Source organism: Psychrobacter aquaticus CMS 56 (assembly GCF_000471625.1).
GTDB classification, from domain to species: Bacteria; Pseudomonadota; Gammaproteobacteria; order Pseudomonadales; family Moraxellaceae; genus Psychrobacter; species Psychrobacter aquaticus.
Genome location: NZ_AUSW01000035.1, coordinates 173,015 through 230,685, shown reverse-complemented (window position 1 = coordinate 230,685; position 57,671 = coordinate 173,015). Strand labels below are relative to the sequence as shown.

General features: G+C 43.4%; 49 protein-coding genes and 1 pseudogene (1 of these 50 cut by a window edge). 31 read left to right on the top strand and 19 right to left on the bottom strand.

Annotated elements, in window-relative coordinates; genetic code table 11:
• On the bottom strand, positions 1 to 1,219 hold the 5' portion of the coding sequence (locus M917_RS12750) for a mechanosensitive ion channel family protein (protein WP_051354289.1). 749 nt of this gene lie to the left of the window's left edge; the window shows 1,219 of its 1,968 coding nt (coding positions 1-1,219); its start codon is at positions 1,217 to 1,219; its stop codon lies off the left edge, out of view.
• 563 nt (positions 1,220 to 1,782) lie between these two features.
• On the opposite strand from M917_RS12750, the gene M917_RS12745 reads away from it, so the two are divergent.
• The 8 genes from M917_RS12745 to M917_RS12710 all read left to right on the top strand — a co-directional run bounded on the left by M917_RS12745 (position 1,783) and on the right by M917_RS12710 (position 16,402).
• Positions 1,783 to 3,723 (top strand): TonB-dependent receptor plug domain-containing protein, encoded by a 1,941-nt coding sequence (locus M917_RS12745; RefSeq protein WP_021815281.1) that lies wholly within the window; start codon positions 1,783 to 1,785, stop codon positions 3,721 to 3,723.
• A 328-nt stretch (positions 3,724 to 4,051) separates the two neighbouring features.
• The gene (gene ahcY, locus M917_RS12740) at positions 4,052 to 5,476 is read left to right on the top strand and encodes an adenosylhomocysteinase (protein WP_021815280.1); all 1,425 of its coding nucleotides are present in this window, start codon (positions 4,052 to 4,054) and stop codon (positions 5,474 to 5,476) included.
• A 13-nt stretch (positions 5,477 to 5,489) separates the two neighbouring features.
• On the top strand, positions 5,490 to 6,338 hold the full coding sequence (locus M917_RS12735) for a methylenetetrahydrofolate reductase (RefSeq protein WP_021815279.1): 849 nt from the start codon (positions 5,490 to 5,492) through the stop codon (positions 6,336 to 6,338).
• A gap of 407 nt (positions 6,339 to 6,745) precedes the next feature.
• Positions 6,746 to 7,618, top strand: coding sequence for a 16S rRNA (uracil(1498)-N(3))-methyltransferase (locus M917_RS12730; RefSeq protein WP_021815278.1), 873 nt, complete (start codon positions 6,746 to 6,748; stop codon positions 7,616 to 7,618).
• Between the two features lie 58 nt (positions 7,619 to 7,676).
• Positions 7,677 to 9,389: a putative bifunctional diguanylate cyclase/phosphodiesterase gene (locus M917_RS12725; protein WP_021815277.1), complete on the top strand. Its 1,713-nt coding sequence runs from the start codon at positions 7,677 to 7,679 to the stop codon at positions 9,387 to 9,389.
• Between the two features lie 390 nt (positions 9,390 to 9,779).
• Positions 9,780 to 11,573 carry an acyl-CoA dehydrogenase C-terminal domain-containing protein gene (locus M917_RS12720; RefSeq protein ID WP_021815276.1) on the top strand — a complete coding sequence of 598 codons (1,794 nt, stop codon included), beginning with the start codon at positions 9,780 to 9,782 and terminating at the stop codon, positions 11,571 to 11,573.
• A gap of 324 nt (positions 11,574 to 11,897) precedes the next feature.
• Positions 11,898 to 13,682 carry an acyl-CoA dehydrogenase C-terminal domain-containing protein gene (locus tag M917_RS12715; protein WP_021815275.1) on the top strand — a complete coding sequence of 595 codons (1,785 nt, stop codon included), beginning with the start codon at positions 11,898 to 11,900 and terminating at the stop codon, positions 13,680 to 13,682.
• 266 nt (positions 13,683 to 13,948) lie between these two features.
• Positions 13,949 to 16,402, top strand: coding sequence for a site-specific recombinase (locus tag M917_RS12710; RefSeq protein WP_021815274.1), 2,454 nt, complete (start codon positions 13,949 to 13,951; stop codon positions 16,400 to 16,402).
• Between the two features lie 318 nt (positions 16,403 to 16,720).
• Here the strand turns inward: M917_RS12710 and M917_RS12705 are convergent, their stop codons facing one another.
• Both M917_RS12705 and rsmA read right to left on the bottom strand, forming a co-directional pair.
• A complete protein-coding gene (locus M917_RS12705) occupies positions 16,721 to 17,557 on the bottom strand; it encodes a symmetrical bis(5'-nucleosyl)-tetraphosphatase (protein WP_021815273.1) in 837 nt (278 codons plus the stop codon).
• A gap of 132 nt (positions 17,558 to 17,689) precedes the next feature.
• On the bottom strand, positions 17,690 to 18,553 hold the full coding sequence (gene rsmA / locus M917_RS12700; protein WP_021815272.1) for a 16S rRNA (adenine(1518)-N(6)/adenine(1519)-N(6))-dimethyltransferase RsmA: 864 nt from the start codon (positions 18,551 to 18,553) through the stop codon (positions 17,690 to 17,692).
• A gap of 148 nt (positions 18,554 to 18,701) precedes the next feature.
• Between rsmA and M917_RS12695 the strand changes: the two are divergent.
• The 4 genes and pseudogenes from M917_RS12695 to M917_RS12680 form a co-directional block, all read left to right on the top strand.
• Positions 18,702 to 19,199: pseudogene (locus M917_RS12695) on the top strand (hypothetical protein); the annotation flags it as partial.
• A 154-nt stretch (positions 19,200 to 19,353) separates the two neighbouring features.
• Positions 19,354 to 20,133 (top strand): transglutaminase-like domain-containing protein, encoded by a 780-nt coding sequence (locus M917_RS12690; RefSeq protein WP_021815270.1) that lies wholly within the window; start codon positions 19,354 to 19,356, stop codon positions 20,131 to 20,133.
• A 166-nt stretch (positions 20,134 to 20,299) separates the two neighbouring features.
• Positions 20,300 to 20,473, top strand: a complete 174-nt coding sequence (locus M917_RS12685; RefSeq protein WP_021815268.1) for a transposase — start codon at positions 20,300 to 20,302, stop codon at positions 20,471 to 20,473.
• A gap of 147 nt (positions 20,474 to 20,620) precedes the next feature.
• A complete protein-coding gene (locus M917_RS12680) occupies positions 20,621 to 20,953 on the top strand; it encodes a hypothetical protein (RefSeq protein ID WP_131656025.1) in 333 nt (110 codons plus the stop codon).
• Positions 20,954 to 21,351: 398 nt separating this feature from the next.
• Here M917_RS12680 and pdxA read toward each other — a convergent pair whose 3' ends face one another.
• A complete protein-coding gene (pdxA, locus tag M917_RS12675) occupies positions 21,352 to 22,437 on the bottom strand; it encodes a 4-hydroxythreonine-4-phosphate dehydrogenase PdxA (protein WP_021815266.1) in 1,086 nt (361 codons plus the stop codon).
• A gap of 304 nt (positions 22,438 to 22,741) precedes the next feature.
• On the opposite strand from pdxA, the gene dnaB reads away from it, so the two are divergent.
• The 3 genes from dnaB to argF all read left to right on the top strand — a co-directional run bounded on the left by dnaB (position 22,742) and on the right by argF (position 26,541).
• Positions 22,742 to 24,145, top strand: a complete 1,404-nt coding sequence (gene dnaB, locus M917_RS12670) for a replicative DNA helicase (RefSeq protein WP_021815265.1) — start codon at positions 22,742 to 22,744, stop codon at positions 24,143 to 24,145.
• 176 nt (positions 24,146 to 24,321) lie between these two features.
• Positions 24,322 to 25,431: an alanine racemase gene (gene alr / locus M917_RS12665; RefSeq protein WP_021815263.1), complete on the top strand. Its 1,110-nt coding sequence runs from the start codon at positions 24,322 to 24,324 to the stop codon at positions 25,429 to 25,431.
• A gap of 186 nt (positions 25,432 to 25,617) precedes the next feature.
• A complete protein-coding gene (argF, locus tag M917_RS12660) occupies positions 25,618 to 26,541 on the top strand; it encodes an ornithine carbamoyltransferase (RefSeq protein WP_021815262.1) in 924 nt (307 codons plus the stop codon).
• Positions 26,542 to 26,809: 268 nt separating this feature from the next.
• Here argF and rpiA read toward each other — a convergent pair whose 3' ends face one another.
• The 5 genes from rpiA to M917_RS12635 all read right to left on the bottom strand — a co-directional run bounded on the left by rpiA (position 26,810) and on the right by M917_RS12635 (position 30,627).
• Entirely contained in the window at positions 26,810 to 27,469 is a 660-nt protein-coding gene (gene rpiA / locus M917_RS12655; protein ID WP_021815261.1) for a ribose-5-phosphate isomerase RpiA, read from the bottom strand.
• A 141-nt stretch (positions 27,470 to 27,610) separates the two neighbouring features.
• Positions 27,611 to 28,921, bottom strand: coding sequence for an arsenic transporter (locus tag M917_RS12650; RefSeq protein ID WP_021815260.1), 1,311 nt, complete (start codon positions 28,919 to 28,921; stop codon positions 27,611 to 27,613).
• 63 nt (positions 28,922 to 28,984) lie between these two features.
• Positions 28,985 to 29,776 carry an arsenical resistance protein ArsH gene (gene arsH / locus M917_RS12645; protein ID WP_021815259.1) on the bottom strand — a complete coding sequence of 264 codons (792 nt, stop codon included), beginning with the start codon at positions 29,774 to 29,776 and terminating at the stop codon, positions 28,985 to 28,987.
• Positions 29,763 to 30,170 (bottom strand): arsenate reductase (glutaredoxin), encoded by a 408-nt coding sequence (arsC, locus tag M917_RS12640; protein WP_021815258.1) that lies wholly within the window; start codon positions 30,168 to 30,170, stop codon positions 29,763 to 29,765. The genes arsH and arsC overlap by 14 nt, the downstream gene beginning before the upstream one ends.
• An 88-nt stretch (positions 30,171 to 30,258) precedes the next feature.
• Positions 30,259 to 30,627, bottom strand: coding sequence for an ArsR/SmtB family transcription factor (locus M917_RS12635; protein WP_040642806.1), 369 nt, complete (start codon positions 30,625 to 30,627; stop codon positions 30,259 to 30,261).
• 201 nt (positions 30,628 to 30,828) lie between these two features.
• Here M917_RS12635 and ilvA point away from each other — a divergent pair, with 201 nt between their 5' ends.
• The 8 genes from ilvA to M917_RS12595 all read left to right on the top strand — a co-directional run bounded on the left by ilvA (position 30,829) and on the right by M917_RS12595 (position 37,452).
• On the top strand, positions 30,829 to 32,382 hold the full coding sequence (gene ilvA / locus M917_RS12630; protein WP_021815257.1) for a threonine ammonia-lyase, biosynthetic: 1,554 nt from the start codon (positions 30,829 to 30,831) through the stop codon (positions 32,380 to 32,382).
• 133 nt (positions 32,383 to 32,515) lie between these two features.
• Complete coding sequence (locus M917_RS14605; protein WP_040642805.1) at positions 32,516 to 32,902, top strand: excalibur calcium-binding domain-containing protein; 387 nt, start codon at positions 32,516 to 32,518, stop codon at positions 32,900 to 32,902.
• 93 nt (positions 32,903 to 32,995) lie between these two features.
• Positions 32,996 to 33,418, top strand: a complete 423-nt coding sequence (locus M917_RS12620) for an RNA-binding S4 domain-containing protein (RefSeq protein ID WP_021815254.1) — start codon at positions 32,996 to 32,998, stop codon at positions 33,416 to 33,418.
• Between the two features lie 231 nt (positions 33,419 to 33,649).
• Positions 33,650 to 34,147: a low molecular weight protein-tyrosine-phosphatase gene (locus tag M917_RS12615; protein WP_084606276.1), complete on the top strand. Its 498-nt coding sequence runs from the start codon at positions 33,650 to 33,652 to the stop codon at positions 34,145 to 34,147.
• Between the two features lie 134 nt (positions 34,148 to 34,281).
• Positions 34,282 to 35,388: a UDP-N-acetylmuramate dehydrogenase gene (gene murB / locus M917_RS12610; RefSeq protein WP_040642845.1), complete on the top strand. Its 1,107-nt coding sequence runs from the start codon at positions 34,282 to 34,284 to the stop codon at positions 35,386 to 35,388.
• On the top strand, positions 35,378 to 36,151 hold the full coding sequence (locus M917_RS12605) for a YdcF family protein (protein WP_021815251.1): 774 nt from the start codon (positions 35,378 to 35,380) through the stop codon (positions 36,149 to 36,151). Before murB ends, M917_RS12605 begins: the two co-directional genes overlap by 11 nt.
• A gap of 128 nt (positions 36,152 to 36,279) precedes the next feature.
• Complete coding sequence (gene ccoS / locus M917_RS12600) at positions 36,280 to 36,576, top strand: cbb3-type cytochrome oxidase assembly protein CcoS (RefSeq protein ID WP_021815250.1); 297 nt, start codon at positions 36,280 to 36,282, stop codon at positions 36,574 to 36,576.
• 21 nt (positions 36,577 to 36,597) lie between these two features.
• Entirely contained in the window at positions 36,598 to 37,452 is an 855-nt protein-coding gene (locus tag M917_RS12595; protein WP_021815249.1) for a sulfite exporter TauE/SafE family protein, read from the top strand.
• A 170-nt stretch (positions 37,453 to 37,622) separates the two neighbouring features.
• Here the strand turns inward: M917_RS12595 and M917_RS12590 are convergent, their stop codons facing one another.
• Complete coding sequence (locus tag M917_RS12590; protein WP_200861775.1) at positions 37,623 to 38,756, bottom strand: DEAD/DEAH box helicase; 1,134 nt, start codon at positions 38,754 to 38,756, stop codon at positions 37,623 to 37,625.
• 302 nt (positions 38,757 to 39,058) lie between these two features.
• Positions 39,059 to 39,274 (bottom strand): cold-shock protein, encoded by a 216-nt coding sequence (locus M917_RS12585; protein WP_011513806.1) that lies wholly within the window; start codon positions 39,272 to 39,274, stop codon positions 39,059 to 39,061.
• A 440-nt stretch (positions 39,275 to 39,714) separates the two neighbouring features.
• Here M917_RS12585 and aroQ point away from each other — a divergent pair, with 440 nt between their 5' ends.
• Both aroQ and M917_RS12575 read left to right on the top strand, forming a co-directional pair.
• On the top strand, positions 39,715 to 40,251 hold the full coding sequence (gene aroQ / locus M917_RS12580) for a type II 3-dehydroquinate dehydratase (RefSeq protein ID WP_021815247.1): 537 nt from the start codon (positions 39,715 to 39,717) through the stop codon (positions 40,249 to 40,251).
• A gap of 180 nt (positions 40,252 to 40,431) precedes the next feature.
• Positions 40,432 to 41,733: an ABC1 kinase family protein gene (locus M917_RS12575; protein WP_021815246.1), complete on the top strand. Its 1,302-nt coding sequence runs from the start codon at positions 40,432 to 40,434 to the stop codon at positions 41,731 to 41,733.
• 49 nt (positions 41,734 to 41,782) lie between these two features.
• Here the strand turns inward: M917_RS12575 and M917_RS12570 are convergent, their stop codons facing one another.
• Positions 41,783 to 42,613 carry an ion transporter gene (locus M917_RS12570; RefSeq protein ID WP_021815245.1) on the bottom strand — a complete coding sequence of 277 codons (831 nt, stop codon included), beginning with the start codon at positions 42,611 to 42,613 and terminating at the stop codon, positions 41,783 to 41,785.
• Positions 42,614 to 42,930: 317 nt separating this feature from the next.
• Between M917_RS12570 and M917_RS12565 the strand changes: the two genes are divergently transcribed.
• Positions 42,931 to 43,680: a YebC/PmpR family DNA-binding transcriptional regulator gene (locus M917_RS12565; protein WP_021815244.1), complete on the top strand. Its 750-nt coding sequence runs from the start codon at positions 42,931 to 42,933 to the stop codon at positions 43,678 to 43,680.
• Positions 43,681 to 43,772: 92 nt separating this feature from the next.
• Here M917_RS12565 and M917_RS12560 read toward each other — a convergent pair whose 3' ends face one another.
• Positions 43,773 to 44,345 (bottom strand): methylated-DNA--[protein]-cysteine S-methyltransferase, encoded by a 573-nt coding sequence (locus tag M917_RS12560; RefSeq protein ID WP_021815243.1) that lies wholly within the window; start codon positions 44,343 to 44,345, stop codon positions 43,773 to 43,775.
• Between the two features lie 72 nt (positions 44,346 to 44,417).
• A complete protein-coding gene (ftsY, locus tag M917_RS12555; RefSeq protein WP_227500839.1) occupies positions 44,418 to 45,383 on the bottom strand; it encodes a signal recognition particle-docking protein FtsY in 966 nt (321 codons plus the stop codon).
• Positions 45,384 to 46,169: 786 nt separating this feature from the next.
• Here ftsY and M917_RS14240 point away from each other — a divergent pair.
• The 3 genes from M917_RS14240 (at position 46,170) to M917_RS12545 (ending at position 49,558) form a co-directional block, all read left to right on the top strand.
• Positions 46,170 to 46,331, top strand: a complete 162-nt coding sequence (locus M917_RS14240) for a hypothetical protein (RefSeq protein WP_161626701.1) — start codon at positions 46,170 to 46,172, stop codon at positions 46,329 to 46,331.
• 80 nt (positions 46,332 to 46,411) lie between these two features.
• The gene (locus M917_RS12550) at positions 46,412 to 47,914 is read left to right on the top strand and encodes a M16 family metallopeptidase (protein WP_021815241.1); all 1,503 of its coding nucleotides are present in this window, start codon (positions 46,412 to 46,414) and stop codon (positions 47,912 to 47,914) included.
• Positions 47,915 to 47,983: 69 nt separating this feature from the next.
• Positions 47,984 to 49,558 (top strand): M16 family metallopeptidase, encoded by a 1,575-nt coding sequence (locus M917_RS12545; protein WP_021815240.1) that lies wholly within the window; start codon positions 47,984 to 47,986, stop codon positions 49,556 to 49,558.
• Positions 49,559 to 49,724: 166 nt separating this feature from the next.
• Here the strand turns inward: M917_RS12545 and M917_RS12540 are convergent, their stop codons facing one another.
• Both M917_RS12540 and M917_RS12535 read right to left on the bottom strand, forming a co-directional pair.
• Entirely contained in the window at positions 49,725 to 50,285 is a 561-nt protein-coding gene (locus M917_RS12540) for a hypothetical protein (RefSeq protein ID WP_021815239.1), read from the bottom strand.
• Positions 50,286 to 50,537: 252 nt separating this feature from the next.
• Positions 50,538 to 51,515: a D-Ala-D-Ala carboxypeptidase family metallohydrolase gene (locus M917_RS12535; RefSeq protein WP_021815238.1), complete on the bottom strand. Its 978-nt coding sequence runs from the start codon at positions 51,513 to 51,515 to the stop codon at positions 50,538 to 50,540.
• A gap of 289 nt (positions 51,516 to 51,804) precedes the next feature.
• Here M917_RS12535 and rodA point away from each other — a divergent pair, with 289 nt between their 5' ends.
• Positions 51,805 to 52,947, top strand: coding sequence for a rod shape-determining protein RodA (gene rodA, locus M917_RS12530; protein ID WP_021815237.1), 1,143 nt, complete (start codon positions 51,805 to 51,807; stop codon positions 52,945 to 52,947).
• 738 nt (positions 52,948 to 53,685) lie between these two features.
• Positions 53,686 to 54,300 carry a septal ring lytic transglycosylase RlpA family protein gene (locus tag M917_RS12525; RefSeq protein WP_021815236.1) on the top strand — a complete coding sequence of 205 codons (615 nt, stop codon included), beginning with the start codon at positions 53,686 to 53,688 and terminating at the stop codon, positions 54,298 to 54,300.
• A gap of 154 nt (positions 54,301 to 54,454) precedes the next feature.
• Here M917_RS12525 and radA read toward each other — a convergent pair whose 3' ends face one another.
• The 3 genes from radA to lptA all read right to left on the bottom strand — a co-directional run bounded on the left by radA (position 54,455) and on the right by lptA (position 57,551).
• Positions 54,455 to 55,891 carry a DNA repair protein RadA gene (gene radA, locus M917_RS12520; RefSeq protein ID WP_021815235.1) on the bottom strand — a complete coding sequence of 479 codons (1,437 nt, stop codon included), beginning with the start codon at positions 55,889 to 55,891 and terminating at the stop codon, positions 54,455 to 54,457.
• Between the two features lie 269 nt (positions 55,892 to 56,160).
• Positions 56,161 to 56,871 (bottom strand): LPS export ABC transporter ATP-binding protein, encoded by a 711-nt coding sequence (gene lptB, locus M917_RS12515; RefSeq protein WP_131656230.1) that lies wholly within the window; start codon positions 56,869 to 56,871, stop codon positions 56,161 to 56,163.
• 191 nt (positions 56,872 to 57,062) lie between these two features.
• Positions 57,063 to 57,551: a lipopolysaccharide transport periplasmic protein LptA gene (lptA, locus tag M917_RS12510; protein ID WP_021815233.1), complete on the bottom strand. Its 489-nt coding sequence runs from the start codon at positions 57,549 to 57,551 to the stop codon at positions 57,063 to 57,065.
• Between the last annotated feature and the right edge of the window lie 120 nt (positions 57,552 to 57,671).

Sequence of the window (57,671 nt, the reverse complement as noted above, 5' to 3'; positions counted from 1 at the left end):
TGCCAAATTTACAATAATCCCCTATTCGTACTGGCGAATCGGCGACCACAACGACACTACCGACAAGGTTTTCAATGGTTTTTTGCGCACCAAGTGCTAATGCCAAACCACCCACACCCAAAGCTGCAATACCTGTGGTTAAATCAAAACCGAGATTACCGAAGATGACAATGACGGCAAATATCAATAGCAGCGCTTTAACGACCTTGCGCATGAGTCCCAAAATTGAGACTCGTTCAGTATAGTTTTTCTTATAACTGAGGTTTACCGCTCGAGTAAATATGGCATCGATAACTCGTAACAGCAACCACGTTGTCGCCACCCAAGAGGCAATGTCTGTAAAACGATTGATCGGTTCACGCAGCGTGACAGATACACCAGCATAAACCATCACTTCAGACAATATTAATGCCATAGTGACCACAGCCATTGGCAGTATCACCTTGTCAGGCAGCGGCAGTGGCATCCCCCGTACGCGAGGATACATAATTCGCAATAAATGATACAGCAGCCATACCGTAATATAGGTAAGCACAAGGCTACTGACCATCATGATCAATGCAGCAACCAAGTCGACCATTTGATAGCCAAAAATCTTTTTGCCTTCTAACGATTCAAACGTATAACGAGAAACCAAAGTCGGCTCAGTGTTTTCGATCACTTCTGGTATTGAGCTGAGTGTGTCACTCGAAAACTGCCAGTACTGCTCACCTGAATCAGATATGACCCTTTCTAGTATCAATGACACGTTTTTTTCGCCAACATTGATCACGCCGACATTTTCTTGACTTGGTGGTAATTGGTCGGTCAGATTGCCCTCAGGATTATTATTGATCTGCAAATCAGGCTGAAAACGTCCGCCCGCATCCAGCGCTTGTTTAAACTGCCGTACAATAGTCGTTGGGTTATCAGACTTCGTTAAGTTTAAATAATTACTCGCCAGCAGATAATCATTTTCACCCAGCGCGCTAATAAATCCTTGTACCGTATGCCGCGGCGTATCTCGCCCAAACGAATCCGGTAGGGGTGTACTGGCTGATTCTTCACTATTACTGTCACCTCCACCAAGTGCACCAACTTCAGCAGCAAAGGCGTGATTGGGCAATAATAGGCTCAACATCATCGCCAGCAAAAATACCACTATCGTTAATGGTATTTTGCGGCTTAGATATGATAAGGATGATTTAGTATTGGAAATCAGATTACGCTCAATAGACAAAACAAACCTCTTAGCTCTATGAATAGTACAACCAAATATGGATAAAACTTGGCACTATAATAGCAATTATTTATCACCGCAGTGATTTTGATTATGGGTTTTTATCATCGTCTATTTTAATCTTCTGTGTCTCAAATTTTTACTATCATGATGTCAGCATAGGCAACAGATCATTTATCTAGGGTATGTCATCAATTAGATTATGAAAATTAAAATGAGATAAATTAATGCTAAATAAGGAAGCATTCGCAGTGAATATGAATATATTGACAAGAGTTTTGACACCGTTTAGCGAAAATTTAGCCATTTTAAGGCCATAAAATATATAAATGTACTAATTGATGACACGCACTAGACAACAGTAAAAGATTTCAAACGGTCAAAAAACGGTCATGATGAAAACCACTCAGCATATCGTGAAGAAACATTAGGTTAAATTGGTTTATAAATAAGGCACTTTTGTAGATAATGGCGACGTGTCATTCAGTTATTATTTTTTGTAATTTTTAGCGTTATAACTTTCGACTTTGTAACTTTTTTATTTGATTAATTTGGAATCTAATATGGTTTTATCACGTTCATCTTCGACCGCTTATCTTCGATTGTGTATTTTAAGCGCACTTGGTATGGTTGCCGTTAGCGCGACAGCAGCCACCAATGATTTAGCGATGGCTGACGATAATGCGCTACCAAAAGTCGAGCTTGATGAAATCGTCGTCACCGCAACGCGTACGCCAACTAAAACCAGTAATGTTATCGCACAAACGCGTGTAATCGATAAAGAAGAGTTACAGCGTTATCAGGGTCAGACAGTGGTTGATGTATTAAAGAATCAATCTGGTATTAATATCAGTCAAAGTGGCGGCATAGGAACTATTAGTAACTTTTATATGCGTGGTTATGATAGCAAACAAGTCCTTGTAATAATTGATGGCATTCGCTACAGCTCTATTTCTACAGGAACGCCGTCATTAAATCTCTTATCGGCCGACCAAATTGACCGTATTGAAATTTTATACGGCGCTTCAGGCTCCAGTATTTATGGATCTGACGCCATGGGCGGTGTCATTCAGATTTTCACTAAAGGCAGCAATGTAGAACAATCTAATGTTTCTACTACAATCGGTTACGGTAGCCACAATCATTACCAAGTAGGTGTAACCGGTCAGCTTAAAAACGATACTTCGTCACTGAGCTTAGGTGTCAGTCGCAACAAAACAGACGGTTTTAACGCGATTGCCAATAGTAATTCTTTTGATTACAACGCTGACGATGATGGCTTTAAATCTACCAATGCTAGTTTAGGGTTGCAGCATAAGCTTTCAAACTCTTTAAGCGCAGGGCTAAGTGCCTTATATTCTGACTCTACAACTGATATTGACTCTGCCGGTAATACATTTCCAAATGCGTATTCAGATCAGAAAAATGGCAGTACCAATGCTTTTATTCAACATCAAACGCCATTGACCGTTACGAAGCTTAGTTACGGTCAGAGTATTGATAAACTGACTTCTCATGATAATAACTCTATTAATTATCAAGATGGTAGCCAATTTGATACGACTCAAGAACAGGCACGTTTAGAGAGTCAGATTAATGCGCAACCGGGTACTGTTACTGTCGGTGCTGAATGGTTGTCTCAAAAACTAGATGCTTCAGACGTTTTAGATTTTTCAGGCTTTCCTGCTCCTGCAGTTCAAACCGCTTATGATCCTGACGACAGAACGGTCAAAAGTGCTTTTGTTGGCTATCAACTATCAGAATCTTATTACGACTTACAAGCTAATTACCGCGTCGATGATAACTCCCAATATGGTAACGAAAGTACCTATAACGTAGGCGCTGCTGTGCGCCCATTGGATGGTGTGCGAATCGGCGCCAGCTATGCTACAGGCTTTCGCGCACCAACCTTTAACGATTTATACTATCCTGGTTATAACAACCCAGATTTGAAGCCTGAAACCAGTAAAAACACTGAAGTGTTCGTAGAGTACAATAAAGGAAAGCAAATTTCACGCCTTACTGGCTATCATACAGATGTAGAAGACTTGATTGGTGGCAACACTAATACAGGTGAGGCACAAATAAAAGGAATAAGCCTTACGTCAGACTGGCGTGTCGATTCGTTTTTATTTGGTTTAGGGTATGACTATTTAGACGCTAAAAACAAAACAGCCAATAGCACCAACTATAATAACGACCTTGTCTATCGTCCTCAAAATAGCGGTTTAATTTATGTTGGTTATCAGCAACCTACCTTTGATGTACGCCTTGAGGCTAAACATACTGACGATAGATTCTCTGACGCAACCAACCAAACCAAGTTAGACAGTTATACGTTAGTTAATTTAAGTGGCAGTATTTACATTCAACCTAATCTTCGTGCTAACTTACGTGTCGATAACCTGACTGATGAAGACTATACTTTGTCTAATCAGTTCGGTACAGAGTACGCTACTGACGGTATCAACTACTTCACCTCACTAACCTATAACTGGTTCTAGAATTATAGAAACAAGTATTTATCATTAATAATAAAAGGTCATCAATCGATGGCCTTTTTAATGCCTGTCAAAGCTGCAAACTACATATGCTATCATTGACATAATCCAATAGGTGACAAGCTAGGCTTCATCTATTACAATAACGACCTCCGAGAGGTGTTGCGCCATAAGTATGAATCATGGATTGTGTATTCAAAACTCCACTATTCAACCCTTATGTTAGGCTCGGTTAACTGTTGGCTGCCCTTATAGGTCGTCAACAGCGCAAATAACGGCACCTGCGTTTTTATTCTTTTTATCATAAATTAACCACTGATAGGAGCATATTATGGACGCAGTGTCTAACACCCCATCTGCCCATACGATCGACCCCTCTTTCACTGACTATAAAGTTGCTGACATCAGCCTCGCTGATTACGGCCGCCGTGAAATCACCCTTGCTGAAGCTGAAATGCCTGCCCTCATGGGTTTGCGTCGTCGCTACGAAGCCGACCAACCGCTAAAAGGCGCAAAAATCGCTGGCTGTATTCATATGACGATTCAGACTGCGGTTCTTATCGAGACACTAGTCGCGCTAGGTGCTGAAGTACGCTGGACGTCATGTAATATCTTCTCAACCCAAGATCACGCTGCTGCGGCTATTGCTGCTGCTGGTATCTCTGTTTATGCTTGGAAAGGCGAAACCGAAGAAGAGTACGAGTGGTGTCTGCGCCAGCAAGTACACGTTGGCGGTGAAGCATCTGGTCAGCTGTGGGATGCAAATTTAATCTTGGATGATGGTGGCGATTTAACCGCACTGATTCATGATGATTACGCTGAATTGCTTGATAACATTCATGGTATCTCAGAAGAGACCACTACTGGTGTCCATCGTTTGGTTGAGATGTTAAATAAAGGCACGCTAAAAGTACCTGCCATCAACGTCAATGATGCGGTGACCAAATCTAAAAATGACAATAAATATGGCTGCCGTCACAGCTTAAATGATGCCATCAAACGCGCAACCGATATGTTCCTTGCTGGTCGCCGCGCTTTGGTTATCGGTTATGGCGATGTGGGTAAAGGTTCTACGCAAAGCTTACGTCAAGAAGGCATGATTGTACGTGTTTCAGAAGTCGATCCTATCTGTGCGATGCAGGCTTGTATGGACGGATTTGAAGTACTGTCACCTTACATCAATGGCGACAACACTGGCGGTGCGGACAATATCAATACGCGTCTGCTTGAAGATACTGACATGATTGTCACGACCACTGGTAATTACCATGTTTGTGATAGACATATGTTAGCAGCACTCAAGCCGGGTGCAGTGGTCTGTAATATTGGGCATTTTGACACCGAAATTGACACCCAATTTATGCGTGATAACTGGCGCTGGGTTGAGATCAAGCCACAAGTTCATCAAATTTTCCGCTCAGACGATGAAAACGATTATCTGATTTTGCTTGCTGAAGGTCGTTTGGTGAACTTGGGTAACGCCACTGGTCACCCATCACGTGTGATGGACGGCTCATTTGCCAACCAAGTATTGGCACAGATGTATTTGTTCGAAGAAAAATTCGCCGACTTGCCAGCTGACACACGTACTGACAACTTATACGTCAAAGTATTACCGAAGAAATTAGACGAAGAAGTTGCAGCGGCAATGGTCGCAGGGTTCAATGGTACGCTGACGAAGCTTACCGAAAAACAAGCTGAATATTTGGGCGTGCCTGTCGAAGGGCCATTCAAACCTGACGCTTATAAATACTAAAAGGAGTCAGACTGTGAGTAAGCCGGCTTTCTCCTTTGAGTTTTTCCCTGCAAAAACTGAGCAAGGGCACGATAAGTTACTAAGCACTTATGATGAGTTGAATAAGCTATCACCGGCCTATTTTTCGGTAACCTATGGTGCTGGTGGCTCAACCCGTAGCCGTACTCTGGATATCGTACACGCCTTATGCGCACGCGGTGATACTGACATTGCGCCGCACATGTCTTGTATTGGTGATGACAAAAGTGAAATCGCCGAATTGCTCGATCTTTATAAAGGTTTGGGTATCAAGCGTTTGGTAGCACTCCGTGGTGACTTACCATCAGGTCAGGTTGGTATGGGTGAGCTACCGTTTGCCGTAGACTTGGTTAAGTTTATTCGTGAACACTCAGGCGATCATTTTCATATCGAGGTGGCTGCCTACCCTGAGATGCATCCACAAGCGCGTAGCTTTGCGTTTGATGTCGACAATTTAGTCAATAAGTACCAAGCTGGGGCGAATGCTTCGATTACGCAGTTTTTTTATAATGCCGATAGCTATCTTTATTTGCGCGACACTTTAGAAAAACGCGGCATCGATACCGTGGCTAAGCCTTTAGTCGCTGGTATTATGCCAATCACCAATTCTAGCAACCTTATACGCTTTGCCGATAGCTGTGGCGCTGATATTCCGCGTTATGTGCGTAAGCAGTTATCTGACTTTGGTGATGATAGTAAAGCCATCCGCGAGTTTGGTTTTGACGTCGTCTATCGTCTGTGTGAGCGTCTTATTAGTGAGGGCGTCCCTGCCATGCATTTTTATAGCATGAATAAGGTCGAGCCAAATAAACGCTTGGTTGAGGCCTTGGGATTGACAGCTTAAACCAGTAACATTCTGATTGCTAAATGACTGGCGTTCTTAGGAGCGCCAGTTTTTTATTGTTGCATTATTTATTATTTGTGGGTACAAGGCAAACGAGTGCAAGTACGACGCATGGTAGGCCAAACGAGTTTGACAGAGCTAATCGTATTTTTAGGGTTTAATATGGTCGATCCCAAGTAAAATGGATACACGATATTATGATGTGGGACTGGGATAAATTTTTCTTGCTTGCTGTGCCGTTGCAGACAGAGGCTACAAAAAATTTATCCCAGTCTCGCTGACTCTCTTTTATGTTGACCTCACTATATAATACACAATCTACCAACGATAACACCCTTACCTACACAAATGATATTCTGCTAAGATATTTAAACATATTGTTATTTAAAATATAGGACTAAGCGACTGTGCGACGTTTTTTTTATGACACCCGTAATGATATCAATGATGGAAAAGACGCCATCTACCCTCAGCTTAACACGGTGCCTATCGGTGCCATCGTGGAATTGACAGAGAACATCGTCCATCATTGGTGCCGTGTTTTACGAGCAAATATTGGCGATCAAGGTGTGTTATTTGATGGATTCGGCGGTGAGTATCAAGTACAGCTACAAACTATCAGTAAAAAACATGCCACTGCGACTTTACTGGCGCATTTAAAGGATGATCGCACTACTACTGTCTTTACTAAGATTGGCCTAGTGATGAGTCGCGGCGAGCGAATGGACTACGCCATCCAAAAATCGACCGAGCTTGGTGTCACTGCCATTCAATTATTAAGCAGTCATCATGGCGAGGTTAACCTAAAGCCAGCACAAGTCGAAAAAAAGCTGGCGCATTGGCAACAAGTTGCCATTGCCGCCTGTGAACAATGCGGACTCAATCGCCCACCACTTATTATTGCGCCTTTATCGATAAATGATTGGTTAAGCAATGTAGACAACAAGCCGTCGAACAGAGACATAGTTGTCAGTCCTATTGTATCCATGCTCAGTCTAGATCCTCATTATCAAATATTACAGCAGACAGCCGATTTACGTATGCAATTGAGCGTACCCGCAGCAGGACAACCTGCTATGCCTAAGTCGCTACCAGCCGTCCTAAAGCAAAAAACCGCTTATATTGAGCTATTGATTGGCCCAGAAGGAGGACTTAGCATCGATGAATGCCAACAAGCAGCAGAGGTTGGTTTTGAGCCGTGGCAAATTGGCACAAGGGTCTTACGTACCGAGACTGCGCCAGTGGTCGCATTGGCGACACTCCATGCTTTGAGTAATTAGTTAACCAAACGCCACAGATGCAATTTTACTGTTTTATTCTGACGTTGTGAGTTTCATCATGCCTAATTTTGCTCCTATTTCAGTCGCAGCCAAGCAGCAACTACTGGCCAAATTGTGCGAGCAACTGGATGATGCTGTTTTTATCTTAGACGCCAATTTACGCTATCTGTCGGTAAATGCCAGTTATGAGATGATGATTGGTTATCGCGAGGCATTTATCATTGGGCGACCACTTGGTATATATGCCGCAGAGTTTTTATCAGAAGAAGAAAGGGTTATTTTAGCGGATATCATCAATCACTTAGATAGCCGTGGTTTTTATGAAAATAATTTTTCTATGCCCAATCGCTATGGACAGATGCTTGAATGTCATATGACATACCGCAAAATTTGTGTCGAGGATGCTACTTATTACGTCGGCATGGTACGTGATGTGTCTTTGGCCATTAAAGACCAAAAAAAGGTGACGCACCTGCTCAACTATGACCAATTGACCGGCTTACCCAATCGTAAAGTATTCTTGAGTCAAACCAGTGATTTACTATTAGACAGCTACCAAGACGTCATTATCGTGCGCTTCAATATTGATCGTTATCGCCATCTCGCAAGCCTACTGGGCTCTGATAGTATCAATACTTTGATAGAGAAATTTGTCACACGCATTAAAAACCTCAAGCTCGATAATTTACAGTGTTTTTCTCATTTTGGTGGCGATGATTTTGCCTTATCATTCGAGTGCAATGATGCCAATATGATACGTCATCAACTAGATAGCTTAATGCAAATGTGTGAACGCCCTTTCTCTTTGGACGAAAACACTGCGACAAAAGCCAATATTTATTGCCGTATTTCCGTCGGTGTCAGTTATTTTCCTGACAATGATGATGATTTGAATGGGTTACTAATCAAAGCCGAAAAAGCGCTACATTATATCAAGCAGCAAGGTGGTGACGATATCTGCTGGTATCATACAGATATTGACGAAGCCACCGCTGGCAGCTTACAGTTAGAGGCTGAGCTTAGAATCGCGGCAACTGAAGGCCAGTTTATACCGTATTATCAACCGAAATTTGAACTGGCTACTGGCATTATCACTGGTTTTGAAGCCCTAGTACGCTGGCAGCATCCAACACGCGGCCTGCTAAAACCGATAGATTTTATCGATGCTATTCTCACTCACAAGCTATCATTTGAGCTATTCTCACAAATGGCCGTTCGAATTACCCAGCAGTTATCTATTTGGCTACAACAAGGCTTTTGTCAGCACATCTGTATCAATGCTGACGCCGCTGAATTTAGTCATCCTGATTTTTTTGAGATGGTGAAAAATCTGTTAGCACAGCATGATATTTACGCGCAGCAATTACATATCGAAGTGACTGAATCTTCTTTAATTCAGCGCCACGCTAACGTCAAAAAACAACTTGATTCGCTCAAAGAGCTAGGTGTTTTTCTGGCTTTGGATGATTTTGGTACTGGCTACGCGTCCTTAAGTTACCTACAAGAATATCCGTTTGATTTTATTAAAATCGATAAAAGTTTTATCTCTAATATCGAAACTGATCGTACTCAGCATGCAATTGTAAAAGCCATTTTAGACTTGGCAGTTGCCCTCGATATGCAAGTAATCGCTGAAGGTATCGAAACCCAGCAGCAGCGCGACCTGCTATTAGCGATGGGCTGTCAGTATGGTCAAGGCTATTTTCTTGGCAAACCCGTGCCTGTTGATATTGCCACTGAGATGTTGATTCAGCAGTACGCTCCCAAATAAACCACGATTAACTGTCACCTACTTAACCCATATCATTCGTGTTTTCATAGAGTTATTGCAGTCGCGTTAAGCGCCTAACGTTGATTGTATAGCCGATGCAAGATGGGTTCATGACTTATCAGTGCTGTCACCAAACTTGTATAATCGCCTACGAAAGCCTATCTTTTATAGTGAATTTGTTAGAGCGCATCAAGCCTCAAGCCGACTCTGACAATCGCCATTTATTTCAATACTATTTTATGTAATCGATCATTTGGTCAATCTGCGTTACTGCCTATCGCGTATTTGAGTTCGTTAGATTCAAGTGGCATACGCTGGGTGCTAGATGATGGCACAGCATATACTCACCATTGACTATCATCGGTTGTATTCTAAAAAGGACAGGAAGTTATGCAATATAAAGCACCCCTACGCGATATCAAATTTGTCATGCATGAGCTTTTGAACAGTACTGCTCATTATCAAACCATGAATGATTACGCTCATGTTGAAGCGGACATCGTAGACAGCTATCTTGAAACTGCTGCAAGCTTTGCTGAAAACGAGCTGTCGCCTCTAAACCAAAGCGGTGACGCTGAAGGCTGTCATTTTAGTAATGGTGAAGTAACCACGCCTAAAGGCTTTAAAGAAGCCTACAAGCAGTACTGTGAGCTTGGCTTTACCTCTTTAACTGCCGAAGAGGAGTTTGGCGGTCAAAACATGCCAATGTCACTCAATTCAGCTATCTCTGAAATTATAGGCACGGCCAACTGGTCATTTGGTATGTACCCTGGTCTATCAGAGGGCTGCATGGCAACGCTTGAGCATCATGGTACGGATGAACAAAAACAAAAGTATCTGCCAAACTTGATAGCGGGCGAATGGACAGGTGTGATGTGTTTGACCGAGCCGCAGTGTGGTTCTGATCTAAACTTAGTTCGCACCAAAGCTGAACCTAACGATGACGGCACTTATAACATCAAAGGCAGCAAAATTTGGATTTCAGCCGGTGAGCACGATATGTCTGACAATATTATCCATATTGTTTTGGCTCGTCTTCCAAATGCACCTGCTGGTACCAAAGGCTTATCTTTGTTCGTTGTACCTAAATTTATGGTCAATGACGATCATAGTTTAGGCGCGCGTAATGCTGTCTCTTGTGGCTCAATTGAGCACAAAATGGGTATCAAAGCATCGGCCACTTGTGTCATGAACTACGACGGGGCGACTGGTTTCTTGATCGGTGAAGAAAATCGCGGTCTGAATGCGATGTTCACCTTTATGAATGTGGCACGTATTGGCACAGCTATTCAAGGTGTTACTGCGGCTCAATTTGCCTTTCAAGGTGGCTTAGCGTTTGCAAAAGATCGCCTAGCATTTCGTTCTTTAGACGGTACTAAAGCGCCTGAAAAACCTGCTGATCCTATCATTGTGCACCCTGCCGTCCGTGATATGTTATTGACGACCAAAGCCTTTGCCGAGGGTGGACGTGCTCTTATAGGTTATATGTCTCAGTTCGCTGATACCGTCGCTAAAGGCGAAGGTGAGGCACAAGAATATGCCAACCAAATGCTGTCTTTACTAACCCCAATCGGTAAAGCGTTCCTAACCGAAACTGGACTAGAAGCGGCAGGTCACGGCGTACAGATATTAGGCGGTAGTGGTTTCTGTACGGAGTATGGCTTAGAGCAGAACGTCCGTGATACGACTATTTCTTGTATCTATGAAGGCACCACTCAGATCCAATCGCTAGATTTGATTGGCCGTAAAGTGTTGGGCTCACAAGGTAAATTACTGGTCAACTTTACCAATGTGATTCAGCAGTTCTGTGATGACAATAAAGACAATGAAGCCATGGAGCAGTTTATTACGCCCCTTCTCAACCACATTAAACAATGGGGCGAATTGACCACTGAAATTGGCAAGCAAGCTGCTGAAAATCCAGAAGCCGTTGGCGGTGCAGCCGTTGATTACATGTACTTTAGTGGTTATGTGACCCAAGCTTATTTATGGGCACGTATGGCACTGATCGCTCAAACCGAAATTGCTAAAGGCAACAGCGAACACGCCTTTTATGATGCCAAACTCAAAACGGCACAGTTCTACTTTACCAAGCTATTACCACGTACGACGACTTACGCACAGCGTATCAGCACGGGTGTCGAGCCGTACATGAGCATGGATGTTGAGCAGTTCGCCTTTTAATTAAAAGGTTCAAATCTTTAGCAAGATATGTCTGTCGGCAATATACTTCGGTATGTTGCCGATTTGCTTTGTATGGCTACTTATATAATCAGGTCAATATAAAAGAGAGTCAGCGAGACTGGGATAACTTTTTTGTAGCTTCTGATAGCAACGGCTCTGCAATAGCGATTGCTAAGTTTTGGTGTACGCACAATTCACGAAGAAATACACTCGCTCACCCGCTTATTTGTTAAACTTTGGTTATGAATCGCTAAGGTTACCTCAAAAAAACAGTTGATAATCTTAACAACGCCCATTTTATTCAATTAAACCAAAGGAATGTTTATGGCTGTTTATAATGCCCCTCTTAATGACATGCGCTTTATCTTAAATGATGTGTTTAAAGCGCCAGAATTTTGGCAAAGCAACGAAAACTTGGCACATGTCGACATGCAAACGGTCGATATGATTTTGGAAGAAATGGCAAAACTTTCAAAAAACGTTCTTTTACCTATCAACCGCAGTGGTGACGAAGAAGGCGCAACCTTTGAAGGTGATGGCGTTGTGACCACACCAACTGGCTTTAAAGAAGCCTACAAGCAGTACGCTGAATCAGGCTGGGTCGGTTTAAGTGGCAATGCAGAATACGGTGGTCAAGGTTTTCCAAAAATGGTCACCATGCTGACTGAAGAGATGATTTTTACGGCCAATCAGTCATTTGCTCTTTATCCTAACCTAACCGTTGGGGCGACGCTTTGTCTGAATGCCGCTGGCTCTGAAGAGCAAAAACAGACGTATCTAGAAAAAATGTACAACGGCGAGTGGGCTGGTACTATGTGTCTGACAGAGCCACATGCGGGTACTGACCTAGGTATCATTAAAACCAAAGCCGTGCCTAATGAGGATGGCAGCTACGATATCTCTGGCACCAAAATCTTTATCACTGGCGGTGAGCATGATTTAACTGAGAACATCATTCACTTGGTATTGGCAAAGACGCCTAATGCACCAGAAGGCTCAAAAGGCATTTCGCTATTTGTCGTACCAAAATTCTTGGTCAATGAAGATGGTAGCTTGGGCGCGCGCAATACCCTAGCAGTTGGCTCAATTGAGCACAAAATGGGTATCAAAGCCTCTGCTACTTGCGTGATGAACTTCGATAATGCTAAAGGCTGGATGGTAGGCGCAGAAAACACGGGGCTGGCTTCAATGTTCATCATGATGAACTATGAGCGCGTCACCATGGGCTTACAAGGTCTTGGCGGTTCTGAGCTTGCTTATCAAAACGCAGCGCTTTATGCCAATGACCGCGGTCAAGGCCGTAGCGATACACAACTGCAAAGCCCAGAAAAGCCAGCTGATGCAATCATTCATCACGCTGATGTACGCCGTATGCTATTGAATGCCAAAGTCAATACCGAAGCGTCTCGTTGCTTTGCCATGTATGTCGCCAAAAACCTTGACGAAGAGAAATTTAGTACCGATCCTGAGTCAGCACAAGCAGCAGCCGCTCGTGTGGCGCTACTCACGCCCGTTGCCAAAGCTTTTTTGACGGATAAAGCATTAGAAGCCACGGTTGATTGCCAGCAAGTTTTTGGTGGTCATGGCTATATCCGCGAATGGGGTATGGAACAAATCGTTCGCGACACCCGTATTGCGCAAATTTATGAAGGCACCAACGGTATTCAAGCCCTTGACCTATTAGGTCGTAAAGTGGCTCGTAATAATGGTAAATATGTCACGCATTTCTTGGGTGAGATTCGTGATTTCGTCAGCAATATGCAGGCAGATCATGGTATCAAACAAGCCACGCTAGATGCTGCCGATACGATTGAAACCTTAACCAACACGGTTCTGAGTAATATTGGTGAACGTAAAAACGAGATCAACGGCTGTGCTGTAGATTACATGCATGCTTTTGGCTACCTCGCTTACTCATACATGTTTGCATTAATGGTTGAAGCGGCACATGGTAAAGAAGGTGATTTTTATACCAATAAAGCCAAGCTTGCTGATTACTTCATCGGTCGTGTCTTACCACGTATTGATGCTCACGCACAAATGGTTAAAGCTGGTAGTGATCCGATGATGAATTTTGATCTTGACTACTTTGATGTGCCTGCCAGCTAGGCCCTCATTACCATAATTTTATGATTACTTTAATGAAAAGGACAGTTACCTAACTGTCCTTTTTTTTGTCAAAATAACTGCTAACAAAATAATTAACTATTGAGGCATGGTTACGATTAAAATAGCACAAGACAAAGTGTCCCTCTGATCAAATTAAAACATTACCTATTACCGATTTTTAGCCGGTTTGGTCGCTATAACCCATTGCACCATGACCATTATTGGGTAATAAAAACGCTTGAAACAACCATAATAAAGGATGCGATGTGTCAGAATTAAAACGCATTTTACAGCAGATTACTGCCCTAAGCGACGTACCTGATGCTGCGGTACTTAAACGCTTAATAGATGAGCTACGAGCGAGTGAAAAGGAGACTGAATTAGCCAATGAAAATATCCAATCACTGATTGATATCCTGCGTCAGCATCCAGAATACGGAGATGGACTATCTAGCTTTGTCCTAAGACTGATTATCCAATATCGTCAAATCTCTCTTTATACCGATACTGGTATCATGTCGGATCAGGGGTTTTTTATCAGTTTGCGCCGCTTGGTCGGTCATCGGTTTTTACCACTGTTACCTCAAGAAGACTCAGTCGTTGAGCTGGTTGGTTATTTATTTAATAAGCGTTCTGATGAACGCTGGCTTGCCAATATCGAAAAAGAAAAATGGGATGAGCTGGTTGCCTTACTCAAAGTAGAAGAAAAGCACTTAGACTTAGTCGCCACTGCCAAAAACAGTATTTTAAACGCTATTATTATTTTATCTTATCGTATCAGCGGTATTGGCTTACATCCCGATTTGATGGAGTCTTACCCCCAAATACTGAATTACTCAGCGTCTTTTGTTGCTCAAAATCAAGAAGCAGTGCTATTTGTCAATCAATATAGACAAGCGCATGAGCTTGATACGTTAACCGATATCACCCCCGAAAATGCGGTTGATTCTGCACCTTTGTTGGTCATGATTGAGCAGTGCGAAGATATCGTTGCCACCGTACGAAAACGTATTTACAAAACCGGTATCTCTATTCGTTTAACCAATATGATGCTGCGTTTGGATCAAAGTTTGCAACGAATACGTATTCTCACTGAACTGGTGACAGAAAATGCTCAAAAGCGTGACAACGCCATAATTGAGCTGATACAAACGCTGATTACCACTGCCAATCGACGCTATAGCATTATTTATCTGATCGACAACAATACCAAATTGCTCTCCCGTAAAGTCACAGAAAATGCCAGCCGCGTTGGTGAGCATTATATCAGTACTGATAAAGCAGGCTATCGGAAAATGTTTAAAAAAGCCTCGATTGGCGGCTTTGTCATCGCTTTTATGGCCACTACCAAAGTAGTGACATATGAGCTGGCCCTTGCACCGATAGGACGAGCGTTTCTTAATAGCATGATTTATGGTTTGGGCTTTGTATTCATTCATGTGATTCGTGGGACAGTCGCGACCAAACAGCCAGCTATGACGGCGGCAGCGATTGCCTCTACCATCTCTGAGAGTTCTGGCAAAAAATCCCATCAATTGACTAAGCTCTCAGAATTGGTCGTTGATATTTTACGTACTCAATTTATTGCCATTATGGGTAACGTCATGATGGCAATTCCTGTTGCTCTTTTGATCTCTTTTGCATGGTTGCAGTATACTGGCACGCCGATGATTGGTTCTGAACAAGCTAGCCACTTACTCCATGATATTGACCCGTTTCACTCACTGGCCCTTCCTCATGCTGCCATTGCTGGGGTGTATTTGTTTTTGTCTGGTCTGATTGCCGGTTACTATGACAACCTAGCGGTCTATAATCATGTGGGGGCGCGTATCCAGCGTCATAGGTTATTGAAGGCTATATTGCCACCCTCATGGCTCAAGCGTTTGGGCGACTTTGTAGAAGCCAACTTAGGCGCTATCATGGGTAACTTTTTATTCGGGGTTTTCCTAGGAAGTACGGCAACCATTGGCTTCATATTTGGGCTGCCGATTGATATTCGACATATTGCTTTTGCCTCGGCAAACTTAGCACATGGTTTATTCAACATCTCTGCTGACCAAATGAGCTGGAATATTATTTTATTATCGCTGCTTGGCGTGGCGCTAATCGGTATGGTCAACCTGACAGTCAGCTTTTCGCTAGCATTGTTTGTGGCATTACGCTCTAAAGAAGTGCAGTTCTTTGAATGGGGACGCTTAACAAAGCTCGTGTTTGGTCACATTATTAGCCATCCTTCTGACTTTTTTTGGCCACGTGACAAACCCATGAAGTACGCCCGTATCGATAGCCAAGGACACATGATCTTTGATGATACCTCAGCGCAAAAAGGTGGAAAACCCTTACCCAGCAATTACGTAGTCAGGCGATTGTCTGATGTCAGAATACTGCCTGAATCTAAGCAAGCTAGTGCGCAAAACGGGCAAACGAGCACCGATATATACTATGACAATCAACCAGAAAAAGACGCTACCCAGCCTCCGAATGTTTCAGACAAGATCGTAGAACTTGATGATGGTTTGGTTGATGCAGAATTAAATAGCATGCCTTATACTGATGATATTCAGTATGATAAAGAGACCAAAACGCTGAACACTTTTGACCACGATACTAGTGATGTTAGTGGTAATGAGCAAAATCCTAGCGTTCCTGATAGCAAAACGACTGGTGACGTCAAAACACCACTACCAAAACCACCAAAACCACCAAAACTGCCCAGTTAAATGGACAGTCTTGGTGGTTTGAGGATTGATGTGCTCTCTAATACCATAAAGATGTGATTGAAGATTCGACCATGGCACTGACAGAATTACTAGGGCGTACCCTCATTTCAGAAATGGTGATAAAAATGAGATAAATATGCCGTCAAACAAGGAAAATAGCGCCGATAATATTGAGATATTACCTAGCTATTTGACGCAGTTTGACAAAATTTAGCCATTTTTAGTCCATTTAGATGATTATCGATTGAATTGAGGACATGCCCTAGGGTCGAATCGAATGTCTAAACACGCTTTAAGACATTGATTTTTAACCGTTCGCTATGGTTTTGGGCACTGCGCACTTGACGTTATTACTTTACCGTCACTCAATCTGTACGCCAATAGATAGTTGCCCCAAACGCAGCCGCCATCAAGCGCACGGGCATAAGGCAAATCGACCTCACCTTGCAACGCTGCCCAATGACCAAACAATATCTTACGTGTACGAGGTATATGCCATTCAAACCAAGGCAAAAAACCCTCAGGCATCGGTTCATCTAATCCTGCTGTAAAAACAAACTCAAGCGACCCATCCTGTTTGCATAAGCGCATACGAGTAAAATAATTGGCAATCGCACGCATCTTGGTAAAACCATTGATGTCCGGATGCCATTCATCAGCAGTTTTGCTGTATAAATTCGGCAACAACCGATCAAGCTGCGCCAGACTGCCTTGGAGCTGCGCCTCTAACTGCTGTGCATAGTTTGCGGCGGCCTCAATACTCCAATGCGGTGGAATGCCAGCATGTACCAGCACCGTATGCTCGTCAGGATACGCCAGAATCGGCTGATGCCGTAACCATTCAAGCAACTCATCGCCATCATGGGCAGCAAAAATCGGTGCGGTCTTATCTTTTTTCTTGATTTTCGTTGCACCGCGCCACACAGCCAGTAAATTCAGGTCATGATTACCAAGTACGGTTGCGGCCGCACCTTGCTCACACAAGGCTTTGACATCACGCAGCGTATTTAATGAATCTTCACCACGTGCCACCAAATCACCAGCGAACCACAACTTATCTTGGTTAGGATCAAAATCCAACGACTTTAGCAACTGACGATATGCGGCATGACAGCCTTGCAAGTCGCCGATGACATACTGATGGCGAAAACTCATAATACCTCAATGGTGTAGATGTAATGATAAGACAAGCAATGTCAAAACCAATAGCTATTAGCTTATGCGCTAATTGATTCAATCTAAAAAACATAGTAATGCTGGGATAAATGGTTCGAACAACAAAACTGACTACACGTCTAAATGACGCGCATGATTGCTTAAATTCGCAAAATCTTTAACGCTCAACGTCTCAGGACGTGCCTGCGGATCGATACCACAAGCAGCAAAATCATCCTCGCTCAGCGTCGGTAACAACGTCGATTTTTTAAAAATAGCACGTAGTGTCTTGCGGCGATGATTAAAGGTTTCGCGCACAACGATGGCAAAATAATCTTCATCTTCTGCCACGACCGGCTTGTTAATATGCGGGGTCAGTCGAAACACAGCGCTGGTCACTTTTGGCGGTGGATTGAATGCACCGCGAGGTACTGTTAGCAAATAGTCCGTGTCGCAGTGATATTGCATGATGACAGACAAACGGCCATAGGTCTTGCTACCGACATCAGCCGTAATACGCTCAACCACTTCTTTTTGCAACATAAAATGCATGTCTTGAATCACATCAGCATAACTGAGCAAATGGAACAGTATCGGTGTAGAAATATTATAAGGCAGATTGCCCACCACGCGTAGCTTACCGCGCTCCTCGCTATATAGCTCACGATAATCGACATGCATGGCATTGTCTTTGATAATCGTAAAGTTTGGATGGCTGTTGGCACCGATACGAATACGCAAACTGTCTGCCAGATCACGATCCAGCTCTACCACCGTCATTGCCTCCACTTCTGCCAATAACGGCTCAGTCAGTGCGCCCATTCCTGGGCCAATCTCGATCAAATTATCATCGCGTTTCAGGCGAATGCTATCAACGATTTGGCGAATGACACTGCCATCATGCAAAAAGTTTTGACCAAAGCGTTTACGCGGTTGGTGTTTGGCAGCTTTTAGGCTGTTGGAGATGGTTTGAGCATCAAACGTAGAGTTGGCCATAAAAAAGTCTTAATAATAAAAAATAAAGGGACGATAGCACAGTGATGACAAGGTGCTTTTTTATAATGTCGAATTATACCACAGCTCATAATTTGGCTGTATTTTTGAAACATTATTATCGATAGACTATCCACAATTTAGCGCAACCTATACAATGGCTTTTTTGGTTATCAAATTATTTACCCTAAGCTCCGTTATGGGAACAATGGCAGCCTTAAATCAAGCGCTAGCAGACAGAAACAAGCCCAAAGATGTGATTCATCATAGCGATCGCGGCGTTCAGTATCTATCCATTCGCTATACTTCTAGTATGGCTGATTGCGCCGTGATTGCCTCCGTTGGCACAACAGGCGATTCATACGATAATGCCTTGGCTGAAACCGTCAACGGGCTATATACGTCTGAGGTGATTGAGTACCTAAAAGAGCAGTGGCATGAGGTGAGCGATGTTGAACTGGCAACCCTTGAATGGGTAGCACTTCGAGCACAGCTCTCGTCTTGCAAAGCCAAATCGATAATTAATCGATTTTTAGTGCTTCTCAGGTTTAATAAAGCCCGACTGCATAGTGCAATTGGTTATGTCTCACCCTTTGAGTTTGAAAAGCGCTATTATGATAATTTAATCCTGTCAGGCATTGCTGCCTGACTTAAGTAAAACAGTCTCTGATATAGTCGGGGTGGTTCATTGCAAAAGATCCCAGTTTCGATAGATCTGCGCGGCTTAGGTGTCGCCTCGCGCCGATCAGAAAGCCCCACGCGATCGTCAGCCTGCCAGATAAATACCTTTAAGGAGTTCGAACATGATCCTAAAACTTAACGTCAAACTCCACTATCGGCTCTCAGAGCCGATGGACCTTTTGCTTCAGATCGAGGCCGCCGATCTTGTGGATCAGCGGGTGCGTTCGACCGAGATTTGGACATCAGACGTTGCGCATTTTTCACGGGTCGCCGCCGATGATGGCATAGGAGAGCGGATTTGGATCCGCGCCGAAGGGGACTTTAGCTGCACTTACATCGCAGAAATTGCCGTTGACCGTCCTGCTTTGGACATATCGGCACTACCACAAACGCCCCTCCATCTTTTGCCCGGAGAGACGATCAAGCATTTGATGCCGTCTCGCTATTGCCCGTCAGACCAGTTCCAAGCCTTCGTGGACGCCGAGTTTGGCGATCTCGCTGGCGGCGCACGGATTGCCGCGATGCGCGATTGGATCGAGTCGGCGTTTAGCTATGTACCCGGATCGAGCCACGCACAAACCACCGCGCTCGACAGCTTTGTTCAACGTCAGGGCGTATGCCGTGACTTTGCGCATGTTCTCGTGGCACTAGCGCGCGCGTCGTCAATACCGGCTAGGTTCGCGAGCGTTTATGCGCCCGATGTGATGCCACAGGACTTTCATGCTGTGGCCGAGGTCTATCTCGGAGGGAGCTGGCACCTCATTGATCCGACTGGCATGGCAGATGCCGACACGATGGCCCGCATCGGTGTTGGATCCGACGCGTCCAGCGTCGCGTTCTTAACCGCGTTCGGATCCATGGAATTGGTCAACCAATCGGTATCCGTGATTAGACAAGCTTAGGGCCCTAACCCTAGGCCTGCGGGCCTGCGTTTAAGACAATGACCGCCGCCATAACAGGAGGCGGCAGTGGTCTTGCTCAATCGGTTTCGCGCTCTTCACGTTCTTCACCCTGCGGATCAAGGTCTTCTTTCAACGGATCAAGGACACAGTAGGCATGCCATGTTGCGTGTCCAAGAATAAGCAAGACCAATATCTGCTACAAACGAGTAACGGCGTCGGTGTTATTGTCTCAAGACAGATGCTGTCCCTCATGCACGATAAAAACTTTACTAAAGTGTCTCAGGCTGCTGCCTTTTTAGGATTGATCCCCATTCAGTCTCTAAACCCATTTTCAAAGTAGTATATTCACTCAATGAGTTATCAGTATATGTTCGGTGCGCTATACAGGCATCGAACTGCTAGTTCTAAATATGAACTTAATGACTAAAAAATTGAAAGCATAGCTCAATTTAACACATGGGTAGAATTTGAAATTATGATTAGAGCATTGAGTAAGAATGATAGTGACTTCATATACATATATAGTGTTTATGAAGGTAAAAACTATAGTGAGAATAAAGTTGAAACTTATTATTTAGCAAGCTGTAGTACTTACCAAGGCTTAATAGCGTATAGGGAAAGTGAGGTCTATAACATAGAGGTGTTAGCAGACAATTACGTAAACTTAACAACGGTTGATTTATCAGCAGGTCTAAATGATAGGATGCATCCTATACTTTACGATTTTCTAAAAAATGATTGGGAAACTTATGAAGGTATTGTTGAAGGACAGCTTGAACCTTGGCTTGAATTTCAAAAAGAATTGGGGCATAGACCCTGATTAAGTTAGTTTGCAATAAATGAGATTAAATATTATTGTTTTTAAATATAAATTAGCATGTAGGTTAGGCGGAGCTTTCGATACTCAAAAATAAAATGGATCCAACTAAAAAGCTACGATGCTCAATCTATCGTAGCTTTTTTTGTTTATCATGGGCAACAATGGCAATATCAAAATGTAATAATCAAATTACTTAGTAAAATTGATAAGAAGTTTTAATTAAGGTATACCCCAGCGGAACCATCAATTAACACCCCTCAAGCCTATTAATAGACAACCCAAAATAGACTACTATAATGGAACCACTTATATCAGAGTATGTTTGATGGTTCATAAACAGGCATTATTGACGCTAAAATTATCCAGTACTGCGTGAAAAATATCCCTAAGGCACTGACTTATGCAAGAGGTATATCGACAATCGATCTGTCTGCCATCTCATTTGCCATTATTAATGCTTGGTATAAGCTTGTCGCACTCGCGCCGCCACGTCCTGCCAAATCAAGCGCCGTACCATGATCGACCGAGGTACGAATATATGGCAGACCCAAGGTTAAATTGACTGTGTCGCCAAAGCCGTGCGATTTTAATACGGGCAATCCTTGGTCATGATACATGGCAATCACTGCGTCACAGTTTGATAAATGTCTGGAAGTAAACAACGTATCCGCAGGCATCGCTTCTGATATATCAACGCCCGCACTGATAAATTCTTGCAGCACTGGATTAATAATCTCAATCTCTTCAGTGCCCAAATGTCCGCCCTCGCCCGCATGCGGATTGAGACCACACACCAAAATTCGCGGCTGCGCTAAACCAAACTTCTCGCGCATATCATCAACGACGATTTGCACAGTTTGGCGCACATTGTCTGCCGTAATAGCAGCAGGAATGTCTTTTAACGCTAAATGCGTGGTCACCAATGCCACTTTCATGACTTGATTGGCGAGCATCATGACCACTTTTTCACAACCACTTTGTTGCATAAAAAATTCGGTATGACCGCTAAACATGGTGCCATCGGGCAGCTTAATACCTGCCTCTATCAACGCTGATTTTTGTAGTGGTCCCGTGACGATAGCCGCTACTGTTTTGTCATTTGCCAGCTTATGGGCAATTTCTAGCTGTTTTGCTACCATCGCTGAGTTACTGATATTGATCAGTCCAGAAGTTACTGGAGCAACACAAGATATATTTAACAAAATAAAAGCATTGTTATCGTCAGCACCTTGCTGTGATAAGTGTTTTAAAAAATTATTAGCTTCTATATTTACATCTACCGTTTGCCAAGGTGGGCAGCTTTTGAGTACGCCAGCAGCCATAAGCTCATCTGCACGGGTTTGCATCGCCTTAGCATCAGCCGTTACCCAAACTGGACGAGCAAAATCTTGCAACTTATTCTCTGCTGCGAGTATCAGTACAATGTCCATACCAATACCAGCTGGCTCACCCGTCGTGATTAATAACGGTTGTTTTTTTTGCATAATAGCGACACCTTTATTTTTATGATTTTATTTCATAGTAGATTGACTGTATATTATTTCTCAATCTATCAAAACCTATCGTTCCAAATTTAGTTTTTTAGTGCATCTAAAAAAAGCACATAATATGTTAAACTTTCGCCTTTGATTGTAGCATTTACTGATACACCCTGAGACCCCGTTTTATACTGCTCTCGTAGAGTCGTAATAATGAACGGCGTTGATTGTTCAATACCATTCCTAAAATACCTGTGTACAGCACGTAACTTTTTATACTCTATACTGACTTTTGAATCACTAGGCACTCATGGCAGATACCGACAAAACTGACGACTTACTCAATCAAACACCGCCGCACAATATCGATATCGAAAAGGCATTGCTGGCGTCTTTGATGAGTATTGAAGAGGCGTACGACAAGATTGCAGATATCGTCACCAAAGACGATTTTTATGCAGGACGGCACCAGTATATTTTCGATGCCATTGCACATTTGGCGGCGGTCAATGAGCCTTATGATACCGTCATGGTTCATGACTGGTTGGAAGCACAAAAACTGCTTAAAGGCGCAGGCGGTGACGGTTATTTGGCAGATATTTTAAGCCAAAGTCCTGCCACATTATTCAATCTCACCGCTTATGCTCAGCGCGTACGTGAGTTATCCACGCTACGCCAGCTGATTACCACTGGCAATGAGATGTTATCACTTGCCTATAATCCGAAAGACCAGACGGTCAGCGACATTTTAGACAGTGTTGAAGGCAAGATATTCAGTATTAATGAGCAACATAATAAACGCGCAGAACAGCGTGGTCCTGTCGGTATTACCTCCGTATTGACCAATGTCATCGATAAAATACAAGAGCTAAAATCCAACCCAGACGGCATGATTGGTTTGCAAACGCCCTTTGCTGAGTTGAATAACAAAACCCAAGGTCTACAAGCGGGCGACTTGATCATTGTCGCCGCCCGTCCTTCTATGGGTAAAACCACTTTTGCCATGAACTTGGCAGAAGGCGTGTTGTTTAATGAAGACTTGCCAGTGGTGGTGTTTTCGATGGAAATGCCAGCTGAGTCCATTGTCATGCGTTTGCTGTCATCATGGGGCGCAATTAATCAGACGCATCTGCGCTCTGGACAAATGAACGAAGATGAATGGGCAAAAATGATGAATGCCATTCAGCACTTGCAGTCTAAGCATTTATATATCGATGACAGCACCGCCCTGCCGCCGTCTGAGATGCGCTCACGCTGTCGCCGTATCGCCAAAAACCATGATGGCCGTTTGGGGGCAATTATCGTCGATTATCTACAGTTGATGAAAGTACCGAACCTAGATGGCAACCGTGTTGGGGAAATTTCCGAGATTTCTCGTAGTTTAAAAGCGCTGGCGCGTGAGCTTGAATGTCCAGTGATTGCCTTATCGCAGCTGAACCGCAGTCTAGAGAACCGCCCTAATAAGCGCCCGATCATGTCGGATTTGCGTGAATCTGGTGCAATTGAGCAGGATGCCGACTTGATTATGTTCATCTATCGCGATGAGGTTTATAATGAGAACTCAGATCACAAAGGCGTGGCTGAAATCATCATCGGTAAACAGCGTAACGGTCCTATCGGCACCATACGTTTGGGTTTTGAAGGACAATTTACCCGCTTTATCAATCTGACGCCAGAGTATTACCAAGGCGTCAGTTTTGAGAATGATGAATAATACGCCCTAATACATACCTAGCCAGAGGCAACGCTCGTATCTGAGCCGAGCCAAAAATACCAATAAGAAAATGTTTTATAAAAACAGCCAGTGGTACATCAGCCCGTTTTTGATGCATCGCTGGCTTTATACCTTCACACTATAATTTCGACATTTTGCTAATAAAGAAGGCGATTATGCGTACCCTTACTATCAAACCAAAAGCCATCACTCACAATCTTAATCAAGTTAAAAAAATGGCACCACAGGCCAAAGTCCTTGCGATGGTAAAGTCCAACGCTTATGGTCACGGGGTCGCGGCAGTATTGCCAGCCCTTCAACAAGCAGATGGTATCGGTGTTGCTACCTTTATAGAAGCACTAGAAGCCAGACAATTGGGCTGGAAAAAAACCATTGGTTTGGTAGAAGGCGCATTTACCGCTGATGAATGGCAACAGGCCATTGAACAGGATATTAGCTGTGTGATTCATCATGAGCCGCAGTTAGAGTGGGCACTAGACAATATACCACCAGCGAATAGTGCAACCCGAGTGGTTTGGCTAAAATACAATACGGGTATGAATCGCCTAGGTTTTAACGCCGAAAGTGTTATGACAGCGGCTAAGCGTCTGCACGAGGCAGGATATCAGCTAATACTAGCGACGCATTTTGCCAATGCTGATAACCGCACGCATCCGCTAAATTCCAAGCAAATACAGCGTTTTACGAATGTCCTAAAAGCTTTACGAGAAACCATTAGCGCTAATATTAAAGGGTCATTGTGCAATTCAGCAGGCATCGTCAATTTTTCAGAGCATCATCATGAGTGGGTACGTCCAGGTATTATTCTGTATGGTAGCTCACCAGTCATTGATAAAAGCGCGCATGAGTTAGACTTACAACCAGCAATGAATTTTAGCGCACAGATTATCGCATTGCAGACGGTCAGCGCCAATGACGCGATAGGTTATGGTAGTCGCTGGGTAGCACAGCAAGATACCAAAACGGCTTTGGTGAGCGTGGGCTACGGAGACGGCTACCCACGCGTGGTCAATGGCGATGCTTATGTTTCTGTTATCGATAGCACGAATAACCGAAGCTACCTTTGCACTGTGATTGGCCGCGTGGCAATGGACATGATTGTCATTGATGTCAGCGCCGTACCAGAGGACGTTGCTTTGTTAGATAGTCAGGTAATGCTGTGGGGTGATGCGCCACATATTGACGAGGTAGCCGTACATGCCGACACCATTAGCTATGAGTTATTGTGTCGTGTGACCATGCGCCCAAAACGCATACAAGCATGACTATCATAAGATAACGACGAATGAATGGTCTCCTTAAGTGACTTATCATTTAGCGCAAATTGAACATTTACATTGGAAGTAATTGCGCTATACTAAAAGTTTGTTGTCACCCCAGTATGCGCACTAATGCGATGCTATTAGAGACTGATAACGCTTCACTGACTGCGATTAACTGCTAGGATTACTATGAGTTTGCGCCATTTTTTGACCTTATCTGATTTAACCAAACAAGAACTAGAAACTCTGATCAAACGGGCCAGTGAATTGCGTAAGATGCAACACGCGGGCGAGATATATCAGCCCTTCGTTGGCCGTACGCTTGGTATGATTTTCGAAAAATCTTCTACGCGCACCCGTATTTCTTTTGAAACTGGTATGGGTCAATTTGGCGGTAGTGCTATCTTTTTATCGCCAAATGATACCCAGCTTGGACGCGGCGAACCATTAGAAGATTCAGCACGCGTGATCTCCAGTATGGTCGATATCATCATGATTCGTACCTTTGGTCACGAAAAAGTTGAGACTTTTGCAGAATATTCCAGCGTGCCCATTATCAATGCGCTGACTGATGAATTTCACCCCTGTCAGCTGCTTGCTGATATGCAAACTTATTATGAGCATCGCGGTAGTATCGAAAATAAAATCGTCACATGGGTCGGTGATGGCAATAATATGTGCTCTTCCTTTATGCAAGCGGCCAATCAGTTTGGCTTTGAGCTACGTGTGGCCGCGCCTTATGGCTTTGAGCCAGACCCAAAGCTGATGGAGCGTTTTTCTCATTGTGTCAGCTTGGTAGAAAACGTACAAGATGCCGCAAAAGACGCTAATTTAATTGTCACCGATGTATGGGCAAGTATGGGACAAGAGTCTGAACAAAACACCCGCGCCCGCCGTTTTGCCCCTTATCAAGTGACCCCCTCATTGCTGGACAAGGCCGATCCCGAAGTGGTGTTTATGCATTGCCTGCCAGCGCATCGCGGTGAGGAGATTTCTCATGATATGCTCAATGATCCACGTTCAGTGGTGTGGGATGAAGCAGAAAACCGGTTGCATGCACAAAAAGCCCTGATGGAGTTTTTATTAAAAGACAAAATTAAGCTACCAGCTTAGCCGAGTAACTGTTATCAATTCGTTTTGAAAAGAAGAAAGCGCTACTGGTATGCTTATCTTTAAACGAGAAGTTTCGCAGCCTCTGTCACGCTTGCGAACAGCAAGCAAGAAAAATTTTAACAGTAGTGCGTTACTGAATGTATCTTGTCTGCTTTAAAATGACGATCTGAAAATAGTATTGTAAAAAACAAACAGCAGCAAATAAAAAAAGCAGATCACATATATTGTGGTCTGCCTTTTTTGTGTTTATCCAACCGTTAGCCACCGATTAACGGAGCAATGTCTCTACCCCATTGCTGCTGGCTTTTAGTAGCACATCGGCTTGATTGGCAGCAAAAATACCATTGCATACCACACCTACGATGTTATTAAGGGTTTGTTCAAGCGCGACCGGATCACTAACATCCAAGTCATACGTATCAAGAATCACATTACCATAATCGGTGACAAAGTCTTCGCGGTAAACTGGCTCACCGCCCAAGCGGGCTAACTGCCGTGCCACGTACGAGCGTGCTTGTGGCAATACTTCTATCGGCACTGGAAACGCGCGTCCTAGTATCTCGACACTTTTGCTGGCATCCACCATACACACAAACTTATTTGACGCAGCTGCCACTATTTTTTCACGAGTGAGCGCGCCGCCGCCGCCTTTTATCAATTGCAGGTTCGCATTTACTTCATCAGCGCCATCGATATACACATCAAGCGTCCCCGCAAAGTTTAAATCTACGATTTCAATGCCAAGAGCGCGTAGCTTGTCTTCCGTCACTTGTGAACTAGCAACGGCACCAGCAAGTTTCAATGTTGGCAATAACTCAATTAAACAATTGACCGTACTACCCGTTCCCACGCCAAGTATCATGTCATCTTCGATATAGCTTAGCGCTGCTTTGGCGGCAGCTTGTTTTTGGGCTTGCTGATCACTCATCATAAATCCTTGGTAAAATAAACGTATCGTCTTAAAAGAATTAAAAGGCTCAAAGAGGTAAATGCGCGACTATTATAACCGATGACTTTGCTAGATGTCAGCGTAAAGCCCATGCTAATAGCATAGTCACGATCCAGTCTTTTAAAAATTCGACAAATAAGGCAACCAAAATACTAACGCTAGCAATGTCGCTAATAACACAGGCGGTGTGATAATCAAACCAATTTTCATATACTGGCCCCAACTGATTTTGTAATCCTTTTCGGCCAATACATGCAGCCATAATAGGGTCGCAAGACTACCAATAGGCGTAAACTTTGGCCCCAAATCATTACCAATCACATTGGCGTAAATCATTAGCTCGCGAGTTGCTTCGGGTACTTGCGCGCTATCAATGGCCAGTGCGCCGACCAGCGTCGCTGGCATATTGTTCATAACAGACGCCACAATGGCAGATAAAAACCCTGTGCCTAACGTTGCAATAATAGCGCCTTGCTGCCCTAACCAGTTCAAAACTTGCGCACCATAATCGGTCAAGCCAGCATTGCCCAAACCATAAACAACTAAGTACATACCGATTGAAAACAATACAATTTGCCAAGGGGCGTGACGCACCACATCGAGCACAGAAACCACGGCTCCACGTCCGCCTTGCCAGAAGCGGCTTGCGATTGCCATGAGTAGCAACGCAGCCGCACCAGTGACCAAAGAAATAGGAATCCCTAACGACTCGGTAGAAAAATAAGCAATAAGCAATAAGCCCAATAACGGAAACGCTGCCTTAAAAACCAACGGATCTTCGATAGCAGATGCGGGCGTGCTCAAATTATCCATTGAATAGTGCTTTGGAATGTGGCGAGCATATACCACCCATAACACTGCTAACGTCGCGATAACAGAGACGATATTAACGGGCACCATGACCGCTGCATAACGTCCAAAGCCAATATCAAAATAATTGGCACTAACGATATTGACCAAGTTCGATGTCACCAATGGCAAGCTTGCGGTATCGGCAATGAATCCAGTGGCTATAATAAAGGCGAGCGCAGAGGGAGGCGAAAACTTAAGACGCAGCAGAATGGCAATGACAATGGGCGTCAGTAATAAGGCAGCACCATCATTGGCAAAAAACGCCGAAATAAATGCCCCTAAAATCACGATCATAGGAAACAGTAAGCGCCCTTGCCCATTGCCCAGTCTTGCCACATGTAGTGCCGACCAACCAAAAAACCCTGCTCTGTCTAAAATAAGTGAGATGATAATAAGCGCCACGAAGGTAAAGGTCGCGTCCCAGACAATATCCCAAACGACACCGACATCAGACCATTGCACTACACCAAAAGCCAAGGCCACCAATGCCCCACCAAGCGCACTCCAGCCAATACCCAATCCTTTCGGCTGCCATATCACCAAAACCAACGTTACAATAAAAATAATAAATGCAAGCATTAAACACCTTTATTTGAGCAGACTCAATCTAGCCAATCTTAACCTTCGAATGTGGCAAGGAGACTAAATCGATTTTTGATTGACGCGTTGCGAGAGTTCTTCAGCGCTTTCTACTCGTTCTGAATAACGGTCAGTTAGATAGGCAGAGCGTCCACGTGTGAGCCAAGTAAACTTTACCAGCTCTTCACAGACATCAACAATACGCAGATATAAAGGAGACATATCCATGCGATCATCGTCGTTAAACTCTAAAAAGGCCTTTGGAATAGACGATTGATTGGGTATCGTAATCATACGCATCCAACGACCGAGAATACGGAGTTGATTGACTGTATTAAAGCTTTGACTGCCGCCGCTCACTTGCATCACAGCCAGCGTTTTGCCTTGGGTCGGGCGCACACCACCAAGTGACAACGGTATCCAATCGATTTGGGCTTTCATAATACTGGTCATGCTGCCATGACGTTCTGGACTGACCCAAAGCATGCCCTCTGACCACTGTGCCAATTCTCGTAACTCTTGTACTTTGGGATGCTCAGCGTCCGCATCATCGGGCAAAGGCAAACTCGAGGGGTCAAACATTTTTACTTCACAGCCATACCAACGCAATAAACGGCTCGACTCTACAGCTGCCAGTTTAGAAAAAGAGCGCGTGCGTAAAGAGCCGTACAAGACTAATATTTTAGGCGGATGACGCGGATCACTTTCACCAATCAAAGATTCAATATCGATCGGTTGTATGTGATTTGGGTCAATATTGGGTAAATCATTAAAATTTATACTTTCTAACGCTACTGATTCCAAATCAGTCAATCCAAGGTTTGCTTTTGCTACTTGATCTTTAGGGGTTGCCATGATGCACAATCTCTCCATCTTCTTTCGTAAAGCTACTTACAGGGTTTTCTAATAACTCAAACACACGCTCTGAAGGTCGGCATAATGCTGCGCCTTTGTCAGTGAGTACAATAGGACGGTTGATTAAAATAGGATGCGCCATCATCGCATCGATAATTTGATCGTCAGAAAGCTCTGGATTATTCAAACCTAGCTCATCATTGATCGGCTCTTTGCTTCGTAATAGCTCTCTTGGTGAGATTTCCATTTTTGCCAATAGCTCAACCAAGTAGTCACGAGCTGGTGGGGTCTTAAGATATTCCACCACTTCTGGGTGCTCACCTGACGCTTTCATTATGGCTAAGGTATTACGAGATGTACCGCAGTTAGGGTTGTGAAAAATCAATGGCTTCATTGCGACCTCTTTGTTTTATCGGTTTTGTTTGTTTTACACATCTCGTCTGTTTTATAAATATAGTTATTGGGCATGAAATTTATTTTAGTTATGTTGACCTAACTATATTGCAATTGGATGACGTGCTTTCGCATCCACTCAAACTGTCAAGCAACGACGCACACAATTCTGGGTGTCCTGCACAGCAATCTTGTAATAAAAACTGAACCACAGCTTCCATATGAGATAGCGACGCGCGATAGATTATCTGCCGACTGTGCCTTTTTGAGACCACCCACCCTGCTCGTGCCAACACAGATAAATGCGCTGACATCGTGTTGTGCGGCACGGCCAGTTGACGAGCTATTTCACCCGCAGGCAGGCCATCAGGTTCTTGACTGACAAGCAACCGAAAGGCTTTTAGACGAGTATCTTGAGAGAGCGCAGCAAAGCTTGCGATAGCAGTAGTTATTTCCATACGTCCAATAATACAGACATATGAAAATAACTCAAGTGTTTAGGACGTGAATTTCCCTAAAAAACTCATCTCATTTGTAATGAATTCATATCAAAGCATCAATTCACCGCAAAAACTGCAATTGTGTCTTGCAAGACAATCAAAATCAGCATAGGCTAATCTATTTCACTTTTTATATTCACAATTTGTTTAGGAAACACTATGCTGTCACACTGGGTACGAGCCATTTTGCAAGCCACTGTCTATGACGTTGCTGTTCAAACACCACTAGAAGCTGCACCCAAGCTGACCCAACGTTTTGCCAATGACATTCGCTTCAAGCGTGAAGATTTACAGCCAGTCAAATCCTTTAAATTACGCGGTGCTTACAACCGTATTAGCCAATTGAGTGATGAGCAAAAAGCACGTGGGGTGATTTGTGCCTCAGCTGGCAACCACGCGCAAGGCGTTGCTTATTCTGCTCGCAAATTATCGCTCAACAACATCATAGTCATGCCAACCACCACACCTGATATCAAAGTCGACGCCGTACGAGCGCTTGGCGGCAATGTCGATCTGCACGGTGATAGCTTTGATCAAGCCAACCGTTACGCGATCGCTCGTGCTGAGCGCGAAGGTCTGACCTTTATCCCGCCTTATGATGATGAGCTGGTGATTGCTGGACAAGGCACTATTGGACTTGAGCTAACCCAGCAGTGGCGTAACATGGACTATGTTTTTGTGGCGGTTGGCGGCGGCGGTCTGATATCTGGTGTTGCCGCATTTTTGGGGGAAGTTGCCCCGCATGTCAAAGTGATTGCCGTAGAAGCGGACCAATCCGCCTGTTTAAAAGCCGCGCTTGAGGCGGGTGAGCGCGTTAAGCTTGAGCAAGTCGGACTGTTTGTTGATGGTGTGGCAGTGGCGCAAATTGGCGAGCTGCCGTTTGACGTGGTGCGTATGCAAAAAAGCGATCATTCTGGTCCTGTGGTCGAGCCTGAAGTCGTTACTTGTACCAATGATGAAGTTTGTGCCGCTGTCAAAGACATTTTTGAAGAAAACCGCAGTATCGTTGAGCCTGCTGGTGCCTTGTCAGTGGCTGGCATGAAAAAATATATCAAGGCAAATAATCTGCAAGGCAAAAACTGCGTCGGCATCATTTGCGGTGCCAATATGAACTTCGACCGTTTGCGTTATATCGCTGAGCGTACCGAAATTGGTGAGAAAAAAGAAGCGATCTTTGGTGTGACTATTCCTGAGCAAACGGGCGCTTTTTTAAACTTTTGCCGTAGCCTACACGGACGTAATATCACTGAATTCAACTACCGCGCTGATAGTAAAAAATCACCTGACTCTATGGAGCCTGCGGCAATCTTCGTCGGCATTGCCTTAAAAGAAGGCGAAAAAGAGCGACAGACCATCAGCAATCAGTTGGCAGCTGACGGTTATGAAGCCCACGATCTAACCGATGATGATATCGCAAAATCGCATATTCGTCATTTGATTGGTGGCCATGCTCATATCGAAAACGAGCAATTATTAAAAGTCGTGTTTCCAGAACGCCCAGGTGCCTTATTGACGTTCTTAGAAAAATTGGGCGACGATTTTAATATCACCTTGTTCCATTATCGCAATCATGGCGCTGCTGAAGGACGTGTGCTGGTCGGCCTGCAAGCCTCTGAAGGCAATTCCCGTCAACTACAGGACGCGCTACTTGATATCGGCTATGACTGTACAATGCTGAACGATAATATTGGCTATCAGTTGTTTTTAAAGTAGTCAGCGTAAGTATAAATTATCATTAGTAGCAGTTTTTTAATCAATTGAACAACTGCTACTAATGAATTGATGGCAACGGTTCGCTTTCAGCACTTATTGACTTTCAGCATTTATCAACAGGCACTGGTCAGTTATGAAAAACACATTGATTATCATAATGTTGCTAGTTTTGGCATTTGCAGTGTATAAAGTGCTTCAACCTGACAGCTCAACAAGTAATACTACCATTGATGTTGCGACTGATACCTCAACTACTCCTGTCTCCATATCCACATCTACTGACTTTGATGACATACCGCCAACGTATGTTGATTCAGGCCTAGAGACGTTATCAGCCCCAGTAGTAAAGCCAGCATTAAGTACACCGCCAGCAACGCCAAGCTTTGCATGTGATGGCAGACAGCATTGCTCGCAAATGACTTCTTGTGCAGAAGCCACTTACTTTAGTAATAACTGTCCGAATACGAAGATGGATGGCAACAATGACGGTGTCCCTTGTGAGGAACAGTGGTGTAACTAAACCACAATTATAAAATCTATTTGCAAAAATTAAATATGCCCTAATCTTATTGATTATAAATACAAAATTTGAAGTTAGTAGAGAGTGGCTATTATGAAAAACAATATTGATGATAAAAATCAAGCGTTAGCTAAGATTCGTCTTGATAAGTGGCTGTGGGCCGCGCGTTTTTACCGGACACGCACCCTTGCCAAGCAAGCCATCGAAAGTGGACGGGTACATTATGGTGGTAGCCGTGTCAAAACCAGCAAAGAGATTTCAGTCGGTGACGAGTTGACCATTCGCCAAGGCTCAGCCACCGCCATGACTGAAAAAACAGTCGTCGTCGAAGCACTAACCGCCCAACGTGGTAATGCTGACGCTGCTCAAGTGTTATACTCAGAGACCAAGGAGAGCGAAGTGCGCCGCGCTTATTATGCCGAGCAGCGCAAACTTGCCAATCTTGCCCGCCCTGACAATAAACCCAATAAAAAAGAACGCCGTGATCTTCAACGTTTTAAGAGTAACCAAGAGTAGCAAGAGAGACAAGTGCACGTACGATGCATTGCAGGCTGAGCGAGTTTGATACAGCCAATCCTATTTTTTGGTATTAGCCATCAAATGACCATATTGTTCAGCCTATGCCCTTGCCATTCAAGACATTAACCGTTACTCTGCCATCTGATTTATTCAATCGATTGCATGCTGATAAAAGCCGCACCACGCTGGTTTTTTATGGCGTGTTTTTTTGTTATAAAAGGTCATGTTATGCTGATGAAAACCTGTACGCCATCGTCTGTATTATTGGTTTGTTTAGGAAATATTTGCCGATCGCCCACTGCTGAGGAAGTATTCCGTCAACAAGCAGCGATTGCTGGATTATCAATTAAAGTGGATTCAGCAGGAACAAGTGACTGGCATGTTGGTCATACACCCGATGAGCGCTCTCAGCGTCATGCAAAGTCGCATGGCTATAAAATTAACAAATTAATTGCACGGCAAGTCAGTGCCGACGACTTTCGCAATTTTGATTTAATCTTAGCGATGGATGCACAGAACCTAGCCGACTTACAGGCCATCAAAGATAGCTTGGCAGATACAGAAGATCATTTGGCCAAACTGGCTTTGTTCAGTGAAGAAGATCCTACCTATGGCGGCGACGATGTGCCAGACCCTTATAAAGGGGATAGCGACGATTTTGAAGAAGTGATTGAGCGTATTGAATCAAGCGCGCAAGCTTGGATCGAAAGTTGGAAGGCGTGCTAATGATACAATCTATCTTTTGCTACTTTTATGTCTCGCATCCTTTATAATAAATGCCGCATAATTCGTTATTTATTTGCCATATAGGCTATGTTATGACCTCAGCTTCACGCCTTGATTTTAGTGCTCAATCTGCCATGACAACTCATTTACCTGAGCATTTATTACCCAATCGATTGGTCGATCTATCACATGACAATACTATGGCTTTAGCCTGTGTCGCTGACGCTGTCATCGCATTAACAGATGAAGCTCAGCTTGATGCTTTTATGGCAAGCCATGCAAAAGGTACAGAGCCTAATTTGCCATTATTTGTGTTGTCTGGCGGTAGCAACGTGTTATTGCCAGCCCAGTTAAAGGCGATTGTCTTACAGCCGCAGATGCGCGGTATTAATTTAATCATGCAAACTGATGATTATGTCGATATTGAAGTGATGGCAGGTGAAAACTGGCATGACTTGGTGGTCTATACTGTCAATCAAGGTTGGTATGGGCTGGAGAACCTTGCACTGATACCCGGTCTGACTGGTGCAGCACCTGTTCAGAATATCGGCGCTTATGGTGTCCAATTAGAGGACTGTTTAGAGTATGTACGTGCCTACCATCTACCAACCAAGACATGGCATCACTTAACCACGGTAGACTGTCAGTTTGGCTATCGCGATAGTATATTTAAACGCGCGCCTAATACATGGTTAATTAGCTGCGTGGGCTTTAAATTACATACCGATCCAAACAAAATCCTCGCCAGTTATGGCGATGTACAAACAGTAGCTCAACGCTATGCTAAAGAGCAAGGACGTCAGCAAGCCACTCCTGCCGATGTCATGCAGGCAATTATCAGTATTCGTCAGCAAAAACTGCCCGACCCCAAGCAGCTTCCCAATTGTGGCAGTTTTTTTCAAAACCCTATTATTTCTCAAAAACAGTTTATGAGTCTACAAGTAACATATCCTGCTATCGTTGGTTACCCTATGCCTAATGCGATAGTGAAAGTTGCCGCAGGTTGGCTGATTGAGCAAGCGGGTTTGAAAGGTGGTGGTATAGCCCCAATTATGACTCACCAGCAGCAAGCACTGGTGCTTACCAACCACACACCTTATCAAGCCACCCAAGATGATGTGGCAAGTGCCCAACGACATATTGCTGATGCTGTCTATGAAAAATTTGGCGTTCAGTTATCGCGTGAACCAGTTTGGGTAAATTCTGACGGCTCTATTGGACACGATGAGCATGTGGTCTAAACAGTCATGGTCTAAGCGGCTATGGCAGTATTATTTGCGCTCTGCTGAGCGTATGATGAAACTGTTTCATATCATTAATATCACTTTTTTGCTTGGCTCAACGGCTGTTATTTTGGTACTTATCAGCTTATTCACGCCGCTATTTTCTCAAGTTATTGTTTATTTATTTACCCTCTTGCCTTTACCGCACGTGCCCGCCACGGCGATGCGTTCACCGGCTACCGCTTACGTGGTATTGGGCGGCGGACTTACCAATGATCATAACAATCAAACCATCCTCAACGATTATAGTCTCAATCGCGCCCGTACTGCTGCTAGCGCTTATCACGATCTACCACTGCCCATTGTACTAAGTGGTGCTGAAGCGCCATGGTTAGGTCAATGGCTTATAGAGCATGGTATCGACGGATTAATAAGCGAAAACGCCAGTATGAATACCTGCGAAAATGCGCGTTTCACTGCCAAACGTATTCCACTGCGTCACGTTTACCTCATTACAGATAGCTACCACATGGCGCGTGCGCGTAGACAATTTGCCTTAAATGGTATCAATAGCACGCCGCTTGCTGCCCCTCTACCCGTCAACCGTGACTGGATGAAACCTGCGCAAAACTTAAGTCATTCACGGCGTGCCGTTTATGAAATTGCCGCTTATTTGCGTGATGTAATACGCCCGCAAGTAGATTGTCGTTATGCCAAAGACATAACCTCACAGCAATTGTTAACGCCCAGAGGCAATGCAGCGAAGACTCCAGATGAGTAAGATTGAATGTCATTCTGTATAGGTATATGTTACCAGTGCCTGTTGCTGCGCTTTTATCGCTGCAAGCCGTTATTGCAATAGTAATGGGTGTATAATGATAGAAGAAACTGATATTTAAGAGAGTGACCATGCTCAGTATATTTTTATTAATCCCATTAAGTCTTATGCTTTTTGTGGTGGCCATTTGGGCCGTAAGATATGCCGTAAAGTCGAATCAATTTGAAGATTTGGACAATGCGTCACAGCGCATTATATTGGATGACCGTCAAGAGCGTCGGCAGACCATACAAGCTCATGAGCACTCCCCGCCCACTCCGCAGGCTGACCACATAGTGGCTACTGACATTGAAACAGTTAGCCAAGCCAGCACAGTTGATACAGAATCCATCAATGATTCTCATGTAGATAAAAACTCAAAGATCTAGCATTCATTAGGAGACACCCCTATGACCACAGCCTTACTCGTTGCGGCATTACTGATGGGTTTTTTTGGTTCACCGCATTGTTTGGGTATGTGCGGCGGCCTTGTAACGGCATTTGGACTATCGATGAAAGACGTCAGTCCAGCCAAACGCCGTGCACTTGTCTTCACTTATCACTTAGGCCGTTTGACCAGCTATGCATCGCTGGGTTTAATCGCAGGGCTTATTGGCACAACTTTGCTAGAGCCATTAATGCAAGGCAACAGTACGCCACGTATCTTATTAGGCTTGGTGTTAGTTTTTGTCGGCGTGACCATGCTTGGTGCCCCATTCTTAAATAAGCTTGAGCGTTTTGGTATGCGTTTTTGGCAATATCTGAGCCCGCTTCGTCAAAAAGTATTTCCATTAAATACGTTCCCACGTGCACTCACTGCTGGACTACTTTGGGGATTTTTACCTTGTGGATTGGTATATGGCGCTTTACTGATCGCAGTGGTCGCTCATAATCCTTTGAGCGGTGCGGCACTCATGTTTGTCTTTGGCTTAGGCACGGTGCCGATGCTGGTTGCCACGCACGAAACCGTTGGCTGGTTGCGTGATAAAATTGGGCGTTTTCGCTTAAGACAGCTTAACGGCGCTATTATGGTACTGTCTGGTTTAGCGGTTGTCGCTGTACCTATGATGATGTCTAGCATGCACAGTGGACATGGCAATGGACAAATGGATCATAGGAGCCATTCTGCTATGATGGCAGACGAAGATACCGCTCATGATATGAACCAAATGAATCACGACATGACACCAGCTATGGACAATACGATGGATCATAGTATGCACGATATGGGTGATGATAAAAACTCTATGCCTCAATCCCAATAACCGTTTATAAACTCTCGGTGTAAGTCCTAGACCCTCTCTTCGAAAAAAAGCCCTCAACATCAGAAATGATATTAAGGGCTTTTTTCAATTGATACCACTCCAAAAAATCATACTAAACGAGTTTGACGTGGCTAATCGTATTTTTTGGGTTTGCTATACTACTTAAGCGATTACTCTTGCCACTGCTCAAGCGTGAACTTGGTCTCTAGATGCTTCTCTAATGCGGGTAGGTTAAACGCATCATCTTCACTAACGAAACTGATGCTAATGCCTGTCTGTCCAGCGCGACCCGTACGACCAATGCGGTGTACGTAATCATCTGGCTGTTCAGGCAAAGTATAATTAACCACATGACTGATATCATCGACATGGATGCCGCGACCTGCTACATCTGTCGCCACCAAGATAGACGCATGACCATCCTTAAAACGCTGTAAGTATTTTTCACGTTTTTGTTGAATAACATCACCTGATAACATCACAATTTTATGGGCTTGGCGAAGCTTATGATAAAGACGTTTGACTTGATCTTTGCGATTGGCAAATACGATCACCTTATCTACTGCAGTATCACTAATGATACGCTCTAATGCTGCTAGCTTCTGATCTTCTGTTAATAGGTAAAAATGTTGATCGACCAGTTCACTGGTTTTATGCTCAGGCTCAATTTCGACAAACTGCGGCTCATGCAACCAGCGGTAAGCAAGATTCATTACATCTTGGTTAAAAGTGGCCGAAAATAGTAAGCTTTGGCGGTCTGTATTTGATGGCATTCTGCCTACTAAACGCTTGATATCTGGGATAAAACCCATATCGAGCATACGATCGGCTTCGTCTAACACCAGTACTTCTACTCGATCTAGATAGACCATGCCTTTATTGGCAAGATCAATCAACCGACCAGGTGTGGCAACCAAAATATCCACGTACTGACGCTCAAGCTCATGCTGCTGAGTCTCGTAGTTAGTGCCACCCATAATACAGACGCTGTGTAGCGACGTGTATTTGGTTAGGGCAATACAATCCTCAAATATTTGCTGAGCAAGCTCACGGGTGGGAGCCATCACTACCGCACGTGGCTCACCCAAATAGCGCTCTTCATCATCACCAAAAGGACGCTTAAGTAAGGCTTCCATAATCGTCAATAAAAACGTTGCTGTCTTACCAGTCCCTGTTTGCGCTTGACCGATAGCATCTTGATTTGCCAATGTGTGTGGCAATATTTGTGCTTGAATAGGTGTTAATTCAGTAAACCCTAGATCATTGACGGCACGTAAAGTTGGAGCAGAAAGTGGTAAATCCATAAAAGTTGTAAAATTGCTCAAAAAAATATCCTTTTAAATAAATCACTTGTTCGTTATTAACTATGAGTAGGCTTTTAATAAGCCTTCATATCATCACGTAAGGCGACCCGATAGCAATGTCAATATCAAATCTATATATAGCTGAGAAATATAGGAGCATAAAAAAAGCCAAACCCAACACCTAACCCTACCAAGTATGCTGGCTTTTACTCAACATAGGTAAGATAAGACGGGTTTGACTCAGTAGTATATCAGTAGCGTATACAGACGTTATAGCTAAACCGCTCTAATGACTGGATAGGTTACTCTTCTACTTTTCTGACTTCTTCAGCTTGAAGGCCTTTGTCACCTTCTACTACACTGAACTCAACCTTTTCGCCATCCTTCAAAGAACGATAACCATCACCTTGGATTGCGCGAAAATGGACAAAAATATCTTCTCCGCTGTCACGTTGAATGAAACCAAAGCCTTTTGAGTCATTAAACCACTTCACGATACCTTGCTCACGAGCTGACATAATATTACTTCCTAAAAAAGTTCGCTTAGCCCCAAATTCCTTTGCAACATTGCATACAAACGGGATCTAAGATTATGAAATCAAAAACTTAAGAGTGCTATTCTAACGAAGACTACTTACTACATGACCTTTATAATAGACCACTGTTATGAGAAAACAGTCACCTTTAAAAACCCAGTTAGGTTTTTGTATATCGGTCTTTTATTGCAATAGTAACAAACTTGCAATAATTATTGCTTAAAAAATATCATAGCATGGGTTTTTAGCAACATAAAGAGTTTTAACATGGTTTTTTACGCTTAGGGTCATTTTTCATGTAATTTTTTATAACCTTATCATCAAGCTGTTATCATATAGTTGATCTTAAAGAAAAGAGGTACAACCCTGCCTTGCCATCAAGTATACATCACCCCTATTGTTTAATATCTATAGAGATCATTATGACAACTCTTTCTCAGTCCGCATCAGCCGTAAAAACATCTACTCAAATAACTACTAAGGCACTCACGCGCAAGTTATTGCTGATTAATGGCGTCAATTTAAATTTACTGGGCAAACGTGAGCCTGAAATCTATGGGCATACAACCCTTATAGACATTGAAAAACGCCTCATTGCACGTGCCGCAATGAACGGTATTGAATTGATCTGTATACAATCAAATCATGAAGGCAAGCTGGTGGATGAGATCCAACAGTATGGACTATTGGCAGAGTCAGCCGCACAAGTAGATGCTATTATCATCAATCCTGCCGCATTTACCCATACCTCGGTTGCTTTACGTGACGCGCTATTGGCCACACAAAAACCCTTTATAGAAGTACACTTATCCAATGTTCATGCACGTGAGTCTTTTCGCCATCATTCTTATTTGAGCGATATCGCCGTCGGTGTCATTTGTGGCTTGGGACATATGGGGTATGACATGGCATTGGGCTATTGGCTTGAGATTCTTTACGCTATCAAAACGAGTGACTGACAATAGATGGTAAATCTTGACGCTGTAATTTTGAAACGACTGTTCGCTATCGGTTAAAAAATAAAAAAACTAAAATCATATAAAATATGCTTTATCATCAGCACACTAGTTAAACAGTAATCAGTTGATTAAGATACTAGAATTACGGCTGAGCAAACAACCCACTATAAGGTGATATGAATGGCAAAATCGTCTGGAAAGCGCTTTATGAAACTCGCTGGCATGACAGCAAGTATTGCCGGTAAAGCCGCCAAAAACTCATTTAAACATCTCTCAAGTGACGAAGAAAAAAGGTTGCAAGCGCGCTCTGAGCTGATGCAAGACGTGGGTATTCAGATAGCCGAAACGCTGGGTGAAATGAAAGGCGCAGTGATGAAAGTGGGGCAAATTGCTTCTCAGTACAAAGATGTATTTCCGCCTGAAGTGGCAAGCGCGTTAGAAAAGCTACAAAAAGATGCGCCGCCCATGCCATACGCGCAGATACGGGCGCAAATCGAACGTGAGCTGAAAGCGCCTGTGACAGAGTTGTTCAGCGAATTTGAAGAAACGCCGTTTGCCGCCGCTTCCATTGGCCAAGTGCATAAAGCCGTCTTGCTATCTGGACAAAAAGTGGTAGTAAAAGTGCAGTATCCCGATGTTGATGAAAACTGCGATAGCGACCTTAAACAAGTACGGATGGCTTTGAAAATTGCTGGCGTGCTTAATATGAACAAACAGCTACAAGAGCAATTATTTAACGAGATTCGTCAAAGCTTGCATGATGAATTGGACTACACCAAAGAAGCGCATAACTTACGAGTGTTCGGTGCGTTTCATGCAGAAGACGAAGGGCTTATCATCCCCAAGGTGATTAGCAGCCACTCTTCCAAACGGATTTTAACATTGACCGAAGAGATGGGAGAGACACTGACAGTCGCTGCGACTTGGGACAATGAGATCAAACAAAAAATAGCAGAGCGTCTGTTTCACTTTACCGCAGGACAACTATTTGGCCTGTACCGTATGCACTGTGACCCCCATCCAGGTAACTTTGCCTTTCGCAAGGATGGCAGCGTAGTCGCTTATGATTTTGGTGGTATTCGTAGTTACAGTGACAGCGAAGTTCAACTGTTTCGCCGCTTTGCAAAACACGCTCTCAAAGGCGATGTGACCGCACTTGAGCAAGATTTAATCGCCCTAGATATTCGCCGTGATGATGATAAAAATATTCCTGGAGAGTTTTATGAAAAATGGATATCAATCGGGCTAAAACCGTTATCCATTGAGCCTTATCATGACGGTGCTTTTGATTTTGGCAGCAGTCAAGTGCATCACGAAGCCATTGCACAAATGCGTGTCTCTTTAAAATATTTTGGTCAGTTTCAACCTTCTGCCACGACCATGATGCTAGATCGCACCATATCAGGACAGTATTGGAATTTGGTCAATCTGGGCGTTAAAATTGACTTATCCCCACTCGTTGACGAGTACATTGAAGTATAAGAAGTATAAAAAATAGATGCTTGTGCCGACGAATATTTATTAATAGTTGCTAGACGTGTAAAGCATGCCCGCAGCGATCACAAAACTCCGCCCCTAACGCATGTCCGAACTTACCACAGTTTGGGCAAGTGACTGGATTGAGCTGTGGACGCATATTACGTGTTAACTCTGAGGTAAAAATACCCGTTGGCACAGCAATAACAGCGTAACCTGTAATCATAACCATCGTTGCAATGGCCTGACCTAATGGCGTTTTTGGCGAAATATCACCATACCCTACGGTGGTCAAGGTCACAACTGCCCAATATATAGAAATCGGAATACTAGTAAAACCATTTTCTGGACCTTCTACCACATAGACGATCGAGCCGTAAATAGTCACTAAGAGAACCAGCGATAAGAAAAATACCGTTATCTTTTGCTGACTGGTTTTAAGGGCCGACGCCAAAAAACCCGCTTGTTGCATGTAACCTTTGAGTTTAAGGACTCGAAACACACGCAAAATCCGTAGAACACGTATCACAATGAGATATTGAACACCGCCAAATATGAGACTCAAGTAACTGGGCAATATGGATAGTAAATCTACAACGCCAAAAAAACTAAAAATATAGCGAATACGATTGGGTGCCGAAAACAGCCTTAAAACATACTCGATAGTAAATAAAATGGTAAAAAACCATTCTGCATAAAAAAATATCGTTCCATATTGCAAACGCACATACAATACACTATCTAGCATGACCACGCCTACGCTGGTCAAAATCGCAATCAGCAATACAATATCAAAAAGCTTACCCGAACGGGTATCTGTACCTTCGATAATGATATGAATGCGGTTACGCAAGTGTGTGATGGCTTCAGCGCTTGTTTGCTTCATAGAATCTGTAACTTCATAAAATGAATGGCTTGATAGCACTCAATGACTTAAAATGCGATGAATGAGGCCAAGTTAGTTAAAACACACAAAACTGGTTTATAATATTGCTCACTTATTACAGCAAATACAATCTATAATTTGCCATAGTGTAGCAAAAAAGCACTCTCAACAACATACAAATCGTTAACGTATAGATAGCTCTATTACCTTGAGCAGACAGAGTAATTATATTATAAAAATACATGATCGGGCATTGAAGGTTGTTGTTAACGATTTTTTAAGCATAACAAATAGTACGCAAAAATTAAGGATGTTATATGGCAGGCCATTCAAAATGGGCAAATATCAAACACCGCAAAGCCCGTCAGGATGCGGTAAAAGGTAAAATATTTACCAAAATTATTCGTGAAATTGTTTCTGCTGCCAAGCAAGGCGACCCAGATCCTGACAAAAACCCACGTCTGCGAGCCGTCATCGAAAAAGCCTTATCAGTCAATATGACTCGAGATACGATCAATCGTGCGGTCGATCGTGGAACGGGTGGCGGTGATACTGAAAATATGGATGAGATCAGCTACGAAGGCTATGGTATCGGCGGCGTCGCCGTACTGGTCGAAACCATGACTGACAATGTCAATCGCACCGTCAGCGAAGTGCGTCACGCCTTTACAAAGCATGATGGCAATCTTGGCACCTCAGGCTCGGTTGCTTACTTATTCAATAAGCGCGGTGAAATCACCTTCAATGATGTGAGCCTAGAAGATGACGTGATGCTTGTTGCATTAGATGCAGGCGCTCTTGATATCGAAAACAATGGAGAGACATTACTTGTCATCACTGGATGGGAAAATTTCGGTCACGTCAAAGACGCCCTCAACGCTGCTGGGCTTGTTTCTGACAATGCCGAAGTAACGATGTCGCCATCAACCATTGCTGAAATCAATGATGTTGATGATGCGCAACAAATCATGAAAATGATCGATATGCTAGAAGACATAGACGATGTGCAAGAAGTTTATAGCAATGTAAACTTTACAGATGAGGTGATGGCTCAGCTTGAGCAATGATTTTCATTGTTTATTCGCGACAAAAAAGACCAAACGTTTTTAACGCTTGGTCTTTTTTTGTTCATTAGCGTCTGATAAGCACTTACTTTACATTAAGTTTTGCAAACGATACCTTCGAGCGCTAACAAATATTCTTTCTTATCCAGCCCACCTGTATAGCCACCAAGCTTGCCATCACTGCTGATGACTCGGTGGCAGGGAACGATAATACTAAAAGGATTTTTACTATTAGCATTCGCAACCGCACGAAATCCTTTGGGATTATCTACACGCTGAGCAAGTGTGGCATAACTGATGGTTTGACCGTGACTGATGTCTTGCAATGCCTGCCATACTTGTTGCTGAAACGGCGTACCCAAAGACAAATCTAAGGCCAAGTCAAACGCTTGGCGATCACCTTTAAAATATTCGTCCAACTGTTCTATAGCCTCTATTAGTAGAGCCTGAGCCGGTTCATTTTTGCTTAAATTCTCTTTACTTATGAACGTAAAGCTCTCATCAACAAGATTGTAACGCTTTTTAAGTTTGGAAATAGATTTTGAGCTATGCCAAGAGTTACCTGCCAGCAGCCAGTTGACCTCAACCAACTTAGGACTGCTATGTTGATTGATGCTCGCAATTAACGTTAATTGGTTCGATCCAAAAGCTGCGGTAGTGACTATCATGACTTTTTCCTTTTAAATCGTTAGATTTTTAAGACTTACTCATCGACTAAAACAAACTATCGAGCGATATCGCTATTCTTTATCATCCGTTTCGAACAATGCGGCGACAAACTGCTTCGGACTAAAGGCACGTAAGTCATCAATCGATTCGCCCACGCCAATATAACGAATAGGTATGTCCGTTGTTTCAGCAATATTAAAGACCACGCCGCCTTTAGCGGTACCATCTAGTTTGGTGATGGTAATACCTGTCAATGGCACGACCTTATTAAACAACTCAACTTGATTAATGGCGTTTTGACCCGTGCCAGCATCGAGGACAATCATACCTTCGTGCGGTGCACTTGGATCTGCTTTACGCATGACACGAACCACTTTTTCTAGCTCTGCCATTAAATGCGTTTTGTTTTGCAAGCGTCCAGCAGTATCTGCTATCAGCACATCAATATTTTTTGCCTTGGCAGATTGCATGGCATCAAAAATCACAGAGGCACTATCTGAGCCATGACCTTGCGCCACGACTGGAATATTATTACGCTCTCCCCAAATCTGTAGCTGTTCGGTGGCCGCCGCACGAAAAGTATCACCCGCTGCTAGCATCACTGATCTACCCTCACCTTGTAAGCGCTTCGCAAGCTTACCGATGGTCGTCGTTTTACCAACCCCATTGACGCCCACCACTAGGATGACAAAGGGTTTTTTGCTGGTATCAATCACGAGTGGTGCAACTTTTGGTGTTAAAATATCCACCAGCTCGCTTTGTAGTGCTTTATATAGTGAATGGGCATAAATCAAGTCACCACGTGCTGTCTGTTCGGTTAGACTCTTGATAATACGGTTGGTGGCAGTGACACCAATATCAGCGACCAGCAACTGATCTTCAACTTCCTCTAGCAGCTCATCATCAATCTCTTTGCCACCGATAAGGATACTAACCATCCCTTCGGCCAGATTTTTACGTGACTTACTCAGCCCCGTTTTCATACGGTTGAACCAGCTGCCTTTTTTCTGAGTCTCTTGAGACTCTTGTGATGGCATGACTGACTCATGATGATTTAGATTTTGTGTACCACTGCTGGTTGGACTGACGCTTGGCCTATCCCCTAATTGCTCTTGCAACGGCATAGGAGGAACGGTAGCGACTGTATTGGAATTCGTGCTTGCATCGGCACTTTTAACGCTCGAAGCGCTTTCGGATGAATTTTCAGAGACACTCTGCTGTTCTGCTACATGAATGGGCATACCCAAAGCGATATTGTCTGAGGCATCCGTAACTATGGCATCTTGATTGACTGTGTCGCTCTTTTGCGGCTCTGCCATGTTTTTATCAGTAGGCACTTTTTTGTCATGGATTGCGCCAATATTTCCAGCATCATCGATGATGGGCACAGATTGCGCTGTCAGACTGGGTAAGGTAATATCATCCAAGTCATCAAGATCGCCATCCAGATTGATGACCACACGATTGCTATTATTTGGGTTATTCATAAGCTTGCCCTAAAAGTTATCACGATCAGTTATTTGTTTATTTTTAATAAATCTATCTATCATTATATTTTAGTATCGGAATGACTGACGATTTTTAACCTATTTTAGCATAATTCGAGTCTTGCTTAGCCCTTAGCAACGCAGACTAGCGTCAAAATTTACAAGTTTGAAAGGCAATATAATGATTTGAGAAAGTTTCGCTTAAGATTCAGACACAAAAATCTGACTTTCTGTATGCCAAACTTCGCCTACTCTACCCAGTCCTACTTGCCAATATACTATTTGTTCGAGAACCCTATTTTGGATTATCCGATAAACACCTTTTAGGAACACCCTATGTCAACGCTCGCTAATGATTGTAAAAAACATGATAAAAAAATAGTCGCTATCAGTGCGGCGCTACTACTAACAACGGCTCTATCAGTGACTGGATGTAGCACTACGCCAGAGTTCAAGCCGACCGCCACTGTAATGATTGGAGCACACAAATCTTTGTAAAGACTGCTATCGCTAGAACTGAAATTGATAAACTCACTGATCAGTTTATAAGTTACCATTTTATATAAGTAGAACCTACCATGCCATCGTCTTTGCCACTACCTATTATCTCACTACGCATTGCTTGTGCTATTGCTATGGCGACTGCTCTTGCTGCTTGCCAAACCAATGCGATTCATTCCAAGCCATTATCTACCACTAAAAATACAGTGACTCAAAATACATTGGGGCAAAGTAAAGTTGGTCACAATAAAACGACCAAAGAGACTCAGCCCTCATCCGCATTAGCCATGGATATGTCAGGTCGACACGAATATCAGTTAGAAAATGGTCTGAAGATAGTGATAAAAGAAGACCACCGAGCCCCAGTGGTTATGACGCAGATTTGGTATCGAGTTGGCTCTACAGATGAACCAACTGACAAAGGAGGTATTTCTCATTTGCTTGAGCATATGATGTTCAAAGGTACCACTGACGTGTCAAGCGATGATTATGAGCGCTTAATTGCCAAATTTGGCGGGGTCAACAATGCTTTTACCAGCTACGATTACACCGGTTATTACGAGCTGTTCCCAGCCAATCGCTTGCCTTTAGCATTAGAGCTCGAAGCAGATCGCATGAAAAACCTAACCTTCGATGATAAAGAATTTGCTAAAGAGCATCAAGTCGTTATGGAAGAGCGTCGTCAACGTACCGATGACAACCCCCTTGCCAAAGCTTACGAATCCTTTCGCTTGCTTGCTTTGCCCGACAGTCCTAAAGGCGAATCGGTTATTGGCCCGATGAATGAGCTTGAATCCATCACACTCTCAGACTTAAAAAGTTGGTATGAGACTTGGTATGCGCCCAACAATGCCACTTTAGTTATTGTGGGGGATGTCGAACCAACCGAGGTCTTGAAGCAAGTCAAACGTTACTTTGGTGAACTGTCGCCAAGTGACTTGCCCAAACGTCCTGCGGTCAGTCAAAAAGGTTTCCGTGGTTATCAGAAAGTGGACTCTGAACAAGCGGTGCAAGTCCCTGTGTTATTAATGGGCTATAACGTACCCAGCCTTGTGACAGCAGGTGCAACGGATGAAAAACAGGCCTATGCACTCTCACTGGCTCAAGATGTATTAGATGGCGGATTGTCTGCACGCTTAGAGAGTCGATTGATACGTGAGCAAGGTCTACTGACCACAGTAGGTACTTCTTATGACTTGTTGGATCGTGGCGATGGTCTGTTTTTGATTCAGGCGACGCCGCGTGAAGGCGTGAGCTTAGAGCAGGCACAGCAAGCCATTATCACTGAAATAGAAAAGCTTAAAACTGACCCGATTGCGCCAGATGAAATCAGCCGTGCCAAAACCAATACCGTAACGGGTCTCGTCTATGCGCAAGACAGTATGGAAGGTCAAGCGCGCATGATTGGCTCACTACAGTCTATTGGTCTTGATGACAGGCTACTTGCCAAGCTGCCAGCCAAACTCGATGGCGTGACGATCGCTGATATACAAGCTGCTAGCAAACAGTATTTGGTAAAAAACAATTTGACGGTAATGCATATCATACCACCCAAAGATCAAACCGATAAAAAGAACTAATGGTGAAGTGTTATTCATTTACCCAACGAAAGCACTGCTTATAAAGATCTCATTACTAAGAAGAAAACCATGACTCAAAATAGTGATTTATTACAAACAAGAGAAAATGCCTTAAACAATGCCAATACGCTCATTTCAATGCCAGCTGCAAAACCTAGCTATAAAAAGCCATCCTATCTCCGTATTGGCATCTTGTTAGGTATGACAACGTTGGCAATGAACGCTCAGGCGGACACAACAAATACTGATGAGTACCGTGGATCTGCCGCTGTCGTTGATACGAGTGCACCCATTGCTGCATTATCGAAACTGACCAGTCTTGACGATACCACACCCTTAAAAGTCACCGTACCAACGATTCAAACGTTCAGAACTCAATCTGGCGTACCAGTACGCTTTGTACAGACGACTACATTGCCCATTGTCGATATCGATTTGCGCTTTAACGCTGGTAGCGCTCGTGATGGCAGCATACGCACAGAAGGGTTCGGTATTGCCAATATGACCGCCACCATGCTCACACAAGGCGCTAAAGACTTAGATGAAAATGCATTTACTCGGGCGGTTGAAACCTTAGGTATCAATCTAAACAGCAGTGCCTACAAGGACATGTTTATTGTCTCGCTACGTAGCTTATCTGACGATAAGCATTTATTGCCTGCCATCGATTTAATGACGCAAATGCTCAGCGAACCTACTTTTGATGACGATATTTTAGCACGCAATAAAGCGCGTTTACTGGTCGGCTTGCAGCAGCAAAAACAAGACCCAAATAGTCTGGCAAGCATTGCTTTTGACCAAGCTTTATATGGTGAGCATCCTTACGCCCATCCATCGGCCGGTACTCTTGAAAGTGTACCAAGTATTGACAAACAGCAGCTGATAGATTTTAAAAATCGTTACTTGGTCGCAGCCAATGCTTCTATCGCGATGACAGGCAATCTGACCTTGGACCAAGCAAAAAATCTTGCTGAAAATATTACCAATGAACTACCCACTGGTCAGCCCGCAGCGGATTTACCTGAGCCAAAACCACTTAATCAGGCACAGCACATTCATATCCCGTTCCCAAGTACGCAGACAACCATCTTAATGGGGCAATTGGGTAGCAAACGCGCTACCAACCCAAAGGATCAGCAGCAGCAAACCAATTTTGCCGTGGGTAATGAGGTAATGGCTGGTGGTAATTTTAATGCGCGATTAATGACTGAGGTCAGGCAAAATCTTGGTTATACCTACGGCATATCAGGTTCTATGAATCCGATGCTGGCGCGTGGCCCCTATCAGATTGGTTTTGCGACACGCAATGACAAGGCGCTCGCCGCCATCGATGCCAGTTTAGATGTCATCACTAATACTTTAGACAAAGGCATTACTAGCAGCGAGATGCGTCTGACAACAGACAATCTTAAAAATAGCTTTCCCATGGGTTTTGCGAGCAACACAGGAATCAATGGCCTATTGGGCATGATGAACTTTTATCAATTGCCGAACAGCTATTTGACGGATTATATCGATCGTATTGACCAAGTAAAACTAGCAGGCGTCAACCAAACCCTACGCGACACGCTCAAGCCTGAGGATTTCTTGATTGTCACTGTTGGACAGGACGATCCTTGGAAGGATAAAAAGACTAAAAAATAGCGGTGATAAAATCTCTGTACAAAGTGACTACAGTGACTACAGTGACTACAGTGACTACACGAATGATAAGCTCCACAAAAATAAGGGGCAGTGCTCAGTAGCAATGCCCCTTATTCATGACAAGTACCAGTATAACAACAGAACCAATCAATAAACGAGTCACCGTTTAGCTAGTGACAGTCACTGCAACATCATAAACGAGTTTTTTGGACTTATAAGTTGCGCCTTTATAGGCTAAACGAATCACATGCTTGTCGTAAGAGTCTACTCGATAATTACCATTAGCGAAGTCATGCAACATGGGCACTATTAATAAGGCTTCAATCTGACTGTCATTCACGTTTACCGAAATCTGTTGACCCTCTCGTGGATATAAAAAATAATCACAATAATTATTTACCATGACTTCTGCGGTACGTTCAATAACTTGACTGCCTATTTTTTCTTGGATCAGTTTAGGACAGACGTCAGAACGCTTGCCTGCCAGCCTAGCATAAGAGTTTATGATATTTTCTTCAATATCTTTAGCACTCTGTAATCTTCTATCAAGTTGAGGCGTAGATTTTTTTGCCGTCAGCAAACTGTTTTCAGAGGATGTCTCTGAATTGACCGCACTGATAAATAAAAGTACCACAAAGACTGAAGCGCATAAAGCCACATACGTGTTATTCGACCGCAGCAACCCTTTTTTTGACTTATCAGCATTTGCTGAATACCGCTTTTTCATAAATCCTACTTATAATAAACGCTACTTATTATTTTATAAATCAAATGATATAAAGGCGAATGGCAAACTTACTATCATTAAAACATAATTTAGCATTACCAGAGAATTTTTGATGACTTATGCGTCAAGCTTCTACTCTCAAATCGTTTATCATTTGGTATGTAATTTTATAAGCATTATTATAATGTCTTTAACCTCACTTTATTGTCATTCACTCATATTTATTTGGTCTTTTGATAGCGTATGAGTCGTTTAATAGCGGCAAGAAGAACTGCTACTTGCATGATTAAAGCCCCATTTGCGATAACCATCCGTATCTAAATGAATGGCACCTGTAGAATATAGTCCCAAACCAAAATTATGAGCCTCTCCCTGATATTGCCAGAACTGACACAGACCGTCTTGCATGGTATTGAGCCGCCATACATTGTCTTCGTACTCTGGCACCCAAATATCTATGGCGCTGCCATTCATGTGCTTACTGCTATCAGCACCGCCCGCACAATTATTAAGGCCAGGACTGCGATATACTGAACGTATCTCACTACTGGTAGGCAAAACGCCTTGATGCTTAAGCTCGCTATACAAACGTAAGGTCGGTACTATATTTGCCCATAACTCTTGCGGTGGTAGCTGATAAGGCTCATAGCCACATTTATCCCAGCTTCGAGCAGTGGTCAGTAGTTGAGACAATGGCGGGACATTTTGTGCGCCAATTCTTGATATCAGATAGCGCTGATACTCTGCCACTTGCTGAGCACGGTAGCTGTTACGGTTTAGCCAAGCGTTAAAATCTGTATTACTAACAGCGTTGTCAGCGCTATTATAAGTGTTGCTCGCTGTATTGTATCTATTGTTGCTATAAGTCGTGTTATAAACAGGGGTTCGTCGATTGATATTTACCTGTTTATTTTCTTGGATAGACAGACTCGCATCCAGTGCAAAATCGCGCTGTTTTTGAGCAATCAATCCCTGCATACTATCGCTATTCTTGGTGCTCGCACCGCTCAGCATCGTAACGCCAGGGCTATAACTCGAAGCGCTTGTAGCAGAAGGTGTAATGTAGGCATTGCTATTGCTATCGGTGCTACTACCATGACGTATTTGAATACGGCGCTCGCTATTGTCACTGATAATAGCGGCATGAATCGGAAGACTGCCGGCACACAACAGTAGTGCAATAATAGGCTTATGAATCTGCCTATGACTAGGGGTTTTTGTATTTATCATTGCAAGAAACTACCACTAAAAACGTTTTATCGATACTATCAAATTTTTGACAAGCAGGCTAAACTATCGCCTTTAATCGCAGGCAGAATATTCGTAATTAACACTTATCCTTATAATTTTTATAATTACGTGACTTTAGGGCGTGTTTGTGAGTGTTCAACATGCCCTATTACTGATGTGTTATTTTGTCTGCGACACTCTATCAGCATCGTTATCGTATAATGGTTTCTAAAATCATGGTTTTAGACCAGAATTTTCTTTTACGTCAATTGTCAGACACACTTTGCCTATGTCCTCTAATCCGCAATACCGTTTCTCACGTCAGAGCCATCACTTAGGTCAAGGTCATGCACCGACGCTATGGCAACGTGTTCATATAGACCCGTGGTTGACTCTCCTTTTGTTGACGGTTTGCTGCATCGGCTTAACCATTTTATATAGTGCGGCCAGCCAAGATGTCGGTATGGTACTACGCCAAATGGTCAGTTATGGTGTGGCGTTTACTGTTATGTTCACCATGGCACAGATACCGCCCAGTATTTATCGCACTTTTACACCCGTATTTTATGTCATGGGATTAATCCTACTGGTCTTGGTCGATATCATCGGTGAAGTACGTATGGGTGCCCAGCGCTGGATTAACTTACCAGGATTTGGCAGCGTTCAGCCTTCCGAGTTTATGAAACTTGGCATGCCAATGATGTGTGCTTGGTTTTTGTCCAAACGCGATCTCCCACCCACCGCTTCCAGCATCGCGATAACCTTGGCATTAATCATTGTCCCTGTCTTATTGATTGCCAAAGAACCCGATCTTGGTACGTCAATCTTGGTCGCAGCCAGTGGCCTTTTCGTGCTTTTTTTAGCCGGCCTCTCTTGGCGATTAATTTCGGCTGCTGCAATTTTGGCCGTGCCTTTTATCGCTTTTGCTTGGAATTTCTTGTTACACGACTATCAACGTACGCGTGTCTTAACACTGCTCAATCCTGAAGCAGACATACAAGGTGCTGGTTGGAATATTATTCAGTCAAAGACAGCCATTGGTGCAGGTGGTCTGACTGGAAAGGGCTATCTAGAAGGCACACAATCGCATCTGCATTTCCTACCAGAAGGCCATACAGACTTTATTATTGCTGCTTTTTCAGAAGAATTCGGCTTATTAGGCGTGATGCTGTTGATGTTTATTTATTCCTGTTTATTGCTGCGAGCGCTATATATTGCTTTTACTCACCCTGATGTTTATAGCAGATTGTTGGCAGGTGCCATCGCTATGTCTTTCTTTGTGTATATATTCGTCAATGTCGGTATGGTTGGTGGCCTGTTACCTGTGGTTGGCGTGCCTTTACCTTTTATCAGCTATGGTGGTACTGCTATCGTCACTTTGATGGCTGGGTTTGGACTGCTCATGTCCATTCACACTCATAAACCCAACTAATTCGAACCCTAAAAACTATTTTAAATCAATATCTTGTATTAAACAGACAATGTTTCAAATGTAAATTGTTTAAGTAGACGTTTCATATAAATGACTCAGACGTGATAAACAAAAAACGTAGAGCATTTATTGTTTCAGACCAAGATGTGAAACGTTTTTCCTAAAATTAGGCCAACTTTAATTGGAACGGATATATTTTAGTCCTTGTTATTTACAAATAATTGCGTTAACCTCGGTTTACTGTAGTTTGATACATAACCCGTACATAGCTGCTAAAAAACTTTGCATTTAATTATATTTTGGTTATAGCTTAGCCGTATAGTTAGCATCTTGTAGATTTCAGGATTTCAAATACACTACTTAATTAACGGTTTGATAACAAATAAACACTTAACAGTCTTTAAAACCTTTATTGATTTAGCAATGTTAGAAAGTCTGTGAATATGATATGCAGTGGCATCCATATTTAATTTTAGATCGTGCACGCTACCAATATCATTTGAGCGTTTCATAAGTATCTTCGGTCATATTGCCGTTATTCACTTATGATAATGTAATGAAAAATTACCATACATTAAAATCTACGAAAGCCTTAATTGTGACATCAATCATTATATGAGCAACAGATTGATGATTAGGCTTTAGAGTTCAAGACACTGTTAGATTGGTCTAACGCTGTCGTACTCAATCTAACTGTTATTAGAGTTAGGTTTTAATGTATAAGTTATAGAGGTATCTATGAATAAGCGTTTATCTGGTTTACTTACTATGTCAGTAGTATTATTTGCTGGCTCTGCAGTCGCTACTACTGCGAACGCTGCAGAAGCAAAAACCTCTCTTGCGATGATTTCACAAGATAACGCCTCCCATATCGATCGTGTCCTTGGCGAGCTTAGCCGTCAACACGATGGTGCATCAAGCTTAGTTAAATCAGCACGACAACCGACTTCATTAGCACTTAGCAGCTCGCTGTTAGCCAGTGATACCGCACAAGTTAGCAATGATGAAGATGTATTAGAACGTCTGACGGCGGTCGCCTCTAACTCAGTTAGCAAATTTAAGCAGACTGGTTTGGCTTCTTGGTATGGTCGTCAGTTCCATGGCCGCAAAACAGCCAGTGGCGAAACATTTGACATGAACGGCTTGACTGCTGCACATCGCTCACTGCCCTTAAACTGCTATGTCAAAGTCACTAACAAGACCAACGGTAAGAGCGTTGTCGTAAAAGTTAATGATCGTGGCCCATTCCACGGTAACCGTGTGTTAGATTTATCTTATGGTGCTGCCAAACGCCTAGGTATTACCAGTAAAGGTGTCGGTAACGTTGCCATTGAACGTGTTTCTGGCCCTTAGTTTTAAATCAGCTAGTGTTTTACCAAATTAAATAAAAAGCGCCTAACTCAACTCAGTAGTTAGGCGCTTTTTTATGGCTTAAAATTATCGATTTGATACAAGCATCGGGATTTTGCCACTTTAAAAAACGAGAATCATAAGAAATTAAGATATTTTATAATTCAAAAGCGCTTTCAATCGCATCATCAAGACGTTCTACAGCAATCACATTAATACCTTTAAATTGCGGGGAGTCTTTGGCGGGCGCATTGGCTTTTGGGATAATGGCATGTTTAAATCCATGCTTCATCGCTTCTTTTAAACGCTCCTGACCATTGGGTACGGGGCGAATTTCACCAGACAACCCCACTTCACCAAACACAGCCAATGACGATGGCAGTGCTTTTTCTTTGATACTTGAGGCACAAGCGAGCAACACCGCCAAATCAGATCCTGTCTCTATCACTTTGACCCCACCAACCACATTGACATATACATCCTGCCCACTGGTATGAATACCACCATGCCGATGCATCACTGCCAACAGCATCGATAAACGTTGAAAATCCAATCCTAACGCCATGCGCCTTGGTTGTCCTTGCGAATCATCAACCAACGCTTGCACTTCAACCAGTAATGGCCTAGTACCTTCACGACTGACCATAACAACGGAGCCAGAAACAGGCTTATCATAACGGCTTAAGAATATGGCAGATGGATTAGCAACTTCTTTGAGTCCCATATCTGTCATCCCAAAGATACCTAATTCATTGACCGCCCCAAAACGGTTTTTGACCGCGCGAATCATCCGAAAACGAGAATCAGACTGACCTTCAAAGTACAACACTGTATCAACCATGTGCTCAAGCACACGAGGCCCTGCCAGCGTACCTTCTTTGGTCACATGACCCACTAAAAAAAGGGCGGTGCCCGTCTGCTTGGCATAGCGAGTCAAAATCGCGGCCGACTCTCGAATTTGACTGACGCCACCTGGTGCTGAATTAATCGCGTCTGTATAAATGGTCTGAATAGAATCAATAATAGCAATGGCAGGCTGCTCTTGAGTCAACGCGGCACAAATGGTCTCTACATTGGTTTCGGCCAATACTCGAAGCCTATCAGCAGGCAAATCTAAGCGCCTAGCACGCATGGCAACTTGTGCAAGTGATTCCTCACCCGTCACATATAAGGCGCTGCCTGCCAAGGAATCTGCACGCGCCATATTGGTTGCTGTCTGCAGTAAGATAGTTGACTTACCGATACCAGGATCACCCCCTATCAACACCACTGAACCCGCCACCAATCCGCCACCAAGGACGCGATCAAATTCACTAATACCCGTTGGCAAGCGGGTGTCTAGCGTGACGCTGACTGCGTTGAGCGGCATGACCGCACTATGAGTGCCCGAATAATTACCAGTTGAGGCATTAGTACCATGAGTAGCGGGTCGGCTGGCATTAGGTTTGGCGGTGCTTTTGTTGTGATGCGGCATACTGACGTTTGGCGCTTCAACCAAACTGTTCCATTCTCCGCAATCGGTACATTGCCCTGCCCACTTACCAAAATGCGCGCCGCAATGTTGACAGACATAACTGCTCTTATTTTTTGCCATAATTTACGAGCCTTATTCAGGTGTTCAATAAAGAGTAATAGATAGAATGCTGTGACGCTTTTATGAGCGTTAATTTGAGAATAATTTTTAAGATAAAACCAGTCGTTAATATGACAGGTTATGTTTTATAGAAGGGATGACGCTCAATATAAGGAAAAGCTAAATATCAAAAATGGCTGGCCTAAAAGTTTGATTAACAAACCTTGTGCCAGCAATAAACGCATATATAATAGTGAGAAATGTTTTGACGTACCTGACTGTACTTAACACTATACTTGGAAGTCTTTACCTAAGTAGACAGATTTCACCAATTCGTTGTCTAAGACTTCATCGGAAGTACCTTCAGCAATAATAGCGCCTTCTGAAACGATATAAGCTTTTTCACAAATAGCCAAGGTATCACGGACGTTATGGTCGGTAATTAACACACCGATTCCACGATTTTTTAGTGTTAAGATAACGTCTTTGATATCGCCAACAGAGATGGGGTCAACGCCTGCAAAAGGCTCATCCAATAGTATGAACTTGGGATCGGCGGCCAATGCACGGGCAATCTCACAACGGCGACGCTCACCACCTGAGACACTCATGCCCAGTGATTTACGTACATGCTCTAAATGAAATTCGCCAATCAATTTCTCAAGCTCTTGTTGCTGCTCACTTGCACTTAATTCTTTACGAGTTTGCAAAATAGCCAAAATATTGTCTTCGATAGACAATTTACGAAAAATAGAGGCTTCTTGCGGCAAATAACCAATACCAGCACGAGCACGCTCATGCATCGCATATTTAGATAAATCTGTTTTGCCTAGGGTCACACGCCCTTTATCCATATTGACCAGCCCTACCACCATATAAAAGCTGGTCGTTTTACCGGCACCATTTGGCCCTAATAAGCCAACGACCTGTCCTTGTTCCACAGAAAAAGAAACGTCTTTGACCACCCAGCGCTTGCCATAACGCTTACCCAAATTTTGCATAGATAAGCGTGCGATAGGCGATGGCTGATCGTTGGTAGCTAGGGGGTCTATATGTTTATTATCACTCATAACTGACTCATACTGTTGCAAAATCAAGCACTGATATATTTATACGAGCCCCTTCATATCAATGTCTTCGTATAAAGGGGTTTAGAGACATTCGTATACTGATAAATGAGCGGTATCACCGCTTAGCGTATACCAGTTTGGCTGCTATTATTACTGGGCGGAAAAACCAGCTCTACTCGCTGATTACCGCCAGCAGTGGCCTCAACATCCCCAGCTTTTAGGCTATAACGAATTACATTACCCGCAAAACTTGCGCCATTTTGAACCAGTTTGGCATTGCCTGTCAAAGTAACGATCCCAGTAACTGCGTTATAATCAATTTTATTGGCTTGACCTTTTGCTAATCCTTTCTCTTGCGTGACAATCTGTTGCATGGTTGCTGGGCGTCCAGTTGCAACGGCAGAATTAATACTGCGCTGCTGCGATAAATTGACCGTGATATTATCGGCGGTCATCTTAAACGTACCTTGAGTGATGATAACGCTGCCTGAGTAACTGGTGATGCCTGTACGCTCACTATAAGTGGCTTTATCAGCCAATAGCTTGATTTCTTGATTGGCATCTGATGGTAGCGCATGGCTATAAAGTGGTAACGCCAACAGTAAAACCATTGGCAGCGCACGTGATTGACGCAAGCTATGCGGTATTAGATTTGAGCATATCAATGATGAGCGCAAAGCAGGCAAAGATTTATATTTCATAAAAATCACTCGTTGTATAAGGGGTAATAG

What these genes read in the sequence shown, in the direction of transcription:
- M917_RS12745 (WP_021815281.1), top strand. Translation starts at nt 1,783, where the DNA reads ATGGTTTTATCACGTTCATCTTCGACCGCTTATCTTCGATTGTGTATT.
- ahcY (WP_021815280.1), top strand. Translation starts at nt 4,052, where the DNA reads ATGGACGCAGTGTCTAACACCCCATCTGCCCATACGATCGACCCCTCT.
- M917_RS12725 (WP_021815277.1), top strand. Translation starts at nt 7,677, where the DNA reads ATGCCTAATTTTGCTCCTATTTCAGTCGCAGCCAAGCAGCAACTACTG.
- M917_RS12720 (WP_021815276.1), top strand. Translation starts at nt 9,780, where the DNA reads ATGCAATATAAAGCACCCCTACGCGATATCAAATTTGTCATGCATGAG.
- M917_RS12715 (WP_021815275.1), top strand. Translation starts at nt 11,898, where the DNA reads ATGGCTGTTTATAATGCCCCTCTTAATGACATGCGCTTTATCTTAAAT.
- M917_RS12705 (WP_021815273.1), bottom strand. Translation starts at nt 17,557, where the DNA reads ATGAGTTTTCGCCATCAGTATGTCATCGGCGACTTGCAAGGCTGTCAT.
- rsmA (WP_021815272.1), bottom strand. Translation starts at nt 18,553, where the DNA reads ATGGCCAACTCTACGTTTGATGCTCAAACCATCTCCAACAGCCTAAAA.
- M917_RS12690 (WP_021815270.1), top strand. Translation starts at nt 19,354, where the DNA reads ATGATCCTAAAACTTAACGTCAAACTCCACTATCGGCTCTCAGAGCCG.
- pdxA (WP_021815266.1), bottom strand. Translation starts at nt 22,437, where the DNA reads ATGCAAAAAAAACAACCGTTATTAATCACGACGGGTGAGCCAGCTGGT.
- dnaB (WP_021815265.1), top strand. Translation starts at nt 22,742, where the DNA reads ATGGCAGATACCGACAAAACTGACGACTTACTCAATCAAACACCGCCG.
- alr (WP_021815263.1), top strand. Translation starts at nt 24,322, where the DNA reads ATGCGTACCCTTACTATCAAACCAAAAGCCATCACTCACAATCTTAAT.
- argF (WP_021815262.1), top strand. Translation starts at nt 25,618, where the DNA reads ATGAGTTTGCGCCATTTTTTGACCTTATCTGATTTAACCAAACAAGAA.
- rpiA (WP_021815261.1), bottom strand. Translation starts at nt 27,469, where the DNA reads ATGAGTGATCAGCAAGCCCAAAAACAAGCTGCCGCCAAAGCAGCGCTA.
- M917_RS12650 (WP_021815260.1), bottom strand. Translation starts at nt 28,921, where the DNA reads ATGCTTGCATTTATTATTTTTATTGTAACGTTGGTTTTGGTGATATGG.
- arsH (WP_021815259.1), bottom strand. Translation starts at nt 29,776, where the DNA reads ATGGCAACCCCTAAAGATCAAGTAGCAAAAGCAAACCTTGGATTGACT.
- arsC (WP_021815258.1), bottom strand. Translation starts at nt 30,170, where the DNA reads ATGAAGCCATTGATTTTTCACAACCCTAACTGCGGTACATCTCGTAAT.
- M917_RS12635 (WP_040642806.1), bottom strand. Translation starts at nt 30,627, where the DNA reads ATGGAAATAACTACTGCTATCGCAAGCTTTGCTGCGCTCTCTCAAGAT.
- ilvA (WP_021815257.1), top strand. Translation starts at nt 30,829, where the DNA reads ATGCTGTCACACTGGGTACGAGCCATTTTGCAAGCCACTGTCTATGAC.
- M917_RS14605 (WP_040642805.1), top strand. Translation starts at nt 32,516, where the DNA reads ATGAAAAACACATTGATTATCATAATGTTGCTAGTTTTGGCATTTGCA.
- M917_RS12620 (WP_021815254.1), top strand. Translation starts at nt 32,996, where the DNA reads ATGAAAAACAATATTGATGATAAAAATCAAGCGTTAGCTAAGATTCGT.
- M917_RS12615 (WP_084606276.1), top strand. Translation starts at nt 33,650, where the DNA reads ATGCTGATGAAAACCTGTACGCCATCGTCTGTATTATTGGTTTGTTTA.
- murB (WP_040642845.1), top strand. Translation starts at nt 34,282, where the DNA reads ATGACAACTCATTTACCTGAGCATTTATTACCCAATCGATTGGTCGAT.
- M917_RS12605 (WP_021815251.1), top strand. Translation starts at nt 35,378, where the DNA reads ATGTGGTCTAAACAGTCATGGTCTAAGCGGCTATGGCAGTATTATTTG.
- ccoS (WP_021815250.1), top strand. Translation starts at nt 36,280, where the DNA reads ATGCTCAGTATATTTTTATTAATCCCATTAAGTCTTATGCTTTTTGTG.
- M917_RS12595 (WP_021815249.1), top strand. Translation starts at nt 36,598, where the DNA reads ATGACCACAGCCTTACTCGTTGCGGCATTACTGATGGGTTTTTTTGGT.
- M917_RS12590 (WP_200861775.1), bottom strand. Translation starts at nt 38,756, where the DNA reads ATGGATTTACCACTTTCTGCTCCAACTTTACGTGCCGTCAATGATCTA.
- M917_RS12585 (WP_011513806.1), bottom strand. Translation starts at nt 39,274, where the DNA reads ATGTCAGCTCGTGAGCAAGGTATCGTGAAGTGGTTTAATGACTCAAAA.
- aroQ (WP_021815247.1), top strand. Translation starts at nt 39,715, where the DNA reads ATGACAACTCTTTCTCAGTCCGCATCAGCCGTAAAAACATCTACTCAA.
- M917_RS12575 (WP_021815246.1), top strand. Translation starts at nt 40,432, where the DNA reads ATGGCAAAATCGTCTGGAAAGCGCTTTATGAAACTCGCTGGCATGACA.
- M917_RS12570 (WP_021815245.1), bottom strand. Translation starts at nt 42,613, where the DNA reads ATGAAGCAAACAAGCGCTGAAGCCATCACACACTTGCGTAACCGCATT.
- M917_RS12565 (WP_021815244.1), top strand. Translation starts at nt 42,931, where the DNA reads ATGGCAGGCCATTCAAAATGGGCAAATATCAAACACCGCAAAGCCCGT.
- M917_RS12560 (WP_021815243.1), bottom strand. Translation starts at nt 44,345, where the DNA reads ATGATAGTCACTACCGCAGCTTTTGGATCGAACCAATTAACGTTAATT.
- ftsY (WP_227500839.1), bottom strand. Translation starts at nt 45,383, where the DNA reads ATGCCATCACAAGAGTCTCAAGAGACTCAGAAAAAAGGCAGCTGGTTC.
- M917_RS14240 (WP_161626701.1), top strand. Translation starts at nt 46,170, where the DNA reads ATGTCAACGCTCGCTAATGATTGTAAAAAACATGATAAAAAAATAGTC.
- M917_RS12550 (WP_021815241.1), top strand. Translation starts at nt 46,412, where the DNA reads ATGCCATCGTCTTTGCCACTACCTATTATCTCACTACGCATTGCTTGT.
- M917_RS12545 (WP_021815240.1), top strand. Translation starts at nt 47,984, where the DNA reads ATGACTCAAAATAGTGATTTATTACAAACAAGAGAAAATGCCTTAAAC.
- M917_RS12540 (WP_021815239.1), bottom strand. Translation starts at nt 50,285, where the DNA reads ATGAAAAAGCGGTATTCAGCAAATGCTGATAAGTCAAAAAAAGGGTTG.
- M917_RS12535 (WP_021815238.1), bottom strand. Translation starts at nt 51,515, where the DNA reads ATGATAAATACAAAAACCCCTAGTCATAGGCAGATTCATAAGCCTATT.
- rodA (WP_021815237.1), top strand. Translation starts at nt 51,805, where the DNA reads ATGTCCTCTAATCCGCAATACCGTTTCTCACGTCAGAGCCATCACTTA.
- M917_RS12525 (WP_021815236.1), top strand. Translation starts at nt 53,686, where the DNA reads ATGAATAAGCGTTTATCTGGTTTACTTACTATGTCAGTAGTATTATTT.
- radA (WP_021815235.1), bottom strand. Translation starts at nt 55,891, where the DNA reads ATGGCAAAAAATAAGAGCAGTTATGTCTGTCAACATTGCGGCGCGCAT.
- lptB (WP_131656230.1), bottom strand. Translation starts at nt 56,871, where the DNA reads ATGCAAAATTTGGGTAAGCGTTATGGCAAGCGCTGGGTGGTCAAAGAC.
- lptA (WP_021815233.1), bottom strand. Translation starts at nt 57,551, where the DNA reads ATGGTTTTACTGTTGGCGTTACCACTTTATAGCCATGCGCTACCATCA.